Raw genomic sequence first — 54,516 nt, 5'->3', positions numbered from 1 at the left:
AAGGGCCCCCGCATCATCGACTTCGGGATCGCCTGGGCCACCGGGGCCAGCACCCTCACGCACGTCGGCACCGCGGTCGGCTCCCCCGGCTTCCTCGCGCCCGAGCAGGTGCGGGGCGCGGCCGTCACCCCGGCGACCGACGTCTTCTCGCTCGGTGCCACCCTCGCGTACGCCTCCATGGGCGACTCCCCCTTCGGGCACGGCAGTTCCGAGGTCATGCTGTACCGCGTGGTGCACGAGGAGGCGCAGCTCCAGGGCGTTCCGGACGCGCTCGCGCCGCTGATCAAGGCGTGTCTGGCGAAGGACCCGGAGGACCGGCCGAGCACGCTCCAGCTGTCGATGCGGCTCAAGGAGATCGCGGCCCGCGAGGCGCAGGGGCTGCCGTCGGCCCGGCCGCCGGCCCCGCGCGAGCGGGTGGAGGAGCGCGGCACGCTGCGGCCGACCGAGCGGTACACGGAGCGGGACGTCCCCGGCCGGGAGCCGGAGCGCGCGGCCACCCGGGGGCGCGGGCCCGCGCCGTCCTCGCGGCCCTCGGCGCCCGCCCGTACCGGCGGCGGCTCCCGCAATCACCCGTCGCGGCCCGGGACCCGTCCGGGGGCCCGGACGACGTCCACCGGCCGCCGCCCGGCCAATCCCCGGCTGCTGCGCCAGCGGCTCGTCGTCTTCGTGGTGGTGACGCTGGTGGTGGCCCTGGGCATCGCCGCCGCCCAGGCCCTCCAGGGCTGAGCCAGGAGTACGCCTCGGGGGTTACGCCTCCGGGCGGCCCGACGTCACCGCGTAGAAGGCGACGGCGGCCGCGGCGCCGACGTTGAGCGAGTCGACGCCGTGGGCCATCGGGATGCGGACCCACTCGTCGGCCGCGCGCAGCGCCTGGGTGGAGAGGCCGTCGCCCTCCGCGCCGAGCATCAGGGCGACCCGGTCCAGCCGGTGCGGGGCGGCCTCGTCCATGGAGGTGGCCTTCTCGGCCGGGGTGAGGGCGAGGAGCTTGAAGCCCGCCTCCCGTACCGCTTCGAGACCGCGGGGCCAGGTGTCCAGGCGGGCGTACGGGACGGAGAAGACCGCGCCCATGGAGACCTTCACCGAGCGGCGGTAGAGCGGGTCGGCGCAGTCCGGGGAGAGCAGGACGGCGTCCATGCCGAGCGCGGCGGCGCTGCGGAAGATGGCGCCGATGTTGGTGTGGTCGTTGACCGACTCCATGACCGCCACCCGGCGGGCGCCGGCGAGGAGGTCGGCGGCCTCGGGGAGCGGCTTGCGCTGCATCGAGGCGAGGGCGCCGCGGTGCACGTGGTAGCCGGTGACGCGTTCGGCGAGGTCGGGCTGGATGGCGTACACCGGGGCGGGGACCTCGTCGATGACGTCGCGCATGACGTCGACCCACTTGGCGGAGAGCAGCATCGACCGCATCTCGTAACCGGCCTGCCGGGCGCGGCGGATGACCTTCTCGCCCTCGGCGATGAACAGGCCCTCGGCGGGCTCGCGCCGGCGGCGCAGCTCGACGTCGGTCAGGCCGGTGTAGTCGCGCAGGCGGGGGTCGTCGGGGTCGGTGATCGTGATGAGTTCGGCCACGGGGTGATACTGCCTTGTCCGGGGAGTGGTGCCAATGCGTGGGACGGACGGCGGTCGCCGCCCGTCCCGCGCGCGTGGGTGTCGGGGTGTCAGCGGGTGAGCTTGTCGGGGCCCTCCGCGACCACGGGGCCGATGACGATGACGGCCGGCGGACGGACCTCCTCCGCCTTCACGACCTCGGCGACGGTGGCGAGGGTGGCGTCCACCCGGCGCTGGGTCGCGGTGGTGCCCTCCTGGACGAGGGCGAGCGGGGTGTCGGGGGCCTTGCCGTGGGCGACGAGCGCCTCGGCGATCTTCCCTATCTTGTCGACGCCCATGAGGATCACCAGGGTGCCGGTCAGCTTGGCGAGCGAGGCCCAGTCGACGAGCGAGCGCGGGTCGTCGGGGGCGACGTGCCCGCTGACCACGGTGAACTCGTGGGCGACGCCCCGGTGGGTGACCGGGATGCCGGCGGCGCCGGGCACCGAGATGGAGCTGGAGATGCCGGGCACGACGGTGCAGGCGATGCCCTCGGCGGCGAGCGCCTGGGCCTCCTCCATGCCCCGGCCGAAGACGAACGGGTCGCCGCCCTTGAGGCGGACCACGGACTTCCCGGCCTTGGCGTGCTCGATCAGCGCGTTGTTGATGGCCTCCTGGGCCATGAAGCGGCCGTACGGGATCTTCGCCGCGTCGATCACCTCGACGTGCGGGGGCAGCTCGTCCAGGAGGTCGCGGGGGCCGAGCCGGTCGGCGATGACGACGTCGGCCTCGGCGAGCAGCCGGCGGCCGCGGACCGTGATGAGGTCGGGGTCGCCGGGGCCGCCGCCGACGAGGGCGACGAAGGGGGTGCGGGCGCGCTGGGCGGGCGCGGCGAGGGAGCCGTCGCGCAGGCCCTCCAGGATCGCGTCGCGGACGGCGGCGGAGCGGCGCGGGTCGTGGCCGGTGAGGACGGCGACGGTGACGCCGTCGCCTCGGCCGGTGGCCGGGGTCCAGGCGGTGGCGGCCTCGGCGTCGTCGGAGCGGACGCACCAGACGCGGGCGCGCTCGGCCTCGGCGGAGGCGGCGGCGTTGGCGGCCGGGTCGGTGGTGGCGACGAGCGCGTACCAGGCGTCGGCCAGGTCGCCTTCCTCGTACCGGCGGCGGACCCAGGTGATCTCGCCGGTCTCGGCCATGGCCTCCACGGAGGGGGTGGCGGAGGGGGAGATCAGGGTGATGTCGGCGCCGGCGGCGATGAGGGCGGGCAGGCGGCGCTGCGCGACCGTGCCGCCGCCGAGGACGACGACGCGCCGGCCGGCGAGGCGGAGGCCGACGGGGTAGGCGGGGTGCTCGGCGTGCTGGGCCATGTGCGGGCGGCTCCTCGGACGGGGCTTGGGCCTGTCCGACCCTGTGCGTCGGATCAGGCCGGGTTGTTCGGTGCGTGCGATCGGCGTGCGGCCGGGGCGCCCTCGTAGCGGAGCTACTCGGGAGTTTCGGCCGTGCGGCGAGCGTGCGTGCCGGGCGGGCCGGGCCCGACGGAGATGGTCGGACAGGCCCTGGGCGCCGCTGCGGCGGTGAAGCGGCTGGTGGGCGGGCGTTCGGCCCGGTGACCACGATATCGGTGACCTGGCGTGGGCACCCTGTGACCCTGGTCCCTCGGGGCCGGGGGGGCGCGGCCGGGAGGGCGGCGGGCATGGGGCGGCCCCGGCGCCGCCGCCCTCGCGGGGTGGCGGCACCGGGGCCGTACGGACTACTTCTCCGTGACGCCCGCGGAGTCGAAGGTCGCGACCTCGTGCATCGCGCGGGCCGCGCTCTGCACCAGCGGGAGGGCCAGCAGGGCGCCGGTGCCCTCGCCGAGGCGGAGGTCCAGGTCGACCAGCGGGCGCAGGCCCAGCTTGTTGAGCGCGGCGACGTGGCCGGGCTCGGCGCTGCGGTGGCCCGCGATGCAGGCGGCGAGCGACTCGGGGGCGATGGCCCGGGCGACCAGGGCGGCCGCGCCGGTGGAGACGCCGTCGAGGATCACCGGGGTACGCAGCGAGGCGGCGCCCAGGATGAAGCCGACGAGGGCCGCGTGCTCCAGGCCGCCGATCTGCGACAGGACGCCGATCGGGTCCGTCGGGTCCGGCTTGTGCAGGTCGAGGGCGCGGCGGACGACGTCCACCTTGCGGGAGTGGGTCTCGTCGTTGATGCCGGTGCCGCGGCCGGTGACCTCGGCCGGGTCGACGCCGGTGAAGACGGAGATCAGGGCGGCGGACGCGGTGGTGTTCGCGATGCCCATCTCGCCGGTGAGGAGCGCCTTGTTCCCGGCCGCGACCAGGTCGCGGGCGGTCTCGATGCCGACCTCGAGCGCGGCGATCGTCTCCTCGCGGGTCATCGCGAGGCCGGTGGTGAAGTCGCCCGAGCCGGCCCGGACCTTGCGGGGCAGCAGCCCCGGGGTGGCGGGGAGCTCGGAGGCGACGCCCACGTCGATGACGCAGACCTCGGCGCCGACCTGGTTGGCGAAGGCGTTGCAGACCGCTCCCCCGCCGAGGAAGTTGGCCACCATCTGGCCGGTGACCTCCTGCGGCCAGGGGGTGACGCCCTGGGCGTGCACGCCGTGGTCGCCGGCGAAGATCGCGACGGCGGCGGGCTCCGGGATCGGCGGCGGGCAGACCCGGGAGAGGCCGCAGAGCTGCGCGGAGATGATCTCCAGCATGCCGAGCGCGCCGGCCGGCTTGGTCATCCGCTTCTGCCGCTCCCACGCCTCGCCGAGCGCCTTGGCGTCGAGGGGGCGGATGGAGGCGATGGTCTCCTGGAGCAGGTCGTGCGGCTCCTCGCCGGGCAGGGCGCGGCGGCCGTAGGTCTCCTCGTGGACGACCCAGGCGAGCGGGCGGCGCTTGGACCAGCCCGCCTGCATCAGCTCGGGCTCGTCCGGGAACTCGTCGACGTACCCGACGCAGAGGTAGGCGACGACCTCCAGGTGCTCGGGCAGGCCGAGGGTACGGACCATCTCGCGCTCGTCGAAGAAGCTGACCCAGCCGACGCCGAGGCCCTCGGCGCGGGCGGCGAGCCACAGGTTCTCGACGGCGAGGGCCGAGGAGTACGGGGCCATCTGCGGCTGCGTGTAGCGGCCGAGGGTGTGCCGGCCGCCGCGGGTCGGGTCGGCGGTCACCACGATGTTGACCGGGGTGTCGAGGATGGCCTCGATCTTCAGTTCCTTGAACTGCTTCGCCCGGGCCTTCGGCAGCGACTTGGCGTACGCCTCGCGCTGCCGCTGGGCCAGCTCGTGCATGCTCTGCCGGGTCTCGGCGGAGCGGATCACGACGAAGTCCCAGGGCTGCGAGTGGCCGACGCTGGGGGCCGTGTGGGCGGCCTCCAGGACGCGGAGCAGCACCTCGTGCGGGATCGGGTCGGAGCGGAAGCCGTTGCGGATGTCGCGGCGCTCGCGCATCACGCGCAGGACCGCCTCGCGCTCGGCGTCGGCGTAGCCGGGGGCCGCGGGGCGGGGCTCGGCCTCCTCGGCCTCCTCCTGCGCGTCCTCGGGGGTGTCCTCGGCGACGACCGGGATCTCCTCGGCCACGGCCACGACGGGCGCCTCGGCGGGCACCTCGGCGGCGGCGTCGGCGAAGGTCTCGGGGGCGGGCTCCTCGGCGGGGGCGGGCGCCTCTGCGGGGGCCGTTGCGGTGGGCTCCTCGGGCGCGGGCGCCTCGGGGGTCGCGGGCTCCTCGGCCGGGGCCGGGTCGGCCTGGTGGTCGGGCTGCTGCTCGGCGGGCTGCTCGGCGGTGGGGGCTTCGGGCTCGGCGACGGGCTCGGCCTCGGCGGCCGGGAGCTCCGGGGCGGGCTCGGCGACCGGGGTCTCCGCGGCCGGGGCTTCGGGCTCGGGCAGCGGGGGTACGTCGGCGGGGGTGGCGGGCTCCACGGGCTCGGCCACGGGCTCGGCCTCGGCCACAGGCTCCGGCTCGGGCTCGGGGGCGGGCTCGGCCACGGGCTCCTGGGCTGCCGGGGCCTCCGCGACCACGGCCTCCGTCGCCGGGGCCTCCGTCGGCTGCTCGGCCACGGGCTCGGGGGCCTCGGCGGGCACGACGGGCTCGGGTACGACGGCCTCCGGCGTCACGGCCTCGGGGGCCACAGCCTCGGCGACCACGGGCTCAGCGGCCACAGCCGGCGCGGCGGCGGGCTCGCCCTCGCGCGGCGCGGGGACGAGGGCCTCAGGGGCCGGGGTCTCGACGATCACGGGCTCGGCGGGCGCGGGCTCGGCGGGCGCGGCCTCCACGACCACGGCCTCAGCCTCAGCCGGCGCGGCCTCGGGCTCGGCAGTCCCCGCCTCCACGACCACGGCCTCGGCGGGCTCCGTCAGCGGGGTGCCGGCGGCCGGGGTGGGCGTGGGGGCGGGCTGGGTGGCGGTCGGGAGGGCGCCCTCGACCTGGACGAACTGGCCGCTCTGCGGGACGACCGTTTCTGCGGGGGCCTCGGCGGGCGCCAGGGGCTCCTGCGGCTGCGCGGCCCAGGGCTCGGCGCCCTGCGGGGCCGTCTGCTGGTCCTGCGCGATGTCGAAGTACTCGGGGCCGGTGGTGGGCGGTCCCGGGTTGCGTACGGGCACGGGCGCGGGTCCCGTGGGCACGAGGGGCTCGGGGGCGGGCGCCGGGACCTGCGGGGCGACGGGCGCCGCCGCGGCCGGGCCCCGGTCGGCGAGCGAGCGCACGACGCCGCCGGTGGCGGTCTCGGGGACGGGCGGGCCCATGTGGAGCGGGCGGCGCGCGGGGCCGGACGGCTGCGCGGCCGGCGGCGGCACGCGGACGCCGCCGAGGTCGACGGAGCCGGAGTCGCGGCCCGCGGCCTCGTGGGCACCGGTGTCGAGGATGCCGGGCTCGTAGCCGTGGGCGGGGGCGACGGCCTCGTGCGGGGCGACGGGGACGCCGTGCGCCGGGGTGCCGAACGGGGGCTGCGGGGCGAGCCGCACGCCCTGCGGCGGGGTGTGCGCCGGGGCGGTGAGCTGGTCAGCGAGGACGAGACCGTCCGGGAGCGGGCCGGTGAGGGGGTCCGGCAGCGGGTCGGTGAGCGGGTCGCCCGGCGGGGCCGCGTGCGGCGCGGCCTCGGGGCCGCCCTGCTGCGGGACGACGGGAGGGGCGGGGACGGCGACGGGCGGGGCGGGCACGGCGCCGGGGCCCTGCTCGCTCCAGGCGCCCTGGGCGCCCGGCATCAGGAGCATGTCGTCGTCCTCGGGGAGCTGCCCGGGGGTGGAGCCGGAGGGGTCCAGGAAGGTGTACGCGCCCGGAGCGGGGATGCCCGGCTGCTCGACCATGCCTGCGTTCTCCGGCAGTCCCTCGCCCGGGACCTGGCCGGTGTCCGTCATGCGTACCCCTCGCCCATCGTTGTGTTCGTTCAGAGCTGCGCCCGTCAACGAGAACGAGCGCGTGCGCCGCGCGGCACGGAGGCGCGCCGACACCCAAGCATTGTCGCGGCCCGCGGCCATCGTGGCAGGCGGATCCGCCACGGTGCGCTGTGGACTGCGCCACGTCGCGCGGTCCCCCCGGTGTCCCGCACGCCGGTGACCGTCGAGATCGGGTCAAGACGGTCATCGATTCGGGACATTGACGAACAACCTGCCGGACATCCCCGTGCGGTACAACAATCCGCCAGCCTACCTGCCCCGGCGCCCGGCCGGGGTCACGGGGCGCCGGCGGTCCGGCGGCCGGTGAGGAGGAAGACGACGGAGCGCACGCGCTCGGTCCAGTCGTCGGGATCGAGGCCGACGGTCTGGAGGAGGAGGGTCTCGACGGTGTAGCCGCCGGCGGTGAGGGCGGTGCCGATCGCCTCGGCCTCGTCGCGGGTGGTGGCGTGGGCCGCGATCCGTTCGGGGCGGCGGTCGGCGCAGGCGGTGACGACGGGGACGCCGCCGGCTCCGACGCGTACGACGTCGGGTTCGGGAAGGCTCTCCAGGACGTGCGGGGCGCGGCCGGTGATCGTCTGGAGGAGGACGCCGTGGCGGCGGGCGGCGGCCTCGGTGCGGGTGCGGGCCCCGGGGTCGGCGTCGACGGCGATGACGGCGGCGCCGAAGCGGGCGGCCTCGACGGCGAAGGTCCCGCCGGCGCTGCCGACGTCCCAGACGAGGTCGCCGGTGCGGGGGCCGAGGCGGGCGAGCTGGACGGCGCGCAGGGTGGGGTCCTGGCCGACGCCGGGACGCGCGTCGGAGCCGTACTCGCCGGGCTGCTCCGCCCAGCCCCGGACGGATCCGGCCGCCGGGTCGTGGCCCATCAGCCAGGGGGCGGCGGAGGCGCCGGTGCCGCCGGCGCTTCCGATGACGAGGACGACGTTGGGGTCGCGCCAGGTGTGGTCGGCGGCCTTGTCGGAGGTGAGGACGGAGACCTGTTCGCGGGCGGTGCCGAGTTCCTCGCAGACGACGAAGGTGCGGTGGACGCCGTCGAGGAGGAGGGCGAGCTCGGCGGGGCCGGCGCCCGGCGAGGTGAGGACGGCGACCTTGGGGTGGGCGCGGCAGACGTTGACGGCGCGGCGCAGGGTGCGTTCGTGGGCGACGACGACGTGGGCGTCGTCCCAGGGCATGCCGGCGCGGGCGAAGGCGGCGGCGACCGAGGAGACGGCGGGGACGACCTCGACCTCCAGGCCGTGCTCGGGGGCGCGCAGGGCGCGGACGACGCCGAAGAAGCCGGGGTCGCCGTCGGCGAGGACGACGGCGGTGCCGCGGTGGCCGGCGACGCGGCGCGCGGCGAGGCCGACGCTGCCGAGCCGGACGCGTTCGGCGCCGGGGGGTACTTCGGGGAGTGCCAGGTGGTGGGCGGCGCCGGCGACCAGGGTGGCGGCCGAGAGCGCGGACCGGGCCGCCGCGGTGAGGGGCGAGCCGTCCCAGCCGATCACCGTGACCCGGTCGGCCATCGCGTCTGTCTCCTGTGGTGTCGTCGCAGGTCGGGGGCGTGCCGAGCGTACCCCGGGTTGTCGCTCGCGGGGCTCAGCTCCAGTCCGTGTACGAGGAGTATCCGGCCTCGGCCATCTGGTCGGCGACGCCGTCGAGGTCCTCGGGGAGGAGGCCCCAGAGGATGAGGTCGGTGCGGATGTCGGTCCACTCGCCGCTCTCGGTGAGGCTGCGCGCTATCCAGGCGTTGCGCAGGACGCCCTCGCTGATGCAGCCGATCTTCTGGGCGACCTGCTGGGAGGCGGTGTTGTCGGCGGCGGTGCGCAGCTGGAGGCGTTCGAAGCCGCGGTCGCGGAAGAGCCACTGGGCGGTGGCGAGGACGGATTCGGTGGCGTAACCCTCGCCGCGGGCCCAGGGGGCGGTGACGTAGGCGACCTCGGTGGCGCGGACGCGCCAGTCGGTGTCGTGGAGGTGGACGGTGCCGACCAGACGCTGCGTCAGGAACTCGGTGACGGCGAGGACGATGCCGCGGCCCTCGGTCCGCTCCGCGGGAGCGATCCTGCGGACCCAGTCCTCGGCGTGGGCGCGGGTGTACGGGTGCGGCACCGTGGTCCAGGCGGTGACGAGTTCGTCGTTCATCATCTCGACGAAGGCGGGGATGTCGGCTTCCTCGTACGGGCGCAGCACCAGTCGCTCCGTGTTGATGGAGACGTCCGGGAAGGTGGTAGTCATGCGTAGCTCCATACGTGAAGACCGTGGAGGCACAGCATGCAGCATGGCCCGGCCGACGCGCATGCGCGGGTGAGCACAAGGCCCCGCGCGCCGGACGGGGCGGGCGGGGCCTGGTGCTCAAGGAGTGTGTCGGCGGCCTTACTTGGCGGCGCCGAACGCGGGGACGACGGAGCCCTTGTAGGTGTCCTCGATGTACTTCTTCACCTCGGGCGAGTTCAGGAGCTCGGCGAGCTTCTGGACGCGGGCGTCGTTCTCGTTGCCCGCCTTGACGGCGAGGAAGTTGGCGTACGGGTTGCCCTCGGCCTTCTCCAGGACCAGGGCGTCCTTCGACGGGGAGAGGTCGGCCTCGATCGCGTAGTTGCCGTTGATGACGGCGGCGTCGACGTCGTTCAGGGCGCGGGGCACGGTGGCGGCCTCCAGCTCCTTGAACTCCAGGCCCTTCTTGTCGGTGATGTCGGAGAGCTTGGCGTCGGTGCCGACGCCGTCCTTGAGGGTGATGAGGCCGTTCTCGGCGAGGAGGTGGAGCGCGCGGCCCTCGTTGGTGGTGTCGTTGGGGACGGCGACGGTCTGGCCGGCCTTGATGTCCTTCACCGACTTCAGGCTCTTGGAGTAGAGGCCGAGGGGCTCCAGGTGGACGTTGACCACGGGGACGATGGTGGTCTTGTTCTTCTTGTTGAAGTCGTCCAGGTACGGCTTGTGCTGGAAGAAGTTCGCGTCGACCTGACCGCTCTGGGTGGCGGTGTTCGGCAGGACGTAGTCCGTGAACTCCTTGACCTCCAGCTTGAGGCCCGCCTTGGCGGCCAGGTTGTCCTGGACGAACTTGAGGATGTCGGCGTGCGGCGTCGGGGACGCGGCGACGACGAGCGGCTGGTCGGCGGAGCCGGCGTCGCTCTTGGACGCCGGGTCCGAGGAGGTGCCGCAGGCGGTGAGGCCGAGGGCGAGGGCGGTGACGGAAGCGAAGCCGGCGGCGAGCTTGATGTTCTTACGCACGAAGAGTGCCTCTTTCATGTGGAGCGGTGGACGCCTGGACAACAAGTCCGGGCTCAGGGGGGGTTGTGGTCTGTGGTGCCGTCAGGTGGTGCGGCCGCGGCGGGCGATGAGCCGTACGGCCCCGTCGCCGAGGAGCTGGACGATCGTGACGATCGCGACCAGGACGACGACGGTGACGAGCATGAAGGTGGTCTCGAAGCGCTGGTATCCGTAGGTGATGGCCTTGGATCCGAGGCCCTCGCCGCCGACCGCGCCGGCCATCGCCGAGTAGCCGATGAGCACGATGACGGTGGTGGTGACGGCGGCGATCAGCGAGGGCAGGGCCTGCGGGAGCAGCACCTTGCGGACGATGGTGGGGATGCCGCCGCCCATGGACTGGACGGCTTCGACGAGCCCGTGGTCGACCTCGCGGATCGCGGTCTCGACGAGGCGCGCGAAGAAGGGGATGGCGCCGATGGCGAGCGGCACGATCATCGCGGTCGGGCCGATGGCGGTGCCGACGACGAAGGTCGTGAAGGGGAACAGGGCGATCAGCAGGATGATGAACGGCAGCGAACGGCCGATGTTCACGATCGCACCGACGACCTTGTTCACGGGCCGGTTCTGGAGCAGTCCGCCCTTGTCGGTGAGGACGAGGAGGATGCCGAGCGGGAGGCCGCCGACGATGGTGGCGACGGTGGCCCACAGGACCATGTAGAGGGTGTCGACCGTGCCCTGTTCGAGCAGGGGGAGCATCTCTTCCCAGGTCACTTGGCACTCTCCTTCGCGAGCACGTGCTGCTGGACGGGGACGGCGGGGGCCGTGCCGTCCCGCGGGTCTTCGACGGGTTCGACCTGGAGGCCCTGCTCGCGCAGGAAGCCGATCGGGACGACGTTCTCCTCGTACCGTCCGGGCAGTTCGATCCGCATGCGGCCGATCTGCTTCCCGCCGACGGTGTCCATCGCGGCTCCGAGGATGGAGATGTCGATGTTGTACGTGCGGGAGAGCTGCGAGATCACCGGCTGGGTGGCGGCCTCGCCGTGGAAGGTGACGTCGACGACGGTGCGGTCGGGGCCGGTGGCGTGGCCGCCGACCGGGAACAGCTCGGCGGCCAGCTGGGAGCCGGGGGTGGCGAGGAGTTCGGAGACCGTGCCGGACTCGACGATCCTGCCCCGCTGCATGAGGGCGGCGGAGTCGCAGATGGTCTTGACGACGTCCATCTCGTGCGTGATGAGCAGGACGGTGAGGCCGAGCTGCCGGTTGAGGTCGCGCAGGAGCTGGAGGATCGAGCGGGTGGTCTCCGGGTCGAGGGCGCTGGTGGCCTCGTCGGAGAGGAGGACCTTGGGCTCGCCGGCGAGGGCGCGGGCGATGCCGACGCGCTGCTTCTGGCCGCCGGAGAGCTGGCCGGGGTAGCTCTTGGCCTTGTCGGCGAGGCCGACGAGGTCGAGGAGTTCGAGGGCGCGGCGGGAGCGCTCGGCGCCGGAGACGCCGAGGATCTCCAGCGGGAGCTCGATGTTGTCCTTGACGGTGCGGGAGGACAGCAGGTTGAAGTGCTGGAAGACCATGCCGATGCTGCTGCGGGCCCGCCGGAGGTCCTTGCCGGCGCGGCGGCCCTTGCCGGCGAGGGCGGTGAGGTCGGTGCCGTCGACGGTCACGGTGCCGGAGGTGGGGCGCTCCAGGAGGTTGACGCAGCGGATCAGGGAGGACTTGCCGGCGCCGCTCTGGCCGATCACGCCGAAGACCTCGCCCTCGCGGACGTGGAGATCGACGCCGTCCAGGGCGGTGACCTGGCGGCCGCGTGACTCGTAGACCTTGGTCAGGCCCGAAGTGGTGATCACAGGGGTTTCCGTCACTGTCGAGTGCGCGACGCGTGGGTCCGCCGTGCACGGGGCATTCGTCAATCGGACAGTCAGGCGCACGGGGGGCCGCTCCGGCGGTGTCGGCCGGGGAGGCGGTGCGCGGGGCAGGCACGGTCCGGCGCCGGTGGGGCGGTCGGATCGGCTCGGCCGTCGGGGTCTCGCTTCGGGGCGCGAGGCTCAGGCGGGGGCCCTCAGAAGGCGCACATTCGACACATACAACGAGCACCGGGCGTCGTGTTCGCCTCGGTCGCAAGGATGCGGCTGCTCGTCGTGGTCATGGCTGCAAGTAAAGCATGCGCAGTCGCGAACGGAAGTTCGCTGTCCGCATTCCGGACGTCATTGAGACGCCTCGTGGACGGTGCCGGGGCGGCCTCCGCCCCGTGCGGCCTGGGGCGGAGCGGGCCGCGGAGAGGTGCGGGAGGAGGGCCGGGTGGGGGCGAATGTGGCCAAGGCCACGGCGTCGCGGCGGAGCGGGGCGAGGCACGGTGGGGGCGAGCGCATCGGGCCTATCGGGCCGTAATACCCTCGGGCGCATGCTTGACGCCCTCACGATCGCGGTCTCGGTGGCCGCGCTCGCCCTCGCCGCCTGGTGCGGCTTCGCCGCCTACCGGGACCAGCCCACCAAGGACTGGCACTTCATCGGCATGGCCGTGGTGACCTTCCTGGTGCTGGTCCAGCTGATCGTCGGCATCGTGCAGCTGGTCCGCGGCGAGAAGGCCGAGGAGGGGACGACGATCTTCGTCGCCTATCTGCTCGGCGCGCTGTGCGCGGTGCCGATCGCCGGCTTCATGTCGCTGGCCGAGCGGACCCGCTGGGGTTCGGCGACGGTGGCGGCGGGCGCGGTCGTGCTCGCGGTGCTCGAAGTGCGCCTCTTCGACATCTGGACGGTGGGCTGACCATGACGGAGACGCGCGAGACCCCCGGGCGGACCCGGCTCGTCACCGGCCCGGGCATGCTGCTGCTGTGGCTGTACGGCGTGATGTCGGTGGGCGCGGCCTCGCGCTCGGTGTACGAGATCAGCGCCAAGTTCGACGAGGCGCCGCTGGCGTACACGCTCTCCGCGGTGGCGGCGGTCGTCTACGTGTTCATCACGTACACGCTGGTACGCGGCGGGGAGACGGCCCGCAGGGCGGCGCTGGTGTGCTGCGCCGCCGAGCTCGCGGGCGTGCTGGTCGTGGGGACGTGGACGCTGGTGGAGCCGTCCGCCTTCCCCGACTCCACGGTGTGGTCGGAGTTCGGGTACGGCTACGTCTTCATCCCGGTGCTGCTGCCGCTGAGCGGCATCTGGTGGCTGCGGCGGTCGCGTACCGCCTGAGCCCGGCCCCGCGGGGTCAGGCGGCCTTCTCCAGGGTGACGAGGGTGAGCCGCGGGCCGACCTCGCGGGCGCCGACCTGGGCGTAGCCCTTGGCGCGGTAGAGGCGGAGGTTGCCCTCGCTGCGGTGGCCGGTGAAGAGCTGGAAGCGCTTGGGCGCGGTGCCGGTGCCGGTCTCGCCGACGGTGTCCGCGGCGAAGTGGCTCTCGATGGCGTCGAGGAGCCGGCCGCCGATGCCGTGGCGGCGCATCCGCGGGTGGACGATGAGCTTGGCGATGTGCACGGTGCCGTCCTCGTCGGTGCGGGCGCGCACGGAGGCGATGACCTCGTCGCCGAGCCGGGCCACCAGGCCGTGGCCGTCCGCCAGCTCGGCGCGGACCGCGTCGAGCGGCTGGGTGAGCGGCTCCATGGACCAGTCGCCGTACAGCTCGGCCTCGCTCTGGTAGCAGAGGTATTGCAGCTTCAGGATCTGCTCCGCGTCCTGCGCGGCCGCCGCCGAGATGGTCACACTCAGGCCCATGTGTGCATGCCTCCCGCTCATCTGTCACCGATCGGTTCCCCGCACCCTTCCCCGTCGGCCGGGGGCGGGAACCTCTGCCGCGAGCATTCTGCGCAGGCATCCCAGGCAACGGGAACGCATCGGCCCCAGACTGCCTTGTGAGATACCCAACGTTCCTGCGATTTCCCGGTAGGTGGGGTCCGCGGGGTCGAGCATCGCGTTGAGGAGGCGGGGGCAGCGGCCGGGCGTCCGGGTGACGGCGGCGCGCAGGGTGCGGCGGCGTTCGGCGGTGAGGGCGGAGCCTTCCGGGGAGCCGTGCTCCCCCGCGAGGTCCGGGCCCTGGGGCGTCTCCTCGTGGTACGGGCGCTCCCTGCCGCTGGTGCGGCGGGCCCGGCGGGCCTCGGCGCGGACGGCCCGGCGGAGCCAGTCGGCGGGTCGCTCGGGGGCGCCGTCGGCGCGGAGCCGTTCCAGGAGCCGCAGCCAGACGGCCTGTTCGAGGTCGCCGGGCTCGATCCCGGCGGCCGCGGCCTCGGCCCGCGACTCGGCGGCGAGCAGCGGCGTGAGGGTGGCGAGGAGGGATTCCGGGGAGGTCATGCCCGCCACGATGCGGTGGCGCGGCGGCGTGGTTGCGTCCCGGGCGGGGAACCACCCGGTCGGCGTACGGCACCGACCGGGCGGGCGGGTCCGGGTCAGCGGGCGCGGACGTCCTCGGCGGCCAGGAGGGCGGTGTCGGGGTTGTCGGAGAAGACGCCGTCGATGCCGGTCGCGAAGTACCGCTCCAGCGCGCCGAAAGCGTCGCCGTAGGCGGCCGGGTCGGTGCCCCTGCGGAAGTCGGCCGGGAGGAAGGCGTTCTCGTTGCGCTGGGTGTACGGGTGGAGGATGAGGCCCTCCGCGTGGGCGTCCCGCACCAGCGTGGTCGGGGTGCCGAGGCGGCCCGTGGCGTCCTTGGGGATCACCAGGTCGAGAGTGGGGCCGATGCCCTGGGCGTACGAGGCGATCCAGCGCAGCCCGGCGGGGGTGACGAGGTCGGCGACGGTGCGCGGGTCGCCCGCCTCGACGAAGTCCCAGGGGCGGGTGGAGGCGCCGGAGAGCAGGACGACGAGCGGGGAGTCGACCAGCTTCGACAGGCGCTGGACGCTGCTGGGCTCGAAGGACTGGAGGAAGACGGCGGAGTGCGCGCGGTGGCGGCCGAAGCGGCGGAGCAGCTTGGCCAGGCGCTCCTCCAGGCCGAGGCCGATCGAGCGGAAGTACGAGGGGTGCTTGGTCTCGACGTGGAGCCAGATCTCGCGGCCCCGGCGGCGGCCCTCCTCGTCGGCCCAGCGCAGGACCTCCTCGAAGGTGGGGACGGTCCAGCGTCCGTCGTAGAGGGTGTTCTCCTGGCGGGTGCCGGGGATGCGCTCCTTGGCGCGCAGGGTCTTCAGCTCGGCGAGGGTGAAGTCCTCGGTGAACCAGCCGGTGGAGGAGACGCCGTCGACCGACTTGGTGGTCTTCCGGGAGGCGAACTCGGGGTGGTCGGCGACGTCGGTGGTGCCGGTGATGTCGTTCTCGTGGCGGCAGACCAGGTGCCCGTCCTTGGTGGGGACGAGGTCCTGCTCGATGACGTGGGCGCCGAGGTCCAGGGCGTGCCGGTAGGAGCCGAGGGTGTGCTCGGGGCGGTAGCCGCTGGCGCCGCGGTGGGCGATGACGGTGGGGACGGGGAGCGAGCGGTAGCCGCGTCCGTGGCCCCGGCCGGTGCCCCGGCCCTGCGGGGCGGCGGACTCGGCGGCCTGGGCGGCCTGGGCGGTGCCCGCGCCGGCGGCGAGTCCGGCGGAGACGCCGAACGCGGCGGCGCCGGCCGCTCCGAGCACCGTGCGGCGGGCCGTGGTCCGGGGTGCGCCCTGGGTCATGGGGGTCCTCCTGTGTGATGTCCCGCACCTGGCGGTGGGTGGACCCGACGCTAGGGAGTGATCCCCTACGGGCGGCGGACCTGGGAGGAACATGGCGGAAACACGCGTCAACACCGTGTATCCGTTCGGTGAACCCGATGTGCGTACGGCGGTGACCCGCGAGTATCGTCGCGTGCTGCACCGTCGGCTCCCCGGAGCCGCCCGCCCGACACCGGAGGAACCGTTGTCCCGTCACGCGATCGTCAAGGCCACCCTCGGTCCGATCCTGCGTCTGATGTTCCGCCCCCGTGTCGAGGGCGCCGAGAACGTCCCCGGGACCGGGCCGGTGATCCTCGCGGGCAACCACCTCACCTTCATCGACTCGATGATCATGCCGATCTGCCTGGACCGCCAGGTCTTCTTCATCGGCAAGGACGAGTACGTGACGGGCAAGGGCTTCAAGGGTCGGCTGATGGCCTGGTTCTTCACCAGCGTCGGCATGATCCCGGTGGACCGGGACGGCGGCCGGGGCGGTGTCGCGGCGCTGATGACGGGCCGCCGGGTGCTGGAGGAGGGGAAGATCTTCTCGATCTACCCGGAGGGCACCCGCTCCCCCGACGGGCGGCTCTACCGGGGCCGTACGGGTGTGGCCCGGCTGACGCTGATGACCGGCGCGCCGGTCATCCCCTTCGCGATGATCGGCACGGACAAGGCGCAGCCGGGCGGCGCGGGCTTCCCGCGCCCGGTGCAGGTGACGGTCCGCTTCGGCGAGCCGCTGGAGTTCTCCCGGTACGAGGGGATGGACCGCGACCGGTACGTCCTGCGGGCGGTGACGGACTCGGTGATGGCGGAGGTCATGCGGCTGTCGGGCCAGGAGTACGTGGACATGTACGCCACGAAGGCGAAGGAGGCCGCGTAGCGGCGAGCGCGGTACGCGACGAGGGCGCCCCCGGACGGATGTCCGGGGGCGCCCTCGTGCGTGGGGCGGGGGCGGCAGGTACCGCCGGTGCGGCGGGTGCCGCGGGGGCGTCAGTGCTCGACGCCGTCCGCGAGCTTCTGGTTCCTGAGGAGGAACCAGGCGGCCACGGCGGTGGCGAGGAGGACGGCCGCGCCGACGCCTGCGGCGATCCTCAGGCCGTCGACGAACGCCTCCTGGGCTGCCGAGACCAGCGCGCCGGCCTGGGCCGGGTCGAGGGCCGAGGACGCCTCGACGGCGCCGCCGAGCGAGTCGTGGGCGGCCGCGGCGACGTCCGACGGGATGCCGGGCGGGGCGGTGAAGCCGCGGTAGACGCCGGTCACGATGGAGCCGAGGACGGCGATGCCGAGGGCGGCGCCGAGCTCGTACGCGGTCTCGGAGACGGCGGACGCGGATCCGGCCTGGTCCTTGGGGACGCTGGAGAGGATCACGTCGGCGGTGACGGTGAAGGCGAGGCCGGCGCCGACACCGACGACGAGGAGGCTCGCGCCGAGGATCGGGTAGCCGGTGGACTGGCCGATGCCGGTCAGGACCGCGAGGGCGAGACCGATGGCGGCGAGGCCGCCGGCGACGGCCGAGCGGACCGAGAACCGGCGGGCGAACCGGCCGGCGAGCAGACCGGCCACCACCGAGCCGATGGCGGCGGGCAGTTCGGCGAGACCGGCCTCCAGCGGGGCGCGGCCCTGGACCAGCTGGAAGAACTGGGACAGGAAGAACACCAGGCCGGCGAGGCCGAGGATGGTCAGCAGGTCGGCGAGGACGGCGCCGGAGAATCCGGGGTTGCGGAAGAGGCGCATGTCCAGGAGCGGGGCCGGCAGGGTGAGCTGACGGCGGACGAACCAGGTGAGGCCGCCGGCGCCGACGAGCGTGGCGACGGCCACGTCGAGGGTGAGGCCGTGCGAGGCCAGTTCCTTGATCGCGTAGACGACGCCGATCATGCCGACGAGGGAGAGGCCGACGCTGGGGAGGTCCCACGGGCCCGGGTTGGGGTTCTTCGACTCGGGGATCAGCTTGACGCCGATGAGGACCAGGACGGCCATCACGGGCAGGTTGATGAGGAAGACCGAGCCCCACCAGAAGTGCTCCAGGAGGAAGCCTCCGACGACCGGGCCGACGGCGGCACCGGCCGAGGCCATGGCGCCCCAGATGCCGATGGCGAGGCTGCGCTCGCGCGGATCGTGGAAGAGGTTCCGGATGAGGGCCAGGGTGGACGGCATCAGGGTCGCGCCGGCGACGCCGAGCAGGGCGCGGGCGGCGATCATCATCGCGGGGGTGGTCGCGTAGGCGTTCAGGACCGAGACGGCACCGAACGCGGCGGCGCCGATCAGCAGCAGCTTCTTGCGGCCGATGCGGTCGCCGAGGCTGCCCATGGAGACCAGCAGGCCGGCGATGACGAAGGAGTAGACGTCGCCGATCCAGAGCAGCTGGGTGCCGGAGGGCTTCAGGTCCTCGGAGAGGAACGGGGTCGCCAGGCCGAGCACGGTGGCGTCCACGGCCACGAGCAGCACGGCCAGGACGAGCGCGGCGAGGGCGAGCCACCGGCCGGGACGGCGCACGCCCTCCGTATGGCTCTCGTGCTGAACGGTTTCGGTGATCACTTCTCCACGCTCCTGCGCGCTCCGCCGAGCAGCAGCTCGGCGATCATGTATGAAAAGTCCTTGGCGGCGACCCGTCCGTCGGCGACGGCCCAGGCTCCCGAGCCGATCAGCCCGTAGAAGGCTTCGCACAGCCAGGCGGGGGTCAGGTCGATCCGGAAGGCGCCCTCTTCCTGGCCGCGCCGGAAGAGCTCGACCAGGCGGGCATCGAGCCGGTCCCAGCCCTCGTTCTGCCCGTCACCCTCGAACAGCTGGTTCTCGGTGACGAGGAAGGCGAGCAGCGAGGCGGCGGGCTGCGAGGCGGCGACGAGCCGGCGGACCGCCTCGTCGGCGGGCCCCTCCTCGATCCGGGCCGCGTCCAGCGCGGCCTCGGCCTCCTCGATGCACATCTCCTCCAGCGCCCGCACGAGCGCCTCCCGCCCGGCGAAGTGCCGATGCAACGTGGCCCGCCCGATCCCCGCGGCCCGAGCGACCTCGTCCATGGTGGCGGTCGCCTTACGGGACAGCAGAGCGGCAGCGGCGCGGAGCACCTGGGTGCGGTCGACTGACATGAGACGACCATACACCAGATGAGACAAGAATGTCTCACTCGAAATTGCGATGCCTCACCGAGGGGCGGGCAGGAATGCTGTGGACATGACGAAGCCGCTGCTCCTGATCGACGTGGACGGACCGCTCAACCCCTACGCCGCACAGGCCGAGCGCCGCCCGGAGGGGTACATCACCCACCGGATGCGACCGTCCGGGTGGTACGAGACGAAGCCGCTGCGGGTGTGGCTGAACCCGGGGCACGGGGCGGAGCTGCTCGCGCTCGCGGGGGCGTACGAGCTGGTGTGGGCGACGACCTGGAAGGAGGAGGCCAACGAGTGGATAGGGCCGCACCTGGGGCTGCCGGAACTGCCGTTCATCGACTGGCCCGACATGCACGGGGCCGCCCCGCGCGGGACGTTCTGGAAGACCCAGTACATCCTGGAGTACGCGCAGGGGCGGCCGTTCGCATGGGTGGACGACGACATCACGCCGTACGACCACACGTACGTGGAGCGGAAACACCTCACCGCCGCCCTGCTGCTGCACGTCGACCCGCGGCTCGGACTGCTCCGGCCGGACTTCGACAGGCTCGCGGACTGGGCGGCGGCGCTGTGATCCCGGAAGGGGTTCTCAGGGGCTTCCGAGGGCCTACTTCTGCTTGGCGGTGGACCAGGCGTGTTGGACTACCAGGTCGGCCTTCACCTCGATGAGCTGGATGGCTACGGCGGAGGGGGCGGTGCCGCCTCGGCCGTTGCGGGAGGCGAGGGCGCCGGGGACGTTGAGGACGGTGCGGACCTCGGGGGTGAGGTGGTCGGAGATCTTGGCGAACTGCTCGTCCGTCAGCTCGTCCAGCTCCTTGTCCTCGGACTCGGCGACCTTCACGCACTCGCCGGCGACCTCGTGGGCGACGCGGAACGGCACGCCCTGCTTGACCAGCCACTCGGCGATGTCGGTGGCGAGCGAGAAGCCGGCCGGGGCCAGCTCCTCCATGCGCTCGCGGTTGACGGTGAGCGTGGCCATCATGCCGGTGAAGGCGGGGAGCAGGACCTCCAGCTGGTCGCAGGAGTCGAAGACCGGCTCCTTGTCCTCCTGGAGGTCGCGGTTGTAGGCGAGCGGCAGCGCCTTGAGGGTGGCCATCAGGCCGGACAGGTTGCCGATGAGGCGGCCGGACTTGCCGCGGGCGAGCTCGGCGATGTCCGGGTTCTTCTTCTGCGGCATGATCGACGAGCCGGTGGAGAAGGCGTCGTGGAGGGTCACGAAGGAGAACTCCTTCGTGTTCCAGATGATGATCTCCTCCGCGATCCGGGAGAGGTTCACCCCGATCATCGCCGTGATGAAGGCGAACTCGGCGACGAAGTCGCGCGACGCCGTGCCGTCGATCGAGTTGCCGGCCGAGCCGCGCTCGAAGCCGAGGTCCTTGGCGACCGCCTCCGGGTCGAGCCCGAGGGAGGAGCCGGCGAGCGCGCCGGAGCCGTACGGGGAGACCGCCGTCCGGGTGTCCCACTGGCGCAGCCGCTCGGCGTCCCGGGAGAGGGACTGGGCGTGAGCGAGGACGTGGTGGGCGAAGAGCACCGGCTGGGCGTGCTGGAGGTGCGTACGACCCGGCATGGCGACGTCCGAGTGCGCCTCGGCGAGGCCGACGAGCGCGTCCTGGAGGTCGGCGATGAGGCCGCCGATGATGCGGGCGTGGTCGCGCAGGTACATCCGGAAGAGGGTGGCGACCTGGTCGTTGCGGGACCGGCCGGCCCGCAGCTTGCCGCCGAGGTCCGCGCCGAGGCGCTCCAGGAGCCCGCGCTCCAGGGCGGTGTGGACGTCCTCGTCGGCGATGGTGCCGACGAAGGAGCCGTCGGCGACGTCCGCCTCCAGCCGGTCCAGGCCGTCCAGCATGCGCGTCAGCTCGTCCTCGGTGAGCAGCCCGGCCTTGTGGAGCACGCGCGCGTGCGCCCGGGAACCGGCGATGTCGTACGGCGCGAGGCGCCAGTCGAAGTGGACGGAGGCGGAGAGCTTCGCGAGGGCCTCGGCGGGACCGTCGGCGAAGCGCCCGCCCCAGAGCCGGACGTCACCGTTGTTGCTGCTCACTTCTGGTTGCTCCTCGCCTCGATGACCGAAACCCTAGTGATGCATGAGTATGCAGAACTCTGCATGATTCGTCAATCGCCGGCCGGGGCGGACGAAAACCGCAAGTCGGGGTGGTGGGCCCGGGGATACAGTCCGCCGCATGACGAGCGAGCGGCTGCTGGGCCCTACCCACTACCTTCGCCGGGGAGACCGGCTTCTGCACGGCAAGGACCCGGCCTCGGCGGTCGGCGCCGGGCGGGCGCAGGACTGGGTACAGCTCGACTCCGACGTCTTCCTGGGGACCCTGGGCCGCGTCACCGGGCGTCGGTTCCGGGGGTCGTTCCAGCTCGGCGCCCACTGGTTCGACGACCGCGAGGTCGCGGACTGGGACACCGCCCCGTACTGGGACGAGCAGGCCGGCGACGGCGGCGCCCCGTCCTGGCAGCGGCCGCCCCGCCCCTCCGAGCTGGCCCTGGGCCTGTGCCACGCCGACGCGCGGGTCCGCGCGGCGGCGCTGGACGCGGCCGGCCCGGCGGCTCCGTTGCCGCTGCTGCTCCTCCGCTGCGCGGACGGCGACGGGCCGGTACGCGACCGCGCCCGCGCCGCCTTCGCCCGGGCCCTCGACACGACCGACGACGACACCGTGCGCTCCCTCGCCGCGCTCGCGCTGCGCGTCGGCGGGCGGCGGTACGGCCGCTGGGGGCGGGACGCGGTGCTCGCGCGGACCGGCGGCGTCCCGGAGGACGCGGTCCGGGAGCTGCGGGCGAGCGAGGACCTGGGCAGGTGGGACGCCCGGAAGGCCGGGATACGGGCCGGAGCGGAGGCCGGACTGCTGGACGAGGACGCGCTCTACGACATCGCCCTGAACGCCCGTGATCCGAGCGAGCGGCTCGAAGCGCTCCGAGGTGCGCTCGGAACCCGACGGGACGGGGCTGCGCGACGGCGGTTCCTCGGGTTCCTGGAGGTGTGCGAGGGCTCCGAGGTGCGCGTCCTGGCGCTCCGGTACGCCGTGGACGCGGGGCTCCCCTCCCCCGACGACCTGACCGGCCTCGCCCTCGGCCACCGCGACCGGCACGTCCGGCGGCTCGCCGCTCGCGTGCTGGCGGACCCGCCCGGCGCCGGACCCGTCCCGGACCCGCTGCTGTCCGCCCCCGACAACGCCGTCCGGGGCGCGGCCGTGGCACGGCTCCGGGCGGCCGGACGGGCCGACGCGCTCGTACCGCACCTGGCGGACCCCTCTCCCTGGGTGCGCGGACTCGCCCGCCGCGGCCTGCGGGAGGCCGGCGGCGATCCGCGCGCCCGCCTCCGCGCGCTCTGCGCCGACCCGACGGCCGTCACGCCCCCGGCGGTCAGCGGACTCGCCGAGGAACGCGACCCCGCGGACGCCCCGCTGCTCCTGGCGCTCACCCGGCACGCCGACGGCGCCGTACGGGCCCGGGCGCTCGGCGGACTGCGGCTGCTGGGCGCCTTGGAGGACGCCGGACTGCCGCCGTACGCCGACGATCCCGACCCCCGCGTCGGGGCGGTCGTGCTGCGCGCGCTGCGGGACGACCCCGAGGCCCTGCGCGGGCTCCTCTGCCACCCGCACGCGCGCGTGCGGGCCCGCGCCCTGGTCCTCCTCTCGCACCGCCACGGCCTCGGCTGGGACGAGGCCGTGGCGCACCTCGCCGACCCGGCACCGGAGGTCGCCCGGGCGGCGCGCGGGGCGCTCGGGTACGCCGCCAGCGAGGTCTCCACCGACCGGCTGGTCGCCGTGACCGCCCCCGGCGAGGCACCCGCGCTGCGGGCGCTCGCCATGGGCCTCCTCCGGCGCCGCTACGCGCCCGAGGTCCTGCTCAACGCCCTGCGCCTGCTGGACGACCCCCAGCCGGAGGTGCGCACGGCCGCCCGCGCGCAGGCACGGCGGGTGGTGTGGGACAGGGACGCCTTCGAGGGCCCCCACGCGGACGAGACCCGCGCCCTCGCCGAGGCGAACGCCGAGCGGATCGCCACCTGGTGGGCCGAGCGGAAACAGCGCCGCCGGGCTGCTCGCGGCGCGTGAGCCCCACGGCGACCGGGAAAACCGCGGGCGGATGCGGTCCGGCGCCGTCTAGCCTCCGCGCATGAGGAACGAGGCGGAGTCGCGGAAAGCGGCCGTACGGCGGCTGGGGCGGGGGGTTTCCCTGGGGCGGGTGCTGGATGTGACGCGGCCGAAGGCTTGGGTCGAGCTGGACGAGGACGTTCGGTGGGCGGTGGTCCGCGGGGATCTCGACCCGTCGCACGCCTGGCTCACCGGGGCCGAGGGGCCGGGGTGGCGGCGGCTGTGGCGGCAGACGTCCGTCCGGTGGCGGGGGACGCCGACCGAGGCGGAGCTCGCGCTCGCGCTGTGCGACCCGGACGGGCGGATACGGGAGGCGGCGCTGCCGTACGCGGAGGGGCGGCCGGAGGTGCTGCCGCTGGTCGTGGTCCGGGCGGCGGACTGGGTGGAACCCGTACGCGCGCGTGCACGGGAGCTGCTGCGGGCGGAGCTGGCCACCGCCTCGTACGGGACGCTCGCCCTCACCGCGCCCGTGATCCTGCGGCTCGGCGCCCGGCTGCGCGGCGGGGAGGCGGTGGAGCTGCTGGACGGGCTGCTGCGGGACGGGCCCTCCGCGACCGTGAACGCGCTGCTGATCGGCTGCCGTGACGCGGCCACCCGGCGGGCCGCGCTCGCCGTCGTCCTCGACAGGGGGCTGTACGACGGCCTCGGGCTGGCGCTGATCGCCGCCGAGGACCACGACCCGGTGGTGCAGGAGCGGGCCGCCTCCGCGGCGGTGGCCGCCGGCGAGCCCGACGTGACCGTGCCCGTCCTCCTGGGCTCCCGCTTCGGGCGGGTGCGGGCGGCCGGGGTCACCGCGCTGCGCGGGGCCGGCCGGCACGCGGAGGCGGAGCCGTACCTCTACGACCGGTCGGGGCGGACCCGCGCCTGCGCCCGCTGGGTGGTGCGGCAGGGCGGGGGCGACCCGGTCGCCCTGTACCGGGCGGCCTGCGCCGCCGCGGAGGTCCCGGAGCGGGCGCCGCTCGGGCTCGGGGAGTGCGGGACGCGGGCCCTCGACGCGCCCGCGCTCTGGGAGTTGACCGCGCACCGGAACGGCCGGGTGCGGGCCTCGGCCGTCGTGGGGCTGCGGCTGCTCGACGCGGTGCACCCCGCGCGGATGAGGGCCCTCCTCGACGACCCCGAGCCCGGAGTCGTACGGGAGGCGGCGCGCGCCCTGCGCCCGTGGACCGGGCGGGCCGGCGTGCGGTGAGACGGGACGTCACCGGGTGCCGGCCCGGCGGAGAATGGGCCTCATGGGAAAAACGTACGAGCGTATCGACGGGCGCCTTCGTGACTTCATCGAGGCGCAGCCCCTCTACTTCACCGCCACCGCGCCCCTCTCCGGGGACGGGCATGTCAACCTCTCGCCCAAGGGCCGCAAGGGCACCCTCGTCATTGTCGACGAACTGACCCTCGCCTACATCGACTTCGGCGGCAGCACCGCCGAGACCCTCGCCCACCTCCGGGAGCCCGGCAACGGGCGGATCACCCTCATGTGGACGTCGTTCTCCGGACCGCCGACCGTGGTGCGGGTGCACGGCTCCGGCGAGGTGGTTCTCCGGGACGACCCGCGCTGGCCCGAACTCTTCGCCCGCTTCCCGGAGGAGGCGGTCAAGGACCAGATCAGCGCGCGGGCGATCGTCCTGGTGCGTGCCCACCGGATCAGCGACTCGTGTGGCTTCGCGGTGCCCGTGATGGAGTACCGGGAGGAGCGCTCGCTGCACGCGGACTACTTCAACCGGAAGACGGACGAGGAGTTCAACACGTACTGCGAGGGCAAGGAGCACATCGCGACCAGCCTCGACGGGCTGCCCGCGCTGCCGCTTCCGCTGCCGCCGCTCCCCCACTCGGGTGAGTAGCCTGGCAGGGCCCGCGCGGGGCGCCTAGCCTCGCCGCCATGCGTAACCTCCTCCCGCTCGGCGCGGTGCTGCTCTCCCTCTCCCTCGCCCCCGCGCCCGCTCCCCGGCCGGTCCCGCTGCCCGCGCGGATGGCGGACACCGGCGGCGGCTCGCAGCTGATCACCGCCGTGGCCGCCGGCACCGGCGCGACCACCGGCACCGTCACCTGGTGGGACCGGCGCGGCGGGCGGTGGGAGCGGGCGGGTTCCGCGCCCGCCCGGTTCGGCGCGAAGGGGCTGGCCGACGGCGCGACCCGCCGGCAGGGCACGAACACCACGCCCACCGGTCTCTTCGACCTGCCGTACGCCTTCGGGATCCGGCCCGCGCCGCCCGGGACGGCGTACCGGTACGTGCGGGCGACCCGGGACTCCTGGTGGTGCCAGGACAACGACTCGCGCGCGTACAACCGCTGGGTCGAGAAGCTGCCCGCGGACTGCCGCGCGAGCGAGGCGGAGCACATCGTCGGGTACGGGACGCAGTACGCGCACGCGCTCGTCATCGGCTTCAACTACGCCCGCCCGGTGCGGATGCGCGGCGCCGGGATCTTCCTGCACGTCAACGGGCGCGGGGCGACGGCGGGTTGCGTCTCCGTGCCGGCCGACGCGATGCGCGCGATCCTCGCCTGGGCCGATCCCGACCGGCGTCCGCACATCGCCGTCGGCACCCAGCGGGGGCCGACGGCGATCACGCGCTACTGACGGGCGCTCAGTTCCCCTTCTGCGCGAGGCGCAGCAGGTGGTCGGCGAGGGCCTGGCCGCCCGTCGGGTCGCGGGAGATGAGCAGCAGGGTGTCGTCGCCCGCGATGGTGCCGAGGATGGCGTGGAGTTCGGCCTGGTCGATGGCCGACGCGAGGAACTGGGCGGCGCCCGGCGGGGTCCGCAGCACCACCAGGTTGGCGGACGCCTCGGCGGAGATGAGGAGTTCGCCGGAGAGGCGGCGCATGCGCTCCTCCTTGGCGGACTCGCCGAGCGGGGCCTGCGGGGTGCGGAAGCCGCCCTCGCTGGGGACCGCGTAGATCAGCTCGCCGCCGGTGTTGCGGATCTTCACCGCGCCGAGCTCGTCGAGGTCGCGGGAGAGCGTCGCCTGGGTGACGCTCAGCCCGTCGTCCGCGAGGAGCTTGGCGAGCTGGCTCTGCGACCGCACCGGCTGCCGGTTGAGGATGTCGACGATCCTGCGGTGGCGTGCGGTGCGGGTCTGCGGGACCGACGGCCCTCCGTGCTCGTTCCCCTGCGCGTCGGTCATCGTCGCCTCATTCTCCGGTTCGTCCTTGCCCGTTCGCCTCGGTCGCCTTCTCCAGGACCCCCGGGAGCGCCCGGAGGAAGGCGTCCGCCTCGGCGTCGGTGAGGACCAGCGGAGGCATGATCCGTACGACGTCGGGTGCGGGCGCGTTCACCAGGAGGCCGGCGTCCTGAGCCGCCTGCTGCACCTGGGGCGCGAGGGGCTCGGTGAGCACGATACCCAGCAGGAGGCCCGCGCCACGGACATGGGAGACCAGCGGGTGGCCGAGGCCCTCGATTCCGGAGCGCAGCCGCTCGCCGACGGCCTTGACGTGGTCGAGGGCGGCGTCGGCGCCGAGGGTGTCCAGGACGGCGAGGCCGGCGGCGCAGGCGATCGGGTTGCCGCCGAAGGTGGTGCCGTGGTGGCCGGGGGCGAAGAGCGCGGCGGTCTCGCCGAAGGCGACGGTGGCGCCGAGCGGCAGGCCGCCGCCGAGGCCCTTGGCGAGGGTGACGATGTCGGGGTCGACGCCCTCGTGGGCCTGGTGCTCGAACCACTGGCCGCACCGGCCGATCCCGGTCTGGACCTCGTCGAGGACGAGGAGGGTGCCGGTGGCGCGGGTGATCTCGCGGGCGGCCTTCAGGTACCCGGCCGGCGGGACGACGACGCCGTTCTCGCCCTGGATGGGCTCGATGATGACGAAGGCCGTCTCCTCGGTGACGGCGGCGCGCAGCGCTTCCACGTCGCCGTACGGGACGTGGGTGACGTCGCCGGGCAGCGGCAGGAAGGGGGCCTGCTTGCCGGGCTGGCCGGTGAGCGCGAGGGAGCCCATGGTGCGGCCGTGGAAGCCGCCGTCGGTGGCGACCATGTGGGTCCGGCCGGTGAGCCGGCCGATCTTGAACGCGGCCTCGTTCGCCTCGGCGCCCGAGTTGCAGAAGAAGACCTTGCCCGGGCGTCCGAAGAGCGACAGGAGCCGCTCGGCGAGGGCGACCGGCGGTTCGGCGACGAAGAGGTTGGAGACGTGGCCGAGGCTCTGGACCTGGCGGGTGACGGCCTCGACGACCGCCGGGTGGGCGTGGCCGAGGGCGTTGACGGCGATGCCGCCGACGAAGTCCAGGTACGCGTTGCCGTCGGCGTCCCAGACGGTGGCGCCCTCACCGCGCACGAGGGGCAGGCGCGGGGTGCCGTAGTTGTCCATGAGCGAGCCCTGCCACCGCTCGGTCAGCTGTTCGTTGCTCATGCTTCCCCCTGTCCGTCCGGCACGACCATCGTGCCGATGCCCTCGTCGGTGAAGATCTCCAGCAGGATGGAGTGCTGGACGCGCCCGTCGATGACGCGGGCGGTGGTGACGCCGTTGCGGACGGCGTGCAGGCAGCCCTCCATCTTGGGGACCATGCCGCTGGAGAGCTCGGGCAGCAGCTTCTCCAGCTGGCTGGCGGTGAGCCGGCTGATGACCTCGTCGCTGTTCGGCCAGTCCTCGTAGAGGCCCTCGACGTCGGTCAGGACCATCAGGGTCTCGGCGCCCAGCGCCGCAGCGAGTGCCGCAGCCGCCGTATCAGCATTGACGTTGTAGACATGTCCGTCGTCCTGGGAGCGGGCGATGGAGGAGACGACCGGGATGCGGCCGTCCTCCAGGAGCGCCTGGATGGCGCCGGTGTCGATGGCGGTGATCTCGCCGACCCGGCCGATGTCGACGCGTTCGCCGTCGATCTCCGGCCGGTGCTTGACGGCGGTGATGGTGTGGGCGTCCTCGCCGGTGAGGCCGACGGCGAGCGGGCCGTGCTGGTTGAGCAGCCCGACGAGCTCGCGCTGGACCTGGCCGGCGAGCACCATGCGGACGACGTCCATGGCGTCCTCGGTGGTGACCCGCAGGCCCGCCTTGAACTCGCTGACGATGCCGTGCCGGTCGAGGGCGGCGCTGATCTGGGGGCCGCCGCCGTGCACGACGACCGGCTTCAGGCCGGCGTGGCGCAGGAAGACGACGTCCTGGGCGAAGGCGGCCTTCAGGTCCTCGTCGATCATGGCGTTGCCGCCGAACTTGATCACGACGGTCTTGCCGTGGTGGCGGGTGAGCCAGGGCAGCGCCTCGATCAACGTCTGGGCCTTCGGGAGGGCGGTGTGCTTCCGCGTGGCATTGCTCATGACGAGTACGCGCTGTTCTCGTGGACGTAGTCGGCGGTCAGGTCGTTGGCCCAGATCACGGCGGACTCGGAGCCGGCGGCGAGGTCGGCGGTGACGACGACCTCCCGGAAGCGCATGTCGACGAGGTCGCGGTCCTCGCCGACGGAGCCGTTCTTGCAGACCCAGACGCCGTTGATGGCGACGTTCAGCTCATCGGGCTCGAAGGCGGCGGAGGTGGTGCCGATGGCGGAGAGCACCCGGCCCCAGTTGGGGTCCTCGCCGTGGATGGCGCACTTGAGGAGGTTGTTGCGGGCGATGGAGCGGCCGACCTCGACGGCGTCGTCCTCGGTGGCAGCGTTGATCACCTCGATACGGATGTCCTTGCTGGCGCCCTCGGCGTCGCCGATGAGCTGGCGGGCCAGGTCCGCGCAGACCTCGCGGACGGCCTCGGCGAAGTCGTCCTGCGCGGGGGTGACGCCGGAGGCGCCGGAGGCGAGCAGGAGGACGGTGTCGTTGGTGGACATGCAGCCGTCGGAGTCGACCCGGTCGAAGGTGAGGCGGGTCGCGGTGCGCAGGGCGGCGTCCAGGCCCTGGGCGTCGACGTCGGCGTCGGTGGTGAGGACGACGAGCATGGTGGCGAGGCCGGGGGCGAGCATGCCCGCGCCCTTGGCCATGCCGCCGACCGTCCAGCCGTCCTTGCCGGCGACGGCCGTCTTGTGGACGGTGTCGGTGGTCTTGATGGCGATGGCGGCCTTCTCGCCGCCGTGGACGGAGAGTTCGGCGGCGGCCTTCTCGACGCCCGGGAGGAGCTTGTCCATGGGGAGGAGGAGGCCGATGAGGCCGGTGGAGGCGACGGCGACCTCGCCGGCGCCGACCTCCGCGCCCTGTCCGCTGAGGACCTCGGCGACCTTCTCGGCGGTGGCGTGGGTGTCCTGGAAGCCCTGCGGGCCGGTGCAGGCGTTGGCGCCGCCGGAGTTGAGGACGACGGCGGTCAGCTCGCCGTCGGCGAGGACCTGCTGCGACCAGACGACGGGCGCGGCCTTGACGCGGTTGGACGTGAAGACTCCCGCGGCGGCGCGGCGCGGCCCGGTGTTGACCACGAGGGCCAGGTCCGGGTTGCCGTTCGACTTGATCCCGGCGGCGATGCCCGCCGCCGTGAATCCCTGCGCTGCGGTGACGCTCATGGAGCGACTCCAATCGTGGAGAGTCCGGTGTCCTCGGGAAGGCCGAGGGCGATGTTCATGCTCTGCACCGCGCCGCCGGCGGTGCCCTTGGTGAGGTTGTCGATGGCGCTGATCGCGATGATCCGGTGCGCGTTCGCGTCGTACGCGACCTGGATGTGAACGGCGTTGGAACCGTGGACGGACGCCGTGGCGGGCCACTGCCCCTCGGGGAGGAGGTGGACGAAGGGCTCGTCCGCGTACGCCTTCTCGTAGGCGGTGCGGACGGCCTCGGCGGTCACGCCGGGCTTCGCGGCGGCGGTGCAGGTGGCGAGGATGCCGCGCGGCATCGGGGCCAGGGTCGGCGTGAAGGAGACCGTGACCCGCTCGCCGGCCGGGCCGCTGAGGTTCTGGATCATCTCGGGGGTGTGCCGGTGGCCGCCGCCGACGCCGTACGGGGTCATGTTGCCCATGACCTCGCTGCCGAGCAGGTGCGGCTTGAGGGCCTTGCCCGCGCCGGAGGTGCCGGAGGCGGCGACGATCACGGCCTCGGGCGCGGCCAGCCCGTCCGCGTACGCCGGGAAGAGGGCGAGCGAGACGGCGGTGGGGTAGCAACCGGGCACCGCGATGCGCTTGGACCCCTCCAGCGCGGCGCGGGCACCCGGCAGTTCGGGGAGGCCGTAGGGCCAGGTGCCGGCGTGCGGGGAGCCGTAGTACGTCTCCCAGTCGGCCGGGTCCTTCAGGCGGAAGTCGGCGCCCATGTCGACGACGAGGACGTCCGGGCCGAGCTGCTCGGCGACGGCCGCGGACTGGCCGTGCGGGAGGGCGAGGAAGACGACGTCGTGTCCGGCGAGCTCCTCGGGCGTGGTGGGCGCGAGGACGCGGTCGGCGAGCGGCAGCAGGTGCGGCTGGAGACCGCCGAGCCGCTGCCCCGCGTTGGAGTGACCGGTCAGCGTGCCGATCTCGACGTGGGGGTGGGCGAGGAGAAGGCGCAGGAGCTCCCCGCCCGCGTATCCGCTCGCGCCCGCGACTGCTGCTCGTACCGTCATCGAAACCCTCCTCATAGATGGCATGACTATACGTGGCGTCGTAGTTTTATGCAACGAGGTGGGGGGTGATGGGGGTTGAGCTTCACTCTCCAGGGTGCCGGGTGGGGCGGAGGGGCGCATGCGCCGTGGTCGGCTGGGGTTGGCCGTGGTCGGTGAATTTAGTAGCCATAGACATAGTAGCTATGTACTCTATCTGGCATGAGCAAGGGTTCCCCCGGCCCCTCGGCCGGCTTTCTGGTGTGGCGGCTCGCCAACAAGTGGCGCGTCGCCGTCGACCGCGCGGTGGGCCTGCTGGGCCTCACCCACGCGCAGTACTCGCTGGTCGCCTCGCTGTACGGCATGGGGCGCACCGGCGAGCGGCCCAGTCAGCGGCGGCTCGCCGACCACACCGGCATGGAGGCGCTGTACGTCTCCAAGCTCGCCCGCTCGCTGGAGTCGGCCGGTCTGATCGAGCGCACCCGCGACCCGCGCGACCCGCGCGCCGTCCAGCTCTCCCTCACCGAGGAGGGGCGGACCGTCACACGACGGGCCATCGGCGTGGTGCAGGACCTGCTGGAACAGCTCCTCGAACCGCTGGGGGGCCGGGACGGGGCACGGACGGGCGCGTTCGTCGAGGAGCTGAGGACCTTGCTCGATGTACCGCTGGTGCCCGGAGCGCCCGCCGGACCCTCCGGATCCCTCGGAACTGAGATCAGCGGCACGACCACCGACACGACCACTCAGGGGGCAACACCATGACCACGACCGTCTCGCCCGTCGCCGACTCCCGCATGCTCGGCCTGGCCCACTACGCGGCCCGGGGCCTGCTGGAGCACGTCCTGGCCCGGCACGGCGCCACCTTCCAGCAGCAGATCGCGCTGCGTACGGCGGTCACCGCCGAGGCCCCGCTGACCCCGGACGACCTGGTCGCCCGGGTCCACGCCACCCTCAAGGCCGACCCCGCCGAGATCCTGGCCGCCCTCGACGCCCTGCGCGCGAAGGACCTGCTCGTCGCGGACGGCCCCCACCTGCTCCCCACGGACGCGGGCCGTGACCTGCTCGCCGCCGTCGGCGCCGAGACCGCACCCCTCACCGCCCGCGTCTGGGCCGACATCCCGCCCGACGACCTGGCCGCCGCCGGCCGCGTCCTCGCCCTCGTCACCGAACGCGCCGACAGGGAACTCGCGGAGCTGGAGCGGGGGGCGCGGGAGCGGGGGACGGTGGAGGGCTGATGCGCGTAACCCCTGGTCGAGGCGGAGCTCGCGGACGCGCGGCGGGCGCTCGCCCGGGACCTGCTGCGCGGCTGAAGCGGCCTGGCGCCGATTCCCGTAGCGGAACTGTGGGCTCCGTCATGGCCCCGACGGGCTTTGCCTGCTGAGGTCGTCGGATGCTGCTCCTCGTGCTCCTCATGGTGCTGATCGTGGGTTTCGGGCTCGCCGGGTACGGCTTCGGCCGGCTCGGGCAGGCCGGTGTGCTGCGGGCCGACCGGGTCACCCGGCTGAGATGCGGCGCCGCGCTCGCGGGCGCGGGCGCGGCGGCGCTGTACGCCTGGGGGCTCTTCGGCGTCGGAATGGCGGTGCTCGTCACGGAGGACAGCGGTTCGGACGCCTTTCCGCCCGCGCCGTGTCGGGTGGCGGGCGACCCGGCGGCCTCGGCGGGCGTGACGGGCCACCGCGTCGAGTACCTGCCGCCCCGGTACGTGTGCGAGCTGCGGGACGGGGGCAGCCGCGTGACGGGCGACGGGCCCGGCTACGTGGGCCCGGCGGTGCTGGGGCTCCTGGCGACCGCGGCCGTCTGCGTCTTCCTCGCGGAGGCGGGGCCCAGCCCCTCGGCCCGGAAGGTCTCCAAGGGCTGACCCAGTCGGGCGGCCAGCTCCAGCGCCTCGTCGAGCCCGGCGCCCGGCCCGGTCAGCCGCACCGCGGCGAGACCCTCAGGCGCGGCCCCCGAGTCCAGCAGCGCGGCCCACTGGTGCCGGTCCAGGGCCAGGTAGCGCAGCCCCGGCAGCCCCGCGAGGACCGCCGGGTCGGCGAGCGGGACCGCGCTCAGGTCGAGCCCGCACAGTCCGGGGACGGTACGCAGCGGGGCGAGGTCCACCGGGGCGTCGGCGCCCGTCAGACACAGGGCGCGGAGGTGGGGGTGGGCGGCCAGCGGGGCCAGGCCGGTGGCACCTGTGTGGGTGCTGGTCAGGGCGGTGGTCAGTGATTCGACCGGGGTCGTCCGCAAGGGCGTGAGGTCCCGGGCCGCCGCCCCTCCGAGGAGCGTCACCCGGCGCAGGGCGGGGGCGCCGGCGAGCGCGGCGAGGTCGACCGGGCCCTCGCCGTCGCGGTGGTGGACCTCCTGGACGTCCGGGCCGGGAGGCTCCGCCACGGTCCCGGAAGGTCGCGGCCGCACGGAGCCGCTGAGGGTGCGGTCGAGCCAGACGTTCCCGTCGGAGACGTGGTACGCGCCCCGCTCCAGCTCGCCGAGGACCCGCCGCAGCAGCGCCGTGACCGACTCCGCGAGATAGGCCGCGCCGTAGGCGTGGTCGCGGCCGATGCCGATGACCTGCCCGGGGACGCCGTGGCGGGCCGGGGCCAGATCCACCGCCCGGTAGTTGCCGTCCTCCCCGGTGAGGAACGGGATCCGGGTCGGATCGCCCGTGCAGCGCCGCACCCTCCCGGGCGGGTCGGCGTCGAGGATCACCGCGTTCCAGCCGAGGCCCCAGCCCGTCCAGTCCGGCTCCCGCTGGTACGCGAGCGTGGCGGCCACCTGGTCGAGACTCAGCCAGCCGCCCTCGCCCAGGAGGCAGCGGTGCCGTTCGTCGACCGTGTCCCCGTCGGCGAGGGCGTACAGGGCGCGGAGGTCGGCGGGCAGTCGGGCGCCAAGCCGCCGCTCCGCCGCCGCGATCGCGCTCCCGGTGGCGGGCGCGGGCAGCCGCTCGGTCCGGCCCAGGATCGCGGCCCGCCGCCCGACGATCGCCCGGAACAGCGCGACCGCCTCCCCGGGGTCGCCGACCGGGTCCGCCGTGCCGATCTGCTCCGTACGGCCCGGCTCCGGCAGCCGGGCGTCCGGATCCAGAAGGATCCGGAAGCCGCCCGCCCCGCCGCGGACGCGCGTACCGGAGGCGACGACCAGGCGGTACGCCCCTCCCGGCGCGCACCCCAACTCCCCCGTGCTGCCCGGCGGTCCGCCCGGCGCCCGCAGTGCCCGGGCCGGCGCGACAAGGCCGCGGTACTTCCCGCGGCCCCGTGGCGACTGCCAGGAACCGTCCGGAATCCGGAATCCGCCGCTGGTCTCGAAGCCGTGATCGTCCTCCGTCCAGGACAGCCGCGCCTCCGTCCAGCCCTCCGGCGCGGCCCGGAGGAACTCCGCGGCGAACTCCTCCGCCGCCCGCTCCCGCTCCCGCTCCGCCGTCACGACCGTCCCCCTCGTTCGTATCGCCTCACTGTCGATCGTGACACCCGGCACCGACAACGCCTCTCCCGGCCCGGCGTCACAACGCCGGCGGCCGGCCCGTCAACCCGGTGAAGGCACCTGACGGGAAGTGAGGCCCCATGCACGACGACGCTGAGGTGACGGCGCTGGGCGCGCGGTTCGACGCCGACGAGGAACGGCTGCGGGGCGTCGCCCTGCGTCTCCTCGGCACGGGGGCGGAGAGGGAGGCGGAGGCGGAGGCCGTACTCGGCAGGGTCCGGGCGGACCTGGGCGAGGACGCCCCAACGGTCCTCCGTCTCTGCCTGACGGCCCTGGTCGCCCGCGCGTGCCTCGATGCGGGCGGGCACGCGCACGGGCACGCGCGCGTGGCACCGGAGCCGGACGGGGAGGGGGCGGAGGGCGGCCTGGAAGGGCCGGAAGGGCTGGACGAGACGGTCCTCATGGGCTTCCTGGCTGTGCTGGACCGGCTGGGGGCGCGTCACCGGCTCGCGTACCTCCTCCACGACGTGTTCGGCCTGCCGCCCGGGGAGGCGGCCCGGGTGATGGGCGGCACCGCCACCGAAGCCGCCCGCCGGGCGCGGCGGGCACGGGACAGGCTGCGGGGCGGAGGCGGAGGCACGGCGCTGGACGGTGGCGATTCAAGACGCCAGAGGGCCCTCGTGGATGCCTTCCTGTCCGCCGCACGCGCGCGTGACGCGGTCGCGCTGACCGCGCTGCTCGATCCGGAGGCAATCGCCTACACGGAGCGGGGCCCGGTGCACGGGGCCGCGGCCGTGGCACTGGCCGCGGCGGCGGCCCTGTCTGCTCGGCCGGGTGACGTACTCCGGCCCGCGCTGGTGGAGGGCACGGTCGGGGTCGTGGCATTCGCGGCCGGGAGCCCCGTCGCGGCGGTGGCGTTCGGCTTCCGCCGGGACCGGATCGTCAGCCTCGACATCACGACGGCGGCGGAGCACCTCAGCGCCCTGGACCTGGCCTTCCCGGATACGTGACGGGCGCGGAGGCCGCGGCGAGGGAGGCGCGCAGCCGGGTCAGCCGGCCGATCTCCTCGTCGAGGGCGCCGATCCGCCGGGCGACGACCGGGGACATCCCGGAGCACACCCCCTCCGGAACCGTCCCGCCGCCCAGGGACGCGGCGTCGACGAGATGCAGCACGTCGGCGCGGGCCCGCACGTCCTCGACCGTGAGCCCGAGGGCGAGGAGATGGCGGACGACCCCTCCCCGCTCCTCAGCCCCTGACCGCCCGCAACACCACGAACTTCGGATCGCTCGCGACCAGTTCACTGTTCCCGAAGATGCGCCTGAGCGTCACGTGGTACCCGAGGTGCCGGTTGCCCACGACCCACAGTTCGCCGCCCGGCGCGAGGGCCCTGCGGGCGTCGGAGAACATGCGGCGGGCGGTGCGGTCGGTGGTGGCCTGGTGGGTGTGGAAGGGGGGGTTGTTGAGGACGAGGTCGAGGGTGCCGGTGGGGACGTCGGCTAGGCCGTCGGCGACGGTGAACTCGGCCTTTCGGTGCTCGCCCGCGTGGGTGCGGAAGTTCTCCTCGGCGGAGGCGACGGCCTGGTAGGACTCGTCGGTGAAGAACAGTTCGGCGTCGGGTTCGGCGAGGGCTACGGCGAGGCCGACGACGCCGTTGCCGCAGCCGAGGTCGGCTACGCGGGCGTGGCCGAGGTCGCGGGGCAGGTGGCCGAGGAGGAAGCGGGTGCCGATGTCGAGGCGGTCGGCGCAGAAGACGCCCGCGTGGTTGACGACCGTGCGGCCGGCGAGGCCGGGTGCGGGGGTGTCGGCGGGGAGGTCGTACCGGTACGGCCAGGGGTTCGGCCCGGGGGCGGCGGCCGGGTCGGGGGTGGTGTGGATGAGCCGGGCCTTCTTCACCGCGAGGGAGGTGCGGGTGGGGCCGAGGATCCGCTCGAAGAGGGTCAGCGTGGAGGTGTGGATCTCCTTGACCATGCCGGTGCCGACGATCACCGTGCCCTCGTGGACGGCGGGGGCGAGCCGGTGGAGCTGGTCCTCCAGGAGCGCGAGGCTCTTGGGGACGCGGACGAGGAGGACGTCGATCCGCGCGGGCGGCGGGTCCTGGGTGGTGAGGAGCCGGACGGCGTCGGGGGCGGCCCCGGCCCGGCCGAGGTTGGTCCGCGTGGCCTCGCGGCCGAGGTACGAGTCGGAGATCTGGACGAGCTCCCCGGCTTCGGTCCCCACCCCCGCCCCGGCCCCGGCCCCCACCCCCGCCCCCGCGCCCCGCAGCGCGGTGACGAGCGCGCCCCAGCGGTCGCCTAGGACCGCGACGGTGCCGGAGAGGTCGGTGCCGGTCTCGGCCAGGTGGTTCAGGAGGTACTCGTCGGCCGCGTCCCAGGCGCGCAGCGGATCGCGCGGGTCCTCGGGGTGGCGGGTGAGGGTGACGTCGCCCCATGGCGTGGTCAAACGGTTCATCGTGCCCCCAGGCTAGCCGCTCGCCCCCGGCCGGGACGCCGTGCCGGCTCAGCGGAGGGCGGGGGCGACCAGGTGGAGGTGCCAGGCGCCGGGGCGGCCGACGAGGGTGACGGTCGACAGGGGGCGGACGTCGACGCTCCAGTAGGTGGCGGGCGCGGCCCGGAGGGCGTAGACGAGGGCGGCGCGGACGACGGAGGGTTCGGCGACGGCGACGACCGTGACGTCGGCGGCGGTGACGTGGTCGGCGGGGCGGGTGTCGAGCCAGCCGCCTATGCGCGAGATGAAGGCGAGGAGGGGTTCGCCGCCGTGCGGGGCGGAGCGGGCGTCGGCGAGCCAGGCGTCGACGGCGGCCGGTTCGAGGGCGGCGACCTCGGCGAGGGTGAGCCCGCGCCAGCGGCCCATGTCGCAGTCGCGCAGGGCGGGCTGCGCGAGCGGGGCGTAGCCGAGGGCGGTGCCGGTGGCGCGGCTGCGGAGGGTCGGGGAGCAGTAGCGGAGTTCGGCGGCGCCGAGCGGGAGGAGCGCGGGCGCGGCCTGCTGCACCTCGTACCAGCCGGCCTCGTCGAGCGGCCGGTCGTCGTCGAAGCGTTCGGCGAGCAGGGAGGAGCTGCGCGCCGCCGCGACCAGCGTGACCCGAAGACCCATGGCCGAGATCGTGAGGCCGGTGGGACTCCGGGTCAAGGGGCGGGTACGGGGGACCGGGAGGTCCGGGTTCACTGCTGTCCGAGAGCCATCCACTTGTCCGGATTCTCCAGTGGCGTGAATCCGACCTTCTCGTAGACGCCGTGGGCGTCGGCGGTCGCGAGCATGATCCGGCGGAGCCCGTACCGCTCCAGGTGGTCGCGGACGGCGGTGACGAGGGCGGTGCCGAGGCCGGTGGCGCGGGCCGGGTGGTCGACGTAGACGTCGCAGAGCCAGGCGAAGGTGGCGTAGTCGGTGACCACGCGCGCGTAGGCGGCGATCTCGCCGGTGTCGCGGTGGTAGGCGCCGAAGTTGAGCGAGCCGGCGATGGCCCGGTCCTGCGTCTCCCGAGGTCGGCCGAGGGCCCAGTACGCGTCGGTGGAGAGCCAGTGGTGGACGCGGGCGCCGTCGAGGCGGGCCGGGTCGGCGGAGATCTCGTACGTCCCGTGGAGGACGGCGGGTTCGGCGGCGGGTACGGAGGTGGTGGTCTCGCTCATGGGCGCAGGATGCCAGCGGGTCCGGCATGTGTCAGGCGGGTTTTCCGGGCCGCCGCGGTGGCCGCGTACGCCAGGCATGGCTCCGTACGCCGCCGCGTCGGCCCGGCTCGTGTCACGGAAGGAGTTCGTCCATGGCCGTCCTGAGCCTGCGGACGCCCTCGGCGATCTCCGTGGGTCCGGCCACACCCGCGAAACTCAGCCGGATGTGGCCGGCGGGGGGTTCGGCGCAGAAGTAGGGCCGGCCGGGTGCGGCGGCGACTCCGGCGCGGAGGGCGGCGGCCAGGAGGGCGGACTCGGGGAGGGTGTCGGGGAGGCGGAGCCAGAGGTGGTAGCCGCCGGAGGGGATGTGGGGCAGGGCGAGTTCGGGGAGCCGGAGGGCGACGGCGGCGGTGAGGACGTCGCGGCGGGCCTTCAGCTCCTGGGAGACGGTCCGCAGATGGCGGGACCAGGCCGGGGCGCCGACGAGTTCGAGGGCGGCCTCCTGGAGGGGGCGGGGGACGAAGAAGCTGTCGACGACCTGGATGGCGCGCAGGCGTTCGAGGACGGGGCCCCGGGCGGCGAGGGCGCCGACGCGGAGGCTCGCCGAGGTGATCTTGGTGAGGGAGCAGACGTGGACGACGACGCCGTCGGGGTCGTCGGCGGCGAGCGGCGCCGGCAGTGGTCCCGCGTCCTCGTGGACGAGGCGGCGGGCGAAGTCGTCCTCGACGACGAAGGCGCCGGCGGCGCGGGCGATGCGGACGACCTCGCGGCGGCGGTCCGGCGGGAGGAGGGCGCCGGTGGGGTTCTGGAAGAGCGGCTGGCAGACGAGGACGCGGGCGCCGGTGGCGCGGAAGGCGGCTTCGAGGAGGTCGGGGCGGATGCCGTCGGCGTCGGTGGGGACGGGCACCGGGCGCAGCCCCGCCGCGCGGGCGACGGCGAGCATGCCGGGGTACGTCGGGGACTCGACCAGCACCGGGGTGCCGGGCGCGGCGAGCGCGCGCAGGGCGGTGGTGAGGGCGGACTGGCCGCCGGCGGTGATGAGGACCTCGGCGCCGGTGACGCCTCCGCCGATCTCGCGGGCGAACCACTCGCGGAGTTCGGTGAGGCCGTCGGTGGGCGGCCGGCCCCAGGCGCCGGGGCGTCGGCCGGCCCGGGCGAGGGCGGCGGCGAGGGCCCGCTCGGGCTGGAGGGAGGGGTGGAGGTAGCCGCCGTTGAACTCGACGACGCCGGGCTGGGGCGCGGCGAGGGTGACGAGGACGCCGGAGGCGTCGACGGCGCGGGGGACGAGTTCGGCGGCGGCGTCGGCGCTGAGCGCGAGCTGCTGCCAGGAGGTGTCGCCGGTGGAGGCGGGGGCGGGGGTCTCGGCCTTGAAGGCGCCGGCGCCGGGGCGGGTGACGACGAGGCCCTCGGCGGCGAGCTGGGCGAGGGCGCGGGTGACGGTCACCGGGGAGACCCGGAAGCGCTCGACCAGGGCGCGGCTCGACGGCAGCTTTCCACCCGGAGAGTAGCGGTCGAGCTCCGCCTTCAGGGATTTCGCCAGTTCGGCCACGCTGCTACGCTCATGCATGAGAGCACAGAATAGCGCTACTGCCCCGATGGCGATAGCGGTCGGCACCCCGGCCGGAAGCGCTTCCGCCACGGCGCCCGCGGCCGCCCCCACCGACGCTCCGTCCGTGACCGCCTCCCCCGGTGCCCAGGGCACGCTGCTCGCCCTCCTCGGTGTCGTCGCCTTCTCGCTCACCTTCCCGTCGACGGTGTGGGGCCTGGAGAGCTTCGGGCCCTGGTCGCTGGTGGCCGTCCGCTCCACGCTCGCCGCGCTGATCGCCGGCGCCTTCCTCCTCGGCGGCCGGGTCGCGCTGCCGGAGCGGCGCCACTGGGCTGGGCTCGCGGTCGTCGCGGGCGGCGTCGTGGTGGGCTTCCCACTGCTGACGACGCTCGCCCTCCAGACCTCGACGACCTCGCACGCCGCCGTCGTCGTGGGCCTGCTGCCGCTCACCACGGCCACCTTCGCCGCCGTGCGGACCGGCCGCCGCCCGTCCCGTACCTTCTGGATCGCCGCCGTCGCCGGTGCCACCGTCGTCATCGCCTTCACCGTGCAGCAGAGCGGCGGCGCGCTCTCCACCGGCGACCTCTACCTCTTCGGCGCGCTGCTGGTGTGCGCCGCGGGCTACACCGAGGGCGGCCGGCTCGCCCGGCTGATGCCGGGCTGGCAGGTGATCGGCTGGGCGCTGGTGCTCTGCCTGCCGCTGATGGTCCCCGCCTCGGCCGTCGCGCTCGCCCTCGAACCCGTGCACCTCACCGCCCACGGCGTCATCGGCCTGCTCTGGGTGGCGGCCGGCTCCACCTTCTTCGGCCTGTACGTCTGGTACAGGGGCATGGCCGCGATCGGCATCCCCCGCGCCAGCCAGCTCCAGCTCGCCCAGCCGCTCCTCACGCTCGTCTGGTCGGTCACCCTGCTCGGCGAGTCCCTCCCGCTGGCCGCGCCCCTCGCGGCGGCCGGCGTGCTGGTCTGCATCGCGGTGACCCAGCGCGCGAAGAGCTGACGCGGCGGGCGGGCGTGACCTGCGCCACAATCGTAGACAGAGGCCCTACGCGCGCGAGGAGGTTCCCCGATGCAGGCGAGTGTGGGCGACAAACTGCTGGTGCACGGCCGGACCGTCGGTCAGCACGACCGTACGGCCCAGGTCCTTCAGGTGCTGGGGGAGAACGGCACGCCCCCGTACCGGGTCAAGTTCGACGACGACGGTCACGAGGCCCTGATGTCGCCCGGCCCCGACACCGTCGTCCGTCACCACGGAGAGCAGCGCTACGGAGAGCAGCGCTAGCGAGCGTCACGCCGGATTCCCGGTCCGCGGCGCGCGGGCCCTCGCCGGGTAGTGGTCGGCCACGGCGGCGGCGAGCGCGCCGTTGCGGTCCCGCGTGACCTCCTTCGCCGCGAAGTAGCAGTGGCCGCCGACGCCCGGCCGGCCGGCGGCCAGCGCGAGGTGCCGTGACAGCTCCTTCGGGTCCTGCCACTCCGCGGGCTGGTCCGGGTCGCCCGCCTTGTACAGCGCCTCGCCGATGTAGAGCCCGACGCCCGTGTCCCTTACCGCCGCGTCCCACCAGTCGAGGAGGGTGGCGTAGTCGGTGGCGGGGTGGCCGATGTGCCAGTACAGCTGCGGCACCACGTGGTCGATCCAGCCCTCGCCGATCCACTTGCGGGTGTCCGCGTACAGGTCGTCGTAGGTGCCCACACCGCCCCGCGTGTCCGAGCCCTCGGGGTCGTCGGCGATGTTCCGCCACACCCCGAAGGGGCTGACGCCGAAGGCCACCCCCGGCTTGATCTCCTTGATCCGGGCGGACATCTCCGAGACCAGCAGGTCGGTGTTGTTCCGCCGCCAGTCCGCGCGCTCGGGGAAGTCCGCGCCGTGCAGGGCGTACGACGCGTCGTCCGGGAAGCTCTCCCCCGCGACCGGGTACGGGTAGAAGTAGTCGTCCCAGTGGACCGCGTCGAGGTCGTAGCGGCGCACCGCGTCCAGCATCGCGTCCTGTACGAAGCGCCGGACCTCGGGCAGCCCGGGGTCGTAGAGCAGCTTCCCGCCGTAGGACACGATCCAGTCGGGGTGGAGCCGGGCCGGGTGGGACGCCGCGAGCCGGGTGGGGTCCGTGTGATTCGCCACGCGGTACGGGTTGAACCAGGCGTGCAGCTCCAGACCCCGTGCGTGGGCCTCGGCCACCGCCGCGCCCAGTGGGTCCCAGCCCGGGTCACGCCCCTGCGTACCGGTGAGGCACTGCGCCCAGGGCTCGTACGGCGAGGGCCACAGGGCGTCCGCGGTGGGCCGCACCTGGAGCACGACCGCGTTGAGCCGCCGCTCCACCGCCTGGTCCAGGTGGGCCAGGAGTTCCGCCCGCTGCGCCTCCGCGGTGAGCCCGGTGCGGGACGGCCAGTCCCGGTTGGCGACGGTCGCCACCCACACGCCCCGGAAGCCGTGCGGGGACGCCTCCGGCTCCCGCGCCCGCACCTGGCGAGGCTCCGCCCCGGCGCCGCCCGCCGCCGTGCCCGAGCCCGCTGGACCGACGACGGCGAATGCCGCTCCCGTGGCGGTCGTCACAAACCCTCTTCTCCCGATAGGCCGCACTTGTACCCCTCAGCTGTCGGATACGTCACACCCCCACGCACAGCATGCCCGCTCCGGCCGATCGATCATCGCGCGATTCGGAGTAACGTCATGGGGTCGAGGCGGACGCACCGGAATCACACGGGGCCCGCCGCCAGAGAAGAGCGAAAGGCACGAGGTGACGGACTCCATGGCCGACATTGAGCGCGTCGGAGTGGTGGGCTGCGGCCAGATGGGCGCGGGCATCGCAGAGGTGTGTGCCCGGAGCGGTCTCGAGGTGAAGGTCGCCGAGACCACCGGCGAGGCGCTGGAGATCGGCCGCACCCGACTGCTGAACTCGCTGACCAAGGCCGCCGAACGCGGCAAGATCAGCGAGGAGGAGCGCGACGCCGCGCTCGCCAACCTCTCCTTCACCACCGACCTGGGCGAGTTCGCCGACCGCGACCTGGTCATCGAGGCGGTCGTGGAGAACGAGCAGGTCAAGACCGAGATCTTCCAGGTGCTCGACCAGGTCCTGACCCGGCCCGACGCCATCCTGGCCTCGAACACCTCCTCCATCCCGCTGGTGAAGCTGGCCGTGGCGACCTCCCGCCCCGACCACGTCATCGGCATCCACTTCTTCAACCCGGCCCCGGTGCAGAAGCTCGTCGAGCTGATCCCCGCCCTCACCACCTCCGAGGGCACGATCAGCCGGGCGCAGGGCTTCGCCGAGAAGCTGCTCGGCAAGCACGCGATCCGCGCCCAGGACCGCTCGGGCTTCGTCGTGAACGCGCTGCTCGTGCCGTACCTGCTCTCCGCGATCCGGATGTTCGAGTCCGGCATCGCGAGCCGCGAGGACATCGACAACGGCATGGAGTACGGCTGCGCCCACCCGATGGGCCCGCTGAAGCTCGCGGACCTCATCGGCCTCGACACGATCGTCTCGATCGCCGACTCGATGTACTCCGAGTTCAAGGAGCCGCTGTACGCCGCTCCCCCGCTGCTCCAGCGGATGGTCGACGCGGGCCGGCTGGGCCGCAAGACGGGCTCGGGCTTCTACGTCTACCCCTGATGTCCCGGTCCTGACCGACCGGCTCTCCGACGCCTCCGGCGTCCCACGAATGTCGCTCTCCGCGACCCGAACGGCCCGTACCCCCGCACAGGTACGGGCCGTTCACCTTTCCCCGGATAAACGCCGTCGGGGTGTCAGCCGAGCCGCAGATGGTGGAGCATCAGCAGCCCGGCCGCCATGTTCGCCGCCGGGACCTCGCCCCGGGCGATCAGCTCCGGGACCTCCTTCAGCGGCACCCACGCGCGCCGCGAGGACTCGAAGCCGTCGACCGGCGGGCCGGTCCAGGTGGCCCGGTCGGTCCAGTAGAGGTGGTGCCGGGCGTCGCTGAGCCCGTTCGAGGGCTCGACGGTGAGGAGGGGGCGCAGCGGTCCTGGCCGCCAGCCGGTCTCCTCCTCCATCTCGCGGGCGGCGGCGGCCTCGGGGGTCTCGCCGTCCTCGACGACTCCGGCGGCCAGCTCCCAGCCCCAGCTGTCGGTGATGAAGCGGTGGCGCCAGAGCATCAGGACCTCGTCGGCGTCGTTGACGACGGTCGCGACGGCGACGGGGCGGAGCCGGATCAGATAGTGGTCGAGGTGCCGGCCGTCCGGGAGTTCGACGTCCGCGAGGTTCACCCTGAACCACCGGTTCTCATAGACGGAACGCTCACTTACTTTCGTCCACTGCACGTTGTTGCCACCTTCCGACTGGTAGGCGCGTGTTCGGTGGCAATATCGCAGCAGTTGAACGGTCAGAGCGGAACGCGCAGCGCCCCGTCGATCAGCGCCGCCGCCTCCCGGGCGTCCCCCGCGTCACTGGCCAGCAGGTGCTCCCGGGCCCGGCGCAGCCGGTCGCGCAGCCGCCGCGACTCCATCCCGCGCGCCCGCTCGGTCATCTCGACCGCCGTGCGCGCCGCCGAGTCCGCCTCGCCCTGCCGCAGTTCGACCTCGCAGAGCAGCGCCAGCCGGTGCACCCGGCCCCGGTCGTGCGAGGGCGTCCCGGCCGCCCGCGCCGCGTGCTCGTACGCCCCCGCGAGATCACCCAGACTGAGGAGTGCCTCCGCGACCTGTACGTTGACGAGTCCGGGCTGTACGTAGCCGGTCTCGGCCGGCTCCGCGGCCGGCGCGATCCGCTCCTCCGCGCGCTCGGCCCGCCGGATGCAGTCGAGCGCCGCCGCCCCGTCGCCGATCCGGGCGTACGCCTTCGCCTGCATCACCGTCAGATCGGCCGCAAGCGCGGGGGTGATGGTGCCGTCCGCCGTCCGCAGCGCCGCCTCCGCGAAGGCCACGGCCTGCCGGAACTCGCCGAGCAGCAGCGACTGGTTGACCATCAGCGCGACGACGTAGGCGCCGAACGCCCGGTCCCCGCTGGCCTTGGCGAGCCGCAGCGCCTGCTGGAAGTAGCGCTGCGCGAGGCCGTGCGCGTCGGCGTCGTAGGCGCAGATCCCGGCCACCGCCACCAGTCCCCCGGTGGCCCGGTGCAGGGAGCGCCCCAGCGCGTCGCTGTAGGAGCCGCGGAGCCGGGGCGCGGCCTCGGTGGTGAGGAAGCCGACGATCCGGGCGCGGGTCGCGATGCCGCCGGCCTTGCGGTACATCTGCTCGTAGTGCGCGCGGGCGGCGCTGAGCAGGGCGATGTCGGCGGGCTCCACGCGGGTGAGGCCGGTCCGGGAGACGTCGGTGTCCTCCGGCGGGTTCTCCCACTCCCACACCGGCATGACGGCGGGCGTGCCGGTCACGGCCGGCGCGCTCACCAGGTACGGGCGCTGCTGCTCGTCCGAACGCCACAGGGCGGTGGCGCGGTCGACGAAGCCGGAGAGCGGGGTGCCGGGCGCGGGCGGGCCGCCGCCGGGCACGCCGAGCCCGATGTCGTCGAGGGTGACGGGCCTGCCCAGCCGGGCGGCGAGCACCTCGCAGATCAGGTCGGGCACCTGGCCGCGCGGCCGCTGTCCCTTCAACCACCGCGCCACGGCGGTGTGTTCGTAACGCAGGGCAAGTCCCCTGGCCCCGCCGGCCCGGTTCACCCGGGCGGCGAGACCGGCGTGGGAGACGCCCGCCTCGTCCAGGAGGGCGTCGAGCAGGGTGTTGGGCTGCATGGCCCCTCCGGTCGCTCGGTGAACTCAGCGTAGCGGTGGCTGAATTCGCCCGGTGCGATTTCGCACGGGGTGTGAATGAAGTACCCGTTCTTCCGGTCCGTGCGCGCTGCCGCCGGTGGAGCCCGTACCGCTTGACTGGGCTCCTCGCCAGAAGGCGAGGAACGACCGGGCCGCCGGCTCCCCCTCGTACAGTGCGGCCGCCCGGTCCGCGCCGCCCGCCCCGCCGATCTGCCCGACACTCCGTGGCGGGGCGGGCGGCGCCCGTACCCCCGGACCCTCCGCTCAGCAGTGGGTGGAGGGAGCGGGCCGGGGACGGCGCAGCCCGGGTTCGGCGGGCTGCGCCGGCACCCGGACGCGGTCGTTGCGGACGACGAGCAGGGCCACGTCGTCGTCGAGCCGGCCGCCGGTGTGGCGCAGCAGCGCCTCGTGCACCTGCCGGACGAGCGTCCGGGGCACCTGTCCGGCGCTCCGGGCGAGCGCCGCCTCCAGGCCGAAGAAGCGGCCCCGGTGGTCGCGGGCCTCCTCCGCCCCGTCGGTGTGCAGCACCAGCGTCTCGCCGGGCAGCAGCCGGGCGGCGGTGTACGGGACCAGCACGGCAGGCAGCGGCAGGACGCCGAGCGGCGGCAGCGGCTCGCCGACGGGCAGGCGCTCCATGCGGGCTCCGAGGCGGTACGGGGCGGGGTGGCCGCAGTCGAGGACGGCGAGCCGCCCGTCGGCGCGGACCTCCAGGAGCAGCAGGGTCACGAACTCCTCGGCCACCGGGTGCTCGGGCTCGCCCTCGCCGCGCGCGGGGTGCTCGTCGCGCGCCCGCTCCCGCAGGTGCCGTTGCAGCGCCCGCTCCAGTCTGCGCAGTACGTCGCCGAGTTCGGCCTCGTCGTGGGCGGCCTCGCGGAAGCTTCCGAGGACGGCGACGACGGCGCCCAGCGCGGCCAGCCCGTGGCCCCGTACGTCTCCGATCACCATCCGCACCCCGTACGGCGTCGCCACCGCCTCGTACAGGTCGCCGCCCACCGAGGCACCGCGGGTGGCGGACAACTGCCCGGCCGCCAGGGCGAGTCCGTCGAGCCGGGCGGGCGGCGGGCGCAGCAGCACCTGCTGGGTCGCCTCGGCGACGGCCCGCACCCGGGCCAGCTCGCGCCGCAGCTGCCGGCGCACGCCGAGGACGAGCCCGGTGCCGACGGTGAGGAAGACGATGCTGGTCGCGATCCGCATCGGCAGCCCGGGCTGCCGGGCCAGCGGACAGCCGAACTTCCAGGCCACGGCGACCGCGCCCCAGCCGACCGGGAGGGCGAGCGGCGCCGACCGGCGGAGCCGGGAACCGACGGCGACCGTCGTCCTCCGGATGCGGCTGCTACGGCTGGTACGGATCATGTACAGCCCTTCCCGAGCCCCGACAGCGCCCGAAGGCCCTGCGGCACACAGGCCCGCCCCTGTGGCCGCGTCGATTCTGCCGACCGTACGGACCACAGGGGAACACCCCCCGTCGATCTCACCCGAAGGAGTGAGCACCCCCGGCGCGCCGCCCTTCGCCAGCCCCCCGCCACGCGCACACACCCCCGACCCTCGCCGCCCCGTACGAGCCGGGCGGGCGCGGGGCGAGTCCGATCTCCGGCGGAAGCGTCAGCGCGACCAGACCTGCCGCATGTGATCCCTGGCATCGCCCGGGGCCTCGAGGCGCTCGAATTCGTGAGGCGCGACGCGGTAGAGGACATCTATCCCGTAGCGGTGGAGCATGGCGATGTCCGCGTCGACAGGACGGTTCGGGAAGAGCGCGCTGAGCCGCTCCACGCGTTCCGGGCTGTGCGGTGCGTAGTCGAGGAGCTGGCCCAGGGCCAGGCGGACATGGGCATGGCCACTGTCGCTCTTGGCCTCGATGACCTCGGATCCTTCGGTTCCGGCGACGTGGAGATCGGTGATGCCGGACGGCGTGCGGAGCCGCCGCACGTCCCGACCGGTCAGGGTCTCCTTGTATTCCGTGACCAGGAGGGCCTCGGCCCGATGGACCACTATCTCCCGCTCGGTCCGGCGGTACGCGGTCCTCTCCGTGTGCATACTCTCCACGTCGACGACCTTGGCGCCCTCGGCGATCAGCCGCGCCACCTCGACGTCCCGGTCGAGCGTGCGGCGGTCCTCCGTGGCGGTCCGGATGCCCAGACCGTCCAGCACCTCGTCGGCCTTCATGCCCCGCAGCACCCGGAGTCCCATGAAGTAGTCGCCGGCGTTGAAGCTGGGCAGGTCCCAGATCTCCTCGTACGGGATCAGGGTCGGCTGGAACGCGAGCAGGCTGTACACATTCAGCCAACTCCCCTTCCTACGGTCCTTCTCCCACATGGTGTCGGCGAAGTCCGCGTTCCTGAAGGTCACTCCGACCTCGCCGATGCCGCGGACATGGTTCTGCCCGGTGAAGAGCACCACGTCGCCCGTCCCGAGCAGCGACATGTTCCGGTCCTGAACCGACGTCGCTCCCCAGAAGCGTGCCTGCCCGGACGAGTGCACGCTCAGGAGTCGCTCCAGCTGCTGCTCCGTCAGGGCATCCGCGTACGGAGTGGAACCGAACGGGACCTCTTGGGCCAAGGTGTCCTTCCAGTGCCGCCGGGCCACGGCGTTCCCGTAGGACGGCTGGATCGCAACATGTGGCACTTCGCTTCATCCTCCCCTGATTTCTCTCACGTCACGCGCGTGGAATCCGTCGATGCTGCCATACGGGGCCCCAACGGAGTCGCCTCTGTCCGGAACGGAACGGCGAAGGGCCGCCCCGGGAGTGGTTCCGGGGCGGCCCTTCTGGGTGGGGCTGGGTGTGTCAGGCGCCGCGGAGGGTGGCGCCGGTGTGTTCGGCGGCCAGGGCTACCGCGGCGTCGCGGGCGGCGGTGGCCTCCTCGACGGTGAGGGTGCGGTCCTCGGCGCGGAACCTCAGAGCGTACGCCAGGGACTTCTTGCCCTCGCCGACCTGGTCGCCGGTGTAGACGTCGAACAGGCGGATGGACTCCAGGAGTTCGCCCGCGCCGCCGGCCAGGTAGTACTCGACCATGGCGGAGGGGACGGCCTCGTCGACGACCAGGGCGACGTCCTGGGTGGCGACCGGGAAGGCGGAGATGCGCGGGGCCTTGACGGGGCCCTCACTCGCCCGCTCCAGGACGTCGAGGTCCAGCTCCGTCGCGCAGGTGCGGGCCGGAAGGCCCAGCGCCTTGACGACGCGCGGGTGGAGCTCGCCGCCGTGGCCGGCCAGGGTCTTGACCCCGTCGATGACCACGTGGAAGGCGGCGCAGCGGCCCGGGTGCCACGGGGCGTGCTGGTCGGCGTCGATCAGCAGCTCCACACCGGCCTCGGTGGCGATGGTGCGGGCGGCCTCGATCGCGTCGGCCCAGTCGGACGGGCGGCCCTTGCCCCACCAGCCGGACTGCTCGCGGGCCCCGGTGAGGACGACGGCGGCGTGGCGCGGCTGCGCGGGCAGCGCGGCGTTGACGCCGGCGATCTCCTCGCCGGTGGGACGGCGGTCCACGGGGAGGCGGACCGCGATCTTCGGCTCGGCGGCCGGGCGGAAGACCAGGCCCGTCTCGAAGAGGGCCAGGTCGTGGCTGCCACGGCTGTCGTTCCGGCGCAGCGCGGCCAGCAGGCCGGGGAGCAGCGTGGTGCGGAGCGCGGGCTCCTCGTCGGAGAGCGGGTTGACGAGGGTGACGACCTCGCGGCGGGCGTCGTCCGCGTCGAGGCCGAGCTGGTCGAGCGCCTGCTGCCCCATGAAGGGGTAGTTCGGCGCCTCGACGTAGCCGGCGCCGGCGAGGGCGCGGCCGACCCGGCGGTGGACGCGCTGGCGCTCGGTGAGGCCGCGGCCGGCCGGGGGCTTCGGCAGGGTGGAGGGCAGGTTCTCGTAGCCCTCCAGCCGGATGACCTCCTCGGCGAGGTCGTTCGGCTCGTTGAGGTCGGGGCGCCACGAGGGCACCGTGACGACGAGCTCGTCCTGGCCGTAGACGTCGCAGCCGATCTCCTGGAGGCGGCGGACGACGGTCTCGCGGCCGTACGCCACACCCGCGACCTTGTCGGGGTGGTTCGCCGGCAGCGCGATCGTGCGCGGCGCCGACGGGGCGGCGATCTCGGTGACGCCGGCCTCGGCGGTGCCGCCCGCGAGCAGCACGAGCAGGTCGACGCAGCGCTGCGCGGCGGCGGCCGCGGCCTGCGGGTCGACGCCCCGCTCGAAGCGCTTGGACGCCTCGGAGGCCAGCTTGTGACGGCGGGCCGTGCGGGCGATCGAGATCGCGTCGAAGTGCGCGGCCTCGATGACGACCTCGCTGGAGCCGGTGACGGCGCCGGTCTCGGGGTCGGTCTCCGGGTCGGCGATCTCCGTGTCGGCGCCGCCCATGACGCCCGCGATGCCGATGGGGCCGCGCTTGTCGGTGATGACCAGGTCGGCGGCGTCGAGGACGCGGACCGTCCCGTCGAGGGTGGTGATCTTCTCGCCGGCCTCGGCGCGGCGGACCCCGATGGGGCCGTCGATCCGGGTCCGGTCGTAGGCGTGGATCGGCTGCCCGAGCTCCAGCATCACGTAGTTGGTGATGTCGACGGCGAGCGAGATCGGGCGCATGCCCGCCTTCTGGAGGCGGCGCTGGAGCCAGATCGGCGACCGGGCCTCGGGGGCGAGGCCGACGACCGTACGGGCGGTGAAGCGGTCGCAGCCGATCGGGTCGGCGATCTGGACCGGGTAGCCGTACGAGTTCGGCGCGGGCACGTCGAGGAGCGCCGGGTCGCGCAGCGGGAGCCCGTACGCGATGGCGGCCTCGCGGGCCACACCGCGCATCGACAGGCAGTAGCCGCGGTCCGGGGTGACGGCGATGTCGAGGACCTCGTCGTACAGCTCCAGCAGGACGGTGGCGTCGATGCCGATCTCGTGCTCGGGCGGCAGGATGATGATCCCGTGGTTGGGGTCGTCGCCCATGCCCAGCTCCTCGCTGGAGCAGATCATGCCGCGCGAGACCTTGCCGTACGTCTTGCGCTCGGCGATCCGGAAGTCACCGGGGAGGACGGCGCCGGGCAGGGCCACGACGACCTTGTCGCCGACGGAGAAGTTCCGGGCGCCGCAGATGATCTCCTGGGGCTCGCCGGTGCCGTTGGCCTGGCCGACGTCGACGGTGCAGAAGCGGATGGGCTTCTTGAACTCCGTCAGCTCCTCGATGGTGAGGACCTTGCCGACCACCAGGGGGCCGGTGAGGCCGGCGCCGAGCTGCTCGACGGTCTCGACCTCGAGGCCGGCGGTGATGAGCTTGGCCTGGACGTCACGGCCGGTCTCGGTCGCCGGCAGGTCGACGTACTCCCGCAGCCAAGAAAGCGGGACCCGCATCAGATCTCCATCCCGAACGGCCGGGTGAACCGGACGTCACCCTCGACCATGTCTCGCATGTCTTCCACGTTGTGCCGGAACATCAGCATCCGCTCGATGCCGAAGCCGAAGGCGAAGCCGCTGTACTTCTCCGGGTCCACGCCGCAGGCGATGAGCACCTTCGGGTTGACCATGCCGCAGCCGCCCAGCTCGATCCAGCCTTCGCTGCCGCAGGTGCGGCAGGGCCGGTCCGGGTTGCCGACGGACTCGCCGCGGCAGACGTAGCAGAGCATGTCCATCTCGGCGGACGGCTCGGTGAACGGGAAGAAGTTCGGGCGGAGCCGGGTCTTCATGTCCGCGCCGAAGAGCGCCTGGACCATGTGGTCGAGGGTGCCCTTGAGGTCGGCCATGGTGAGGCCCTCGTCGACGGCGAGCAGCTCGATCTGGTGGAAGACCGGGGTGTGCGTGGCGTCGAGCTCGTCGGTGCGGTAGACGCGGCCGGGGCACACCACGTAGACCGGGGGCTCCCGGTCGATGAGGGTGCGGGCCTGGACCGGCGAGGTGTGGGTGCGGAGCACGACACCGGACTCGTCACCGCTGGTGCCCTCAGGGCCCTGGACGAAGAAGGTGTCCTGCATCTGCCGCGCCGGGTGGTCCGGCACGAAGTTCAGGGCGTCGAAGTTGAACCACTCGGCCTCGACCTCGGGGCCCTCGGCGACCTCGTAGCCCATCGACACGAAGACGTCGGCGACGCGCTCCATGAGGGTGGTCAGCGGGTGGCGGGCACCGGCCGGGACGCGGTCGTACGGCAGGGTGACGTCGACGGCCTCCTCGACGAGGACGCGGGCGTCGCGCTCGGCCTCCAGTTCGGTCTGGCGGGCGGCGAGCGCCTTGGAGACCGCGCCGCGGGCCTGGCCGACGAGCTTGCCGGCCGCGGCCTTGGCCTGCGGGGGCAGCGCGCCGATCTCGCGGTTGGCGAGGGCGAGCGGCGAGGTGCCGCCGGTGTGCGCCGTCTTGGCGTGGGCGAGCGCGTCGAGGTCGCCGGCGGCCGCGAAGGCCGCGAGCGCCTCGTCCCGCATGCGCTCGATCTCATCCGGTTTCAAGGCTTCGACCTCGACCGGGTCGTACGACTTATTGGGTGCCGACATCTCTTCCCGTGTCTTCCGTTGGGCTTGGCTGGGGCGACCCCGGTTCGACGACAGACGACAAGGGCGCAAACGTGCCAAAGGTCGAGTCTAACGGGGTGCGGGGACGCTGATGAGCCCGTGGGGGCCCCGGTGGCTCTGGATCCCGTCGGGTCTCGGTGGGTGAGACGTCAGACGAGATGGGCCGGGGTGCCGACGGGCAGGATAAATCGGAACTCGGCGCCGCCGCGCGGGCCGCGTCCGACGGTGATGGTGCCGCCGTGGGCCTCGACGAGGCCCTTGACGATATAGAGGCCGAGCCCGGTGCCGCCGCGCTTGCTGCCGCGCCAGAAGCGGGTGAAGACGCGGTTCATGGACTCCTCGGGGATGCCGGGGCCCTCGTCGCTCAGGGTGACCTCAGTCCCCTCCTCGCCGGTGTCGTCGCCCGCGGTGCGGGGCGCCACCTCGATGGTGACGGTTCCGGCGCCGTGGCGCACCGCGTTTTCCAGGAGGTTGCCGAGGATCTGGTCGATCTTGTCGGGGTCGGCCCAGAGCGCGGGCAGTCCGGGCCGGGTCCGGACGAAGAAGCGGTCGGGGGCCTGGCCGCCGGTGGTGTGCACCTGGACGTGCCGACCGATGGCGGCGGCGATGTCGACGGGCTGGCGGCGCACCTCCAGGCGGCCGGCGTCGATCCGGGAGATGTCGAGGAGTTCGGCGATGAGCCGTTTGATGCGGCCGGCGTCGGCGTCGACGGTCTCCAGCATGAGCCGCTTCTGCTCGTCGGTGAACCGCTCCCACTTGCTGAGGAGGGTGGCGGTGAAGCCCTTGACCGAGGTGAGCGGGGAGCGCAGTTCGTGGGCGACGGTGGCGATGAGCTCGGCGTGGCTGCGCTCGGAGCGGCGGCGGGCCTCGGTGCCGCGCAGGGAGACGACGACCCTGCGGACGGGGCCGGTGGGGTGCTCGCGGACGTACCGGGCGGAGACGAGTACCTCGCGGCCGCCGGGCAGCAGCAGGTTCCGCTCGGGCTGGCCTCGCCGGGTGGCGAGGCCGCCGTAGGGGTCGGTGAGGCTCCACCAGCGGTGCCCCTTGAGGTCCTCCAGGGGCAGGGCCTGGTCGAGCGGGCGGCCGATCGCCTCGGCGCCGGGGACGGCGGTGATCCGGCTGGCGGCGGCGTTGAAGCAGACGACGCGCCCGCTCTCGTCGGCGACGACGAGCCCGTCGGGCAGGTCGTCGGGGTCGATCCCGGGCCACGGCTCGGGCGCGCGCGCCCCGTCTCCGCGTCGCCGTCCGGTCCGCGCGGGACTGTCCGTGCCGGCCGTCATCCCCGTCTCCCACCCCTCCGTGTACCGCAGTGGGCCCCCGAGTGCGTCACTCTACTGGGCGAGGGTGACCGGCGGGAGTCGGAAGGGCACAACGAGTGGCCGAAACTCGACGGCGGGGTACGGCGGCGGGGTGGGGTCAGGCCGTGCGGCGGGGGCGCTGTGCGCGGGCGGAGGCGTACAGGCAGACCGCGGCGGCGGTGGCGAGATTGAGGCTCTCGGCCTTGCCGTGGATGGGGACGCGGACGACGGCGTCGGCGAGCGCGCGGGTCTCCTCGGGCAGCCCCCACGCCTCGTTGCCGAAGATCCAGGCGGTGGGGCCGCCCATGGTGCCGGCGTCGAGCTCGTCGTCGAGGTCGTCCTGGCCGGCTCCGTCGGCGGCGAGGATGCGGACGCCCGCGCCCTTGAGTCCGGCGACGGCCTGCTCGACGGGGACGCCGACGGCGACGGGCAGGTGGAAGAGGGAGCCGACGGAGGCGCGGACCGACTTGGGGTTGTACAGGTCGACGGAGGCGTCGGTGAGGACGACCGCGTCGGCGCCGGCGGCGTCGGCGCAGCGGAGCACGGTGCCGGCGTTCCCGGGGTCGCGGACGTGCGCGAGGACGGCGACGAGCTTGGGCTTCGCGGCGAGGATCGCGTCGAAGGGCGAGTCGAGGAAGCGGCAGACGCCGACGAGGCCCTGCGGGGTGACGGTCTGGGAGACCTCGGCGAGGACGGCGTCGGAGGCGTGGTGGACGCGGGCCCCGGAGGCGCGGGCGGCCTCGACGATGGGCGCGTACCGCTCGGCCGCCTCGACGGTGGTGAAGAGCTCGACGAGGGTGGGGGCGCCGTCCGGGCCCCGGTGCGCGACGGCCTCGCGGACGGCCTGGGGGCCCTCGGCGAGGAAGAGGCGGTCCTTGCCCCGGAAGTTGCGCTTGGCGAGCCGCCGGGCGGCGACGACGCGCGGGGAACGCGGGGAGATCAGCTCGGGGGTGGACATGTGCCTGGGGCTCTCTGTCTCGGCTCGACTCGGGTACGGGGGTGTCAACGCGCCGGACCCGCAGGCGCGGGGCCTGCGGGTCCGGGCGGAAGTGCTGCGGCCTGGAAGATCAGGCGGCGGCCTTCGGGGCGTTGACGTCGGCCGGGAGGGCCTTCTGCGCGACCTCGACCAGCGCGGCGAACGCGTTGCTGTCGTTGACGGCCAGCTCGGCGAGGATCTTGCGGTCCACCTCGATGTTGGCGGCCTTCAGACCCTGGATGAGGCGGTTGTACGTCATGCCGTTCTGGCGGGCAGCGGCGTTGATGCGCTGGATCCACAGCTGACGGAAGTCGCCCTTGCGCTTCTTGCGGTCGTTGTAGTTGTAGACCAGCGAGTGGGTGACCTGCTCCTTGGCCTTGCGGTACAGGCGCGAACGCTGACCGCGGTAGCCGGAGGCCGCCTCGAGGATCGCCCGGCGCTTCTTGTGGGCGTTGACTGCCCGCTTGACGCGTGCCACTTCTTACTCCTTGTAGCGGGGCCGTGGTGTGTTCACACGACCCGGAAAACGGATGGGTCCCGGTCTGGGCCGGATGCCCTCGGGGTCCGAGGGCGGGAGATCAAGCTCAGATGCCCAGCATCTTCTTGATCTTGGCGGCGTCACCCGGGGCCATCTCGGCGTTGCCGGTGAGGCGACGCGTCAGCTTGGACGACTTGTGCTCGAGCAGGTGGCGCTTGCCGGCGCGCTCGCGCAGGATCTTGCCGGAGCCGGTGACCTTGAAGCGCTTCTTGGCACCGGAGTGCGTCTTGTTCTTCGGCATAGCGCCGTTATCTCCTCGTCAGTGGCGCTCCCCCCGGTGCGGGCACCGGACGACCGGGAGCGTCAATTCTTCGATGGGTGGTACCGGGCGGGACCCGGGGGCTGCCACCGGGGCAGCCCCTTCGGATCACGCCTCGGCGTTCTCGGCCGACGTGTCGGCCGAAGCCTCCTCGGCGCCGGCCTCGGCGGTGGCCGCCTCGGGCACGAGGCCCTGGCGCTCCGCCTTGCGCGCGGCCTGGGCCTCGCGCGCCTCGGCCATGGCCTCGGTCTTCTTCTTGTGCGGACCCAGAACCATGATCATGTTCCGGCCGTCCTGCTTCGGGTTGGACTCGATGAAGCCCAGGTCCTGGACGTCCTCGGCGAGGCGCTGAAGAAGGCGGTAACCGAGCTCGGGCCGGGACTGCTCACGACCACGGAACATGATCGTGATCTTGACCTTGTCGCCCTGCTTGAGGAAGCGGACGACGTGGCCCTTCTTGGTGTCGTAGTCGTGCGGGTCGATCTTCGGCCGGAGCTTCATCTCCTTGATGACCGTG

53 protein-coding genes (2 of these 53 cut by a window edge) are annotated in these 54,516 nt (G+C 73.9%); 16 read left to right on the top strand and 37 right to left on the bottom strand.

Features of this window, described 5'->3' with window-relative positions; translation table 11 throughout:
- Positions 1-726: the 3' portion of a serine/threonine-protein kinase gene (locus tag ACFXMG_RS21410; protein ID WP_383826684.1), read on the top strand. 447 nt of this gene lie to the left of the window's left edge; 726 of the gene's 1,173 nt are visible here — the last part of the coding sequence; its start codon lies beyond the left edge, outside the window; its stop codon occupies positions 724-726.
- A gap of 21 nt (positions 727-747) precedes the next feature.
- On the opposite strand, the gene ACFXMG_RS21405 is transcribed toward ACFXMG_RS21410, so the two are convergent.
- The 8 genes from ACFXMG_RS21405 to ACFXMG_RS21370 all read right to left on the bottom strand — a co-directional run bounded on the left by ACFXMG_RS21405 (position 748) and on the right by ACFXMG_RS21370 (position 11,907).
- Positions 748-1,566, bottom strand: a complete 819-nt coding sequence (locus ACFXMG_RS21405) for a TrmH family RNA methyltransferase (protein ID WP_383826562.1) — start codon at positions 1,564-1,566, stop codon at positions 748-750.
- Positions 1,567-1,655: 89 nt separating this feature from the next.
- Entirely contained in the window at positions 1,656-2,888 is a 1,233-nt protein-coding gene (gene cobA, locus ACFXMG_RS21400) for a uroporphyrinogen-III C-methyltransferase (protein WP_383826565.1), read from the bottom strand.
- A gap of 383 nt (positions 2,889-3,271) precedes the next feature.
- A complete protein-coding gene (cobT, locus tag ACFXMG_RS21395; RefSeq protein ID WP_383826568.1) occupies positions 3,272-6,853 on the bottom strand; it encodes a nicotinate-nucleotide--dimethylbenzimidazole phosphoribosyltransferase in 3,582 nt (1,193 codons plus the stop codon).
- A gap of 314 nt (positions 6,854-7,167) precedes the next feature.
- Positions 7,168-8,391, bottom strand: coding sequence for a precorrin-6y C5,15-methyltransferase (decarboxylating) subunit CbiE (gene cbiE / locus ACFXMG_RS21390; RefSeq protein ID WP_383826571.1), 1,224 nt, complete (start codon positions 8,389-8,391; stop codon positions 7,168-7,170).
- Positions 8,392-8,464: 73 nt separating this feature from the next.
- Positions 8,465-9,112 (bottom strand): GNAT family N-acetyltransferase, encoded by a 648-nt coding sequence (locus ACFXMG_RS21385; protein WP_383826574.1) that lies wholly within the window; start codon positions 9,110-9,112, stop codon positions 8,465-8,467.
- A 126-nt stretch (positions 9,113-9,238) separates the two neighbouring features.
- Positions 9,239-10,090 (bottom strand): MetQ/NlpA family ABC transporter substrate-binding protein, encoded by an 852-nt coding sequence (locus tag ACFXMG_RS21380; protein ID WP_383826576.1) that lies wholly within the window; start codon positions 10,088-10,090, stop codon positions 9,239-9,241.
- An 81-nt stretch (positions 10,091-10,171) separates the two neighbouring features.
- Positions 10,172-10,840 (bottom strand): methionine ABC transporter permease, encoded by a 669-nt coding sequence (locus ACFXMG_RS21375; RefSeq protein WP_383826579.1) that lies wholly within the window; start codon positions 10,838-10,840, stop codon positions 10,172-10,174.
- Positions 10,837-11,907: a methionine ABC transporter ATP-binding protein gene (locus tag ACFXMG_RS21370; protein ID WP_383826582.1), complete on the bottom strand. Its 1,071-nt coding sequence runs from the start codon at positions 11,905-11,907 to the stop codon at positions 10,837-10,839. Before ACFXMG_RS21370 ends, ACFXMG_RS21375 begins: the two co-directional genes overlap by 4 nt.
- A 554-nt stretch (positions 11,908-12,461) precedes the next feature.
- Between ACFXMG_RS21370 and ACFXMG_RS21365 the strand changes: the two genes are divergently transcribed.
- Together ACFXMG_RS21365 and ACFXMG_RS21360 are read left to right on the top strand one after the other, a co-directional pair.
- Positions 12,462-12,824: a hypothetical protein gene (locus ACFXMG_RS21365; protein ID WP_030493535.1), complete on the top strand. Its 363-nt coding sequence runs from the start codon at positions 12,462-12,464 to the stop codon at positions 12,822-12,824.
- A gap of 2 nt (positions 12,825-12,826) precedes the next feature.
- A complete protein-coding gene (locus ACFXMG_RS21360; RefSeq protein WP_383826585.1) occupies positions 12,827-13,243 on the top strand; it encodes a hypothetical protein in 417 nt (138 codons plus the stop codon).
- Between the two features lie 16 nt (positions 13,244-13,259).
- On the opposite strand, the gene ACFXMG_RS21355 is transcribed toward ACFXMG_RS21360, so the two are convergent.
- The 3 genes from ACFXMG_RS21355 to ACFXMG_RS21345 form a co-directional block, all read right to left on the bottom strand.
- On the bottom strand, positions 13,260-13,760 hold the full coding sequence (locus ACFXMG_RS21355) for a GNAT family N-acetyltransferase (RefSeq protein ID WP_383826588.1): 501 nt from the start codon (positions 13,758-13,760) through the stop codon (positions 13,260-13,262).
- Between the two features lie 24 nt (positions 13,761-13,784).
- The gene (locus ACFXMG_RS21350; protein ID WP_383826591.1) at positions 13,785-14,333 is read right to left on the bottom strand and encodes a sigma-70 family RNA polymerase sigma factor; all 549 of its coding nucleotides are present in this window, start codon (positions 14,331-14,333) and stop codon (positions 13,785-13,787) included.
- A 95-nt stretch (positions 14,334-14,428) separates the two neighbouring features.
- Positions 14,429-15,625, bottom strand: a complete 1,197-nt coding sequence (locus ACFXMG_RS21345; RefSeq protein WP_383826593.1) for a glycerophosphodiester phosphodiesterase — start codon at positions 15,623-15,625, stop codon at positions 14,429-14,431.
- A gap of 274 nt (positions 15,626-15,899) precedes the next feature.
- On the opposite strand from ACFXMG_RS21345, the gene ACFXMG_RS21340 reads away from it, so the two are divergent.
- A complete protein-coding gene (locus ACFXMG_RS21340) occupies positions 15,900-16,523 on the top strand; it encodes a lysophospholipid acyltransferase family protein (protein WP_383826687.1) in 624 nt (207 codons plus the stop codon).
- A 110-nt stretch (positions 16,524-16,633) separates the two neighbouring features.
- Here ACFXMG_RS21340 and ACFXMG_RS21335 read toward each other — a convergent pair whose 3' ends face one another.
- Both ACFXMG_RS21335 and ACFXMG_RS21330 read right to left on the bottom strand, forming a co-directional pair.
- Positions 16,634-18,178 carry an MFS transporter gene (locus tag ACFXMG_RS21335; RefSeq protein WP_383826596.1) on the bottom strand — a complete coding sequence of 515 codons (1,545 nt, stop codon included), beginning with the start codon at positions 18,176-18,178 and terminating at the stop codon, positions 16,634-16,636.
- Positions 18,175-18,726 carry a TetR/AcrR family transcriptional regulator gene (locus ACFXMG_RS21330; RefSeq protein WP_383826599.1) on the bottom strand — a complete coding sequence of 184 codons (552 nt, stop codon included), beginning with the start codon at positions 18,724-18,726 and terminating at the stop codon, positions 18,175-18,177. Before ACFXMG_RS21330 ends, ACFXMG_RS21335 begins: the two co-directional genes overlap by 4 nt.
- Before the next feature lie 85 nt (positions 18,727-18,811).
- Between ACFXMG_RS21330 and ACFXMG_RS21325 the strand changes: the two genes are divergently transcribed.
- Positions 18,812-19,321, top strand: a complete 510-nt coding sequence (locus ACFXMG_RS21325; RefSeq protein WP_383826602.1) for an HAD domain-containing protein — start codon at positions 18,812-18,814, stop codon at positions 19,319-19,321.
- Between the two features lie 33 nt (positions 19,322-19,354).
- Here the strand turns inward: ACFXMG_RS21325 and argH are convergent, their stop codons facing one another.
- Complete coding sequence (argH, locus tag ACFXMG_RS21320) at positions 19,355-20,785, bottom strand: argininosuccinate lyase (protein ID WP_383826605.1); 1,431 nt, start codon at positions 20,783-20,785, stop codon at positions 19,355-19,357.
- A 139-nt stretch (positions 20,786-20,924) separates the two neighbouring features.
- Between argH and ACFXMG_RS21315 the strand changes: the two genes are divergently transcribed.
- The 4 genes from ACFXMG_RS21315 (at position 20,925) to ACFXMG_RS21300 (ending at position 25,416) form a co-directional block, all read left to right on the top strand.
- Entirely contained in the window at positions 20,925-22,805 is a 1,881-nt protein-coding gene (locus ACFXMG_RS21315) for a hypothetical protein (protein WP_383826608.1), read from the top strand.
- Positions 22,806-22,866: 61 nt separating this feature from the next.
- Complete coding sequence (locus ACFXMG_RS21310) at positions 22,867-24,030, top strand: hypothetical protein (protein WP_383826611.1); 1,164 nt, start codon at positions 22,867-22,869, stop codon at positions 24,028-24,030.
- 43 nt (positions 24,031-24,073) lie between these two features.
- Entirely contained in the window at positions 24,074-24,679 is a 606-nt protein-coding gene (locus tag ACFXMG_RS21305) for a pyridoxamine 5'-phosphate oxidase family protein (protein ID WP_383826614.1), read from the top strand.
- A gap of 38 nt (positions 24,680-24,717) precedes the next feature.
- Positions 24,718-25,416, top strand: coding sequence for a L,D-transpeptidase (locus ACFXMG_RS21300; RefSeq protein ID WP_383826617.1), 699 nt, complete (start codon positions 24,718-24,720; stop codon positions 25,414-25,416).
- A 7-nt stretch (positions 25,417-25,423) separates the two neighbouring features.
- On the opposite strand, the gene ACFXMG_RS21295 is transcribed toward ACFXMG_RS21300, so the two are convergent.
- Genes ACFXMG_RS21295 through argC form a run of 5 tightly spaced genes read right to left on the bottom strand, consistent with a single transcriptional unit; the run spans position 25,424 to position 30,263 of the window.
- Complete coding sequence (locus tag ACFXMG_RS21295; protein WP_030756161.1) at positions 25,424-25,960, bottom strand: arginine repressor; 537 nt, start codon at positions 25,958-25,960, stop codon at positions 25,424-25,426.
- Between the two features lie 7 nt (positions 25,961-25,967).
- The gene (locus ACFXMG_RS21290; protein WP_383826621.1) at positions 25,968-27,173 is read right to left on the bottom strand and encodes an acetylornithine transaminase; all 1,206 of its coding nucleotides are present in this window, start codon (positions 27,171-27,173) and stop codon (positions 25,968-25,970) included.
- Positions 27,170-28,075: an acetylglutamate kinase gene (gene argB / locus ACFXMG_RS21285; protein WP_383826624.1), complete on the bottom strand. Its 906-nt coding sequence runs from the start codon at positions 28,073-28,075 to the stop codon at positions 27,170-27,172. Before argB ends, ACFXMG_RS21290 begins: the two co-directional genes overlap by 4 nt.
- Positions 28,072-29,238: a bifunctional glutamate N-acetyltransferase/amino-acid acetyltransferase ArgJ gene (gene argJ, locus ACFXMG_RS21280; protein ID WP_383826627.1), complete on the bottom strand. Its 1,167-nt coding sequence runs from the start codon at positions 29,236-29,238 to the stop codon at positions 28,072-28,074. The genes argB and argJ overlap by 4 nt, the downstream gene beginning before the upstream one ends.
- The gene (gene argC, locus ACFXMG_RS21275) at positions 29,235-30,263 is read right to left on the bottom strand and encodes an N-acetyl-gamma-glutamyl-phosphate reductase (protein WP_383826630.1); all 1,029 of its coding nucleotides are present in this window, start codon (positions 30,261-30,263) and stop codon (positions 29,235-29,237) included. Before argC ends, argJ begins: the two co-directional genes overlap by 4 nt.
- A 198-nt stretch (positions 30,264-30,461) precedes the next feature.
- Between argC and ACFXMG_RS21270 the strand changes: the two genes are divergently transcribed.
- From ACFXMG_RS21270 to ACFXMG_RS21260, 3 genes are all read left to right on the top strand, one after another.
- Entirely contained in the window at positions 30,462-31,001 is a 540-nt protein-coding gene (locus ACFXMG_RS21270) for a MarR family winged helix-turn-helix transcriptional regulator (protein ID WP_383826633.1), read from the top strand.
- Positions 30,998-31,474 carry a MarR family transcriptional regulator gene (locus ACFXMG_RS21265; RefSeq protein ID WP_383826636.1) on the top strand — a complete coding sequence of 159 codons (477 nt, stop codon included), beginning with the start codon at positions 30,998-31,000 and terminating at the stop codon, positions 31,472-31,474. Before ACFXMG_RS21270 ends, ACFXMG_RS21265 begins: the two co-directional genes overlap by 4 nt.
- A 155-nt stretch (positions 31,475-31,629) precedes the next feature.
- Positions 31,630-32,097 carry a hypothetical protein gene (locus ACFXMG_RS21260; RefSeq protein ID WP_383826639.1) on the top strand — a complete coding sequence of 156 codons (468 nt, stop codon included), beginning with the start codon at positions 31,630-31,632 and terminating at the stop codon, positions 32,095-32,097.
- Here the strand turns inward: ACFXMG_RS21260 and ACFXMG_RS21255 are convergent.
- A complete protein-coding gene (locus tag ACFXMG_RS21255) occupies positions 31,992-33,638 on the bottom strand; it encodes an SMI1/KNR4 family protein (protein ID WP_383826642.1) in 1,647 nt (548 codons plus the stop codon). The genes ACFXMG_RS21260 and ACFXMG_RS21255 overlap by 106 nt on opposite strands.
- Positions 33,639-33,775: 137 nt before the next feature.
- Between ACFXMG_RS21255 and ACFXMG_RS21250 the strand changes: the two genes are divergently transcribed.
- The gene (locus tag ACFXMG_RS21250; protein ID WP_383826645.1) at positions 33,776-34,645 is read left to right on the top strand and encodes a sigma factor-like helix-turn-helix DNA-binding protein; all 870 of its coding nucleotides are present in this window, start codon (positions 33,776-33,778) and stop codon (positions 34,643-34,645) included.
- On the opposite strand, the gene ACFXMG_RS21245 is transcribed toward ACFXMG_RS21250, so the two are convergent.
- From ACFXMG_RS21245 to ACFXMG_RS21225, 5 genes are all read right to left on the bottom strand, one after another.
- Positions 34,611-34,826: a hypothetical protein gene (locus tag ACFXMG_RS21245; protein ID WP_383826648.1), complete on the bottom strand. Its 216-nt coding sequence runs from the start codon at positions 34,824-34,826 to the stop codon at positions 34,611-34,613. The two genes, ACFXMG_RS21250 and ACFXMG_RS21245, sit on opposite strands and share 35 nt — an antisense overlap.
- A gap of 55 nt (positions 34,827-34,881) precedes the next feature.
- Positions 34,882-36,084 carry a methyltransferase gene (locus ACFXMG_RS21240; RefSeq protein WP_383826651.1) on the bottom strand — a complete coding sequence of 401 codons (1,203 nt, stop codon included), beginning with the start codon at positions 36,082-36,084 and terminating at the stop codon, positions 34,882-34,884.
- 48 nt (positions 36,085-36,132) lie between these two features.
- A complete protein-coding gene (locus ACFXMG_RS21235; protein WP_383826654.1) occupies positions 36,133-36,726 on the bottom strand; it encodes a histidine phosphatase family protein in 594 nt (197 codons plus the stop codon).
- A 68-nt stretch (positions 36,727-36,794) separates the two neighbouring features.
- Complete coding sequence (locus ACFXMG_RS21230; protein WP_383826657.1) at positions 36,795-37,259, bottom strand: GNAT family N-acetyltransferase; 465 nt, start codon at positions 37,257-37,259, stop codon at positions 36,795-36,797.
- Positions 37,260-37,371: 112 nt separating this feature from the next.
- Positions 37,372-38,805 carry a PLP-dependent aminotransferase family protein gene (locus ACFXMG_RS21225; RefSeq protein ID WP_383826660.1) on the bottom strand — a complete coding sequence of 478 codons (1,434 nt, stop codon included), beginning with the start codon at positions 38,803-38,805 and terminating at the stop codon, positions 37,372-37,374.
- Here ACFXMG_RS21225 and ACFXMG_RS21220 point away from each other — a divergent pair.
- Positions 38,804-39,781, top strand: coding sequence for a DMT family transporter (locus ACFXMG_RS21220; RefSeq protein WP_383826663.1), 978 nt, complete (start codon positions 38,804-38,806; stop codon positions 39,779-39,781). The genes ACFXMG_RS21225 and ACFXMG_RS21220 overlap by 2 nt on opposite strands.
- Positions 39,782-39,850: 69 nt before the next feature.
- The gene (locus ACFXMG_RS21215; RefSeq protein ID WP_383826666.1) at positions 39,851-40,063 is read left to right on the top strand and encodes a DUF1918 domain-containing protein; all 213 of its coding nucleotides are present in this window, start codon (positions 39,851-39,853) and stop codon (positions 40,061-40,063) included.
- A 6-nt stretch (positions 40,064-40,069) separates the two neighbouring features.
- On the opposite strand, the gene ACFXMG_RS21210 is transcribed toward ACFXMG_RS21215, so the two are convergent.
- Entirely contained in the window at positions 40,070-41,329 is a 1,260-nt protein-coding gene (locus tag ACFXMG_RS21210) for a glycoside hydrolase family 10 protein (protein WP_383826669.1), read from the bottom strand.
- 196 nt (positions 41,330-41,525) lie between these two features.
- Between ACFXMG_RS21210 and ACFXMG_RS21205 the strand changes: the two genes are divergently transcribed.
- Positions 41,526-42,386 carry a 3-hydroxybutyryl-CoA dehydrogenase gene (locus ACFXMG_RS21205; RefSeq protein ID WP_383826672.1) on the top strand — a complete coding sequence of 287 codons (861 nt, stop codon included), beginning with the start codon at positions 41,526-41,528 and terminating at the stop codon, positions 42,384-42,386.
- Positions 42,387-42,520: 134 nt separating this feature from the next.
- Here ACFXMG_RS21205 and ACFXMG_RS21200 read toward each other — a convergent pair whose 3' ends face one another.
- The 11 genes from ACFXMG_RS21200 to infC all read right to left on the bottom strand — a co-directional run.
- A complete protein-coding gene (locus ACFXMG_RS21200; protein ID WP_383826675.1) occupies positions 42,521-43,051 on the bottom strand; it encodes an NUDIX hydrolase in 531 nt (176 codons plus the stop codon).
- A gap of 62 nt (positions 43,052-43,113) precedes the next feature.
- Positions 43,114-44,454 carry a transcriptional regulator gene (locus ACFXMG_RS21195; protein WP_383826678.1) on the bottom strand — a complete coding sequence of 447 codons (1,341 nt, stop codon included), beginning with the start codon at positions 44,452-44,454 and terminating at the stop codon, positions 43,114-43,116.
- A gap of 282 nt (positions 44,455-44,736) precedes the next feature.
- Positions 44,737-45,825, bottom strand: a complete 1,089-nt coding sequence (locus ACFXMG_RS21190; protein ID WP_383825449.1) for a PP2C family protein-serine/threonine phosphatase — start codon at positions 45,823-45,825, stop codon at positions 44,737-44,739.
- 249 nt (positions 45,826-46,074) lie between these two features.
- Entirely contained in the window at positions 46,075-47,094 is a 1,020-nt protein-coding gene (locus ACFXMG_RS21185; RefSeq protein WP_383825446.1) for a hypothetical protein, read from the bottom strand.
- Between the two features lie 160 nt (positions 47,095-47,254).
- Positions 47,255-49,783, bottom strand: coding sequence for a phenylalanine--tRNA ligase subunit beta (gene pheT, locus ACFXMG_RS21180; protein WP_383825443.1), 2,529 nt, complete (start codon positions 49,781-49,783; stop codon positions 47,255-47,257).
- Positions 49,783-50,910, bottom strand: coding sequence for a phenylalanine--tRNA ligase subunit alpha (pheS, locus tag ACFXMG_RS21175; protein ID WP_383825441.1), 1,128 nt, complete (start codon positions 50,908-50,910; stop codon positions 49,783-49,785). The genes pheT and pheS overlap by 1 nt, the downstream gene beginning before the upstream one ends.
- 167 nt (positions 50,911-51,077) lie before the next feature.
- The gene (locus ACFXMG_RS21170; RefSeq protein WP_383825438.1) at positions 51,078-52,208 is read right to left on the bottom strand and encodes an ATP-binding protein; all 1,131 of its coding nucleotides are present in this window, start codon (positions 52,206-52,208) and stop codon (positions 51,078-51,080) included.
- Positions 52,209-52,344: 136 nt separating this feature from the next.
- Positions 52,345-53,184: a TrmH family RNA methyltransferase gene (locus ACFXMG_RS21165; protein WP_383825436.1), complete on the bottom strand. Its 840-nt coding sequence runs from the start codon at positions 53,182-53,184 to the stop codon at positions 52,345-52,347.
- A gap of 109 nt (positions 53,185-53,293) precedes the next feature.
- Positions 53,294-53,680 (bottom strand): 50S ribosomal protein L20, encoded by a 387-nt coding sequence (gene rplT / locus ACFXMG_RS21160; protein WP_043227974.1) that lies wholly within the window; start codon positions 53,678-53,680, stop codon positions 53,294-53,296.
- A 106-nt stretch (positions 53,681-53,786) separates the two neighbouring features.
- Positions 53,787-53,981 (bottom strand): 50S ribosomal protein L35, encoded by a 195-nt coding sequence (gene rpmI, locus ACFXMG_RS21155; RefSeq protein WP_015032399.1) that lies wholly within the window; start codon positions 53,979-53,981, stop codon positions 53,787-53,789.
- Between the two features lie 126 nt (positions 53,982-54,107).
- On the bottom strand, positions 54,108-54,516 hold the 3' portion of the coding sequence (infC, locus tag ACFXMG_RS21150) for a translation initiation factor IF-3 (RefSeq protein ID WP_383825432.1). It continues 296 nt past the right edge of the window; 409 of the gene's 705 nt are visible here — the last part of the coding sequence; the start codon falls outside the window, past its right edge; the stop codon is at positions 54,108-54,110.

Source organism: Streptomyces sp. NPDC059201, from assembly GCF_042754585.1.
Taxonomy (GTDB): Bacteria; Actinomycetota; Actinomycetes; order Streptomycetales; family Streptomycetaceae; genus Streptomyces.
This window is presented reverse-complemented; position numbering and strand designations above follow the sequence as displayed.

Bases quoted from the DNA above. Each gene is read 5' to 3' on its own strand.
- ACFXMG_RS21355 (WP_383826588.1), bottom strand. From the start codon at position 13,760: ATGGGCCTGAGTGTGACCATCTCGGCGGCGGCCGCGCAGGACGCGGAG.
- ACFXMG_RS21265 (WP_383826636.1), top strand. From the start codon at position 30,998: ATGACCACGACCGTCTCGCCCGTCGCCGACTCCCGCATGCTCGGCCTG.
- argC (WP_383826630.1), bottom strand. From the start codon at position 30,263: ATGACGGTACGAGCAGCAGTCGCGGGCGCGAGCGGATACGCGGGCGGG.
- ACFXMG_RS21205 (WP_383826672.1), top strand. From the start codon at position 41,526: ATGGCCGACATTGAGCGCGTCGGAGTGGTGGGCTGCGGCCAGATGGGC.
- ACFXMG_RS21330 (WP_383826599.1), bottom strand. From the start codon at position 18,726: ATGTCAGTCGACCGCACCCAGGTGCTCCGCGCCGCTGCCGCTCTGCTG.
- pheS (WP_383825441.1), bottom strand. From the start codon at position 50,910: ATGTCGGCACCCAATAAGTCGTACGACCCGGTCGAGGTCGAAGCCTTG.
- argJ (WP_383826627.1), bottom strand. From the start codon at position 29,238: ATGAGCGTCACCGCAGCGCAGGGATTCACGGCGGCGGGCATCGCCGCC.
- ACFXMG_RS21170 (WP_383825438.1), bottom strand. From the start codon at position 52,208: ATGACGGCCGGCACGGACAGTCCCGCGCGGACCGGACGGCGACGCGGA.
- ACFXMG_RS21350 (WP_383826591.1), bottom strand. From the start codon at position 14,333: ATGACCTCCCCGGAATCCCTCCTCGCCACCCTCACGCCGCTGCTCGCC.
- ACFXMG_RS21360 (WP_383826585.1), top strand. From the start codon at position 12,827: ATGACGGAGACGCGCGAGACCCCCGGGCGGACCCGGCTCGTCACCGGC.
- ACFXMG_RS21165 (WP_383825436.1), bottom strand. From the start codon at position 53,184: ATGTCCACCCCCGAGCTGATCTCCCCGCGTTCCCCGCGCGTCGTCGCC.
- ACFXMG_RS21295 (WP_030756161.1), bottom strand. From the start codon at position 25,960: ATGACCGACGCGCAGGGGAACGAGCACGGAGGGCCGTCGGTCCCGCAG.
- ACFXMG_RS21325 (WP_383826602.1), top strand. From the start codon at position 18,812: ATGACGAAGCCGCTGCTCCTGATCGACGTGGACGGACCGCTCAACCCC.
- ACFXMG_RS21385 (WP_383826574.1), bottom strand. From the start codon at position 9,112: ATGGAGCTACGCATGACTACCACCTTCCCGGACGTCTCCATCAACACG.
- ACFXMG_RS21315 (WP_383826608.1), top strand. From the start codon at position 20,925: ATGACGAGCGAGCGGCTGCTGGGCCCTACCCACTACCTTCGCCGGGGA.
- ACFXMG_RS21290 (WP_383826621.1), bottom strand. From the start codon at position 27,173: ATGAGCAACGAACAGCTGACCGAGCGGTGGCAGGGCTCGCTCATGGAC.
- cobT (WP_383826568.1), bottom strand. From the start codon at position 6,853: ATGACGGACACCGGCCAGGTCCCGGGCGAGGGACTGCCGGAGAACGCA.
- ACFXMG_RS21240 (WP_383826651.1), bottom strand. From the start codon at position 36,084: ATGAACCGTTTGACCACGCCATGGGGCGACGTCACCCTCACCCGCCAC.
- pheT (WP_383825443.1), bottom strand. From the start codon at position 49,783: ATGCGGGTCCCGCTTTCTTGGCTGCGGGAGTACGTCGACCTGCCGGCG.
- ACFXMG_RS21365 (WP_030493535.1), top strand. From the start codon at position 12,462: ATGCTTGACGCCCTCACGATCGCGGTCTCGGTGGCCGCGCTCGCCCTC.
- ACFXMG_RS21230 (WP_383826657.1), bottom strand. From the start codon at position 37,259: ATGAGCGAGACCACCACCTCCGTACCCGCCGCCGAACCCGCCGTCCTC.
- ACFXMG_RS21190 (WP_383825449.1), bottom strand. From the start codon at position 45,825: ATGATCCGTACCAGCCGTAGCAGCCGCATCCGGAGGACGACGGTCGCC.
- ACFXMG_RS21310 (WP_383826611.1), top strand. From the start codon at position 22,867: ATGAGGAACGAGGCGGAGTCGCGGAAAGCGGCCGTACGGCGGCTGGGG.
- ACFXMG_RS21270 (WP_383826633.1), top strand. From the start codon at position 30,462: ATGAGCAAGGGTTCCCCCGGCCCCTCGGCCGGCTTTCTGGTGTGGCGG.
- ACFXMG_RS21345 (WP_383826593.1), bottom strand. From the start codon at position 15,625: ATGACCCAGGGCGCACCCCGGACCACGGCCCGCCGCACGGTGCTCGGA.
- ACFXMG_RS21225 (WP_383826660.1), bottom strand. From the start codon at position 38,805: ATGCATGAGCGTAGCAGCGTGGCCGAACTGGCGAAATCCCTGAAGGCG.
- cobA (WP_383826565.1), bottom strand. From the start codon at position 2,888: ATGGCCCAGCACGCCGAGCACCCCGCCTACCCCGTCGGCCTCCGCCTC.
- rpmI (WP_015032399.1), bottom strand. From the start codon at position 53,981: ATGCCGAAGAACAAGACGCACTCCGGTGCCAAGAAGCGCTTCAAGGTC.
- ACFXMG_RS21305 (WP_383826614.1), top strand. From the start codon at position 24,074: ATGGGAAAAACGTACGAGCGTATCGACGGGCGCCTTCGTGACTTCATC.
- ACFXMG_RS21195 (WP_383826678.1), bottom strand. From the start codon at position 44,454: ATGCAGCCCAACACCCTGCTCGACGCCCTCCTGGACGAGGCGGGCGTC.
- ACFXMG_RS21300 (WP_383826617.1), top strand. From the start codon at position 24,718: ATGCGTAACCTCCTCCCGCTCGGCGCGGTGCTGCTCTCCCTCTCCCTC.
- ACFXMG_RS21235 (WP_383826654.1), bottom strand. From the start codon at position 36,726: ATGGGTCTTCGGGTCACGCTGGTCGCGGCGGCGCGCAGCTCCTCCCTG.
- cbiE (WP_383826571.1), bottom strand. From the start codon at position 8,391: ATGGCCGACCGGGTCACGGTGATCGGCTGGGACGGCTCGCCCCTCACC.
- ACFXMG_RS21340 (WP_383826687.1), top strand. From the start codon at position 15,900: ATGTTCCGCCCCCGTGTCGAGGGCGCCGAGAACGTCCCCGGGACCGGG.
- ACFXMG_RS21215 (WP_383826666.1), top strand. From the start codon at position 39,851: ATGCAGGCGAGTGTGGGCGACAAACTGCTGGTGCACGGCCGGACCGTC.
- ACFXMG_RS21250 (WP_383826645.1), top strand. From the start codon at position 33,776: ATGCACGACGACGCTGAGGTGACGGCGCTGGGCGCGCGGTTCGACGCC.
- argB (WP_383826624.1), bottom strand. From the start codon at position 28,075: ATGAGCAATGCCACGCGGAAGCACACCGCCCTCCCGAAGGCCCAGACG.
- ACFXMG_RS21220 (WP_383826663.1), top strand. From the start codon at position 38,804: ATGAGAGCACAGAATAGCGCTACTGCCCCGATGGCGATAGCGGTCGGC.
- ACFXMG_RS21260 (WP_383826639.1), top strand. From the start codon at position 31,630: ATGCTGCTCCTCGTGCTCCTCATGGTGCTGATCGTGGGTTTCGGGCTC.